Source organism: Vibrio sp. L85 (genome assembly GCF_963871815.1).
Lineage (GTDB): Bacteria > Pseudomonadota > Gammaproteobacteria > Enterobacterales > Vibrionaceae > Vibrio > Vibrio harveyi.
Genome location: NZ_CAWMYL010000168.1, coordinates 173,015 through 230,685, shown reverse-complemented (window position 1 = coordinate 230,685; position 57,671 = coordinate 173,015). Strand labels below are relative to the sequence as shown.

General features: G+C 44.3%; 52 protein-coding genes (2 of these 52 running past the window's edge). 33 read left to right on the top strand and 19 right to left on the bottom strand.

Features of this window, described 5'->3' with window-relative positions:
- A protein-coding gene (yegD, locus tag AACR11_RS17185; protein WP_029790721.1) for a molecular chaperone crosses the window boundary here: on the top strand, positions 1-142 show its final stretch. 1,211 nt of this gene lie to the left of the window's left edge; 142 of the gene's 1,353 nt are visible here — the last part of the coding sequence; its start codon lies off the left edge, out of view; it ends in the stop codon at positions 140-142.
- Between the two features lie 134 nt (positions 143-276).
- Here the strand turns inward: yegD and AACR11_RS17180 are convergent, their stop codons facing one another.
- Positions 277-753, bottom strand: coding sequence for a copper chaperone PCu(A)C (locus AACR11_RS17180; RefSeq protein ID WP_029790722.1), 477 nt, complete (start codon positions 751-753; stop codon positions 277-279).
- A gap of 85 nt (positions 754-838) precedes the next feature.
- A complete protein-coding gene (locus tag AACR11_RS17175) occupies positions 839-1,300 on the bottom strand; it encodes a hypothetical protein (RefSeq protein WP_005450125.1) in 462 nt (153 codons plus the stop codon).
- Between the two features lie 375 nt (positions 1,301-1,675).
- Here AACR11_RS17175 and AACR11_RS17170 point away from each other — a divergent pair, with 375 nt between their 5' ends.
- Complete coding sequence (locus AACR11_RS17170) at positions 1,676-2,716, top strand: hypothetical protein (protein ID WP_029790723.1); 1,041 nt, start codon at positions 1,676-1,678, stop codon at positions 2,714-2,716.
- A gap of 97 nt (positions 2,717-2,813) precedes the next feature.
- On the opposite strand, the gene AACR11_RS17165 is transcribed toward AACR11_RS17170, so the two are convergent.
- From AACR11_RS17165 to AACR11_RS17155, 3 genes are all read right to left on the bottom strand, one after another.
- Entirely contained in the window at positions 2,814-3,110 is a 297-nt protein-coding gene (locus AACR11_RS17165) for a hypothetical protein (RefSeq protein ID WP_029790724.1), read from the bottom strand.
- Between the two features lie 117 nt (positions 3,111-3,227).
- Positions 3,228-3,563, bottom strand: a complete 336-nt coding sequence (locus AACR11_RS17160) for a hypothetical protein (protein WP_029790725.1) — start codon at positions 3,561-3,563, stop codon at positions 3,228-3,230.
- 124 nt (positions 3,564-3,687) lie between these two features.
- On the bottom strand, positions 3,688-4,935 hold the full coding sequence (locus AACR11_RS17155; protein ID WP_029790726.1) for a DUF5666 domain-containing protein: 1,248 nt from the start codon (positions 4,933-4,935) through the stop codon (positions 3,688-3,690).
- Between the two features lie 88 nt (positions 4,936-5,023).
- Between AACR11_RS17155 and AACR11_RS17150 the strand changes: the two genes are divergently transcribed.
- The 4 genes from AACR11_RS17150 to AACR11_RS17135 all read left to right on the top strand — a co-directional run bounded on the left by AACR11_RS17150 (position 5,024) and on the right by AACR11_RS17135 (position 9,446).
- A complete protein-coding gene (locus tag AACR11_RS17150) occupies positions 5,024-5,692 on the top strand; it encodes a response regulator transcription factor (RefSeq protein WP_005450120.1) in 669 nt (222 codons plus the stop codon).
- A complete protein-coding gene (locus AACR11_RS17145; RefSeq protein ID WP_029790727.1) occupies positions 5,664-6,905 on the top strand; it encodes a sensor histidine kinase in 1,242 nt (413 codons plus the stop codon). The genes AACR11_RS17150 and AACR11_RS17145 overlap by 29 nt, the downstream gene beginning before the upstream one ends.
- A 161-nt stretch (positions 6,906-7,066) precedes the next feature.
- Positions 7,067-7,996 carry an SRPBCC family protein gene (locus AACR11_RS17140; RefSeq protein WP_029790728.1) on the top strand — a complete coding sequence of 310 codons (930 nt, stop codon included), beginning with the start codon at positions 7,067-7,069 and terminating at the stop codon, positions 7,994-7,996.
- 160 nt (positions 7,997-8,156) lie between these two features.
- Entirely contained in the window at positions 8,157-9,446 is a 1,290-nt protein-coding gene (locus AACR11_RS17135; protein WP_029790729.1) for an alkaline phosphatase, read from the top strand.
- A gap of 142 nt (positions 9,447-9,588) precedes the next feature.
- Here the strand turns inward: AACR11_RS17135 and AACR11_RS17130 are convergent, their stop codons facing one another.
- The 6 genes from AACR11_RS17130 to AACR11_RS17105 form a co-directional block, all read right to left on the bottom strand.
- Positions 9,589-10,035 (bottom strand): hypothetical protein, encoded by a 447-nt coding sequence (locus tag AACR11_RS17130; protein ID WP_029790730.1) that lies wholly within the window; start codon positions 10,033-10,035, stop codon positions 9,589-9,591.
- Positions 10,036-10,047: 12 nt separating this feature from the next.
- The gene (locus AACR11_RS17125; protein ID WP_029790731.1) at positions 10,048-11,826 is read right to left on the bottom strand and encodes a S8 family peptidase; all 1,779 of its coding nucleotides are present in this window, start codon (positions 11,824-11,826) and stop codon (positions 10,048-10,050) included.
- A gap of 255 nt (positions 11,827-12,081) precedes the next feature.
- Complete coding sequence (locus tag AACR11_RS17120) at positions 12,082-12,417, bottom strand: hypothetical protein (protein ID WP_005450107.1); 336 nt, start codon at positions 12,415-12,417, stop codon at positions 12,082-12,084.
- Between the two features lie 9 nt (positions 12,418-12,426).
- On the bottom strand, positions 12,427-14,340 hold the full coding sequence (locus AACR11_RS17115) for a diguanylate cyclase (RefSeq protein ID WP_029790732.1): 1,914 nt from the start codon (positions 14,338-14,340) through the stop codon (positions 12,427-12,429).
- Between the two features lie 629 nt (positions 14,341-14,969).
- Complete coding sequence (locus AACR11_RS17110; RefSeq protein WP_029790733.1) at positions 14,970-16,226, bottom strand: aromatic amino acid transport family protein; 1,257 nt, start codon at positions 16,224-16,226, stop codon at positions 14,970-14,972.
- A 220-nt stretch (positions 16,227-16,446) separates the two neighbouring features.
- Entirely contained in the window at positions 16,447-18,663 is a 2,217-nt protein-coding gene (locus AACR11_RS17105; protein ID WP_050934905.1) for an EAL domain-containing protein, read from the bottom strand.
- Between the two features lie 454 nt (positions 18,664-19,117).
- Between AACR11_RS17105 and AACR11_RS17100 the strand changes: the two genes are divergently transcribed.
- The 11 genes from AACR11_RS17100 to nirD all read left to right on the top strand — a co-directional run bounded on the left by AACR11_RS17100 (position 19,118) and on the right by nirD (position 32,597).
- Positions 19,118-19,552 carry a GNAT family N-acetyltransferase gene (locus tag AACR11_RS17100; protein ID WP_029790734.1) on the top strand — a complete coding sequence of 145 codons (435 nt, stop codon included), beginning with the start codon at positions 19,118-19,120 and terminating at the stop codon, positions 19,550-19,552.
- Between the two features lie 291 nt (positions 19,553-19,843).
- Positions 19,844-22,507 carry a nitrate reductase gene (locus tag AACR11_RS17095; protein ID WP_029790735.1) on the top strand — a complete coding sequence of 888 codons (2,664 nt, stop codon included), beginning with the start codon at positions 19,844-19,846 and terminating at the stop codon, positions 22,505-22,507.
- A gap of 20 nt (positions 22,508-22,527) precedes the next feature.
- Positions 22,528-23,433, top strand: a complete 906-nt coding sequence (gene cobA, locus AACR11_RS17090) for a uroporphyrinogen-III C-methyltransferase (protein WP_029790736.1) — start codon at positions 22,528-22,530, stop codon at positions 23,431-23,433.
- Complete coding sequence (locus AACR11_RS17085) at positions 23,430-24,383, top strand: glycosyl transferase family protein (RefSeq protein ID WP_029790737.1); 954 nt, start codon at positions 23,430-23,432, stop codon at positions 24,381-24,383. Before cobA ends, AACR11_RS17085 begins: the two co-directional genes overlap by 4 nt.
- A 258-nt stretch (positions 24,384-24,641) precedes the next feature.
- Positions 24,642-25,559: a dienelactone hydrolase family protein gene (locus AACR11_RS17080; protein WP_029790738.1), complete on the top strand. Its 918-nt coding sequence runs from the start codon at positions 24,642-24,644 to the stop codon at positions 25,557-25,559.
- A 74-nt stretch (positions 25,560-25,633) separates the two neighbouring features.
- A complete protein-coding gene (locus AACR11_RS17075; RefSeq protein ID WP_005450084.1) occupies positions 25,634-26,215 on the top strand; it encodes an ANTAR domain-containing response regulator in 582 nt (193 codons plus the stop codon).
- A gap of 265 nt (positions 26,216-26,480) precedes the next feature.
- The gene (locus AACR11_RS17070) at positions 26,481-27,845 is read left to right on the top strand and encodes a CmpA/NrtA family ABC transporter substrate-binding protein (RefSeq protein ID WP_079324934.1); all 1,365 of its coding nucleotides are present in this window, start codon (positions 26,481-26,483) and stop codon (positions 27,843-27,845) included.
- Positions 27,846-27,917: 72 nt separating this feature from the next.
- Entirely contained in the window at positions 27,918-28,883 is a 966-nt protein-coding gene (locus AACR11_RS17065) for an ABC transporter permease (RefSeq protein WP_009696302.1), read from the top strand.
- An 11-nt stretch (positions 28,884-28,894) separates the two neighbouring features.
- Positions 28,895-29,731 (top strand): ABC transporter ATP-binding protein, encoded by an 837-nt coding sequence (locus AACR11_RS17060; protein WP_005450080.1) that lies wholly within the window; start codon positions 28,895-28,897, stop codon positions 29,729-29,731.
- A 10-nt stretch (positions 29,732-29,741) separates the two neighbouring features.
- Positions 29,742-32,261 (top strand): nitrite reductase large subunit NirB, encoded by a 2,520-nt coding sequence (gene nirB, locus AACR11_RS17055; protein WP_079324932.1) that lies wholly within the window; start codon positions 29,742-29,744, stop codon positions 32,259-32,261.
- On the top strand, positions 32,262-32,597 hold the full coding sequence (nirD, locus tag AACR11_RS17050; protein WP_029790742.1) for a nitrite reductase small subunit NirD: 336 nt from the start codon (positions 32,262-32,264) through the stop codon (positions 32,595-32,597).
- A gap of 98 nt (positions 32,598-32,695) precedes the next feature.
- Here the strand turns inward: nirD and AACR11_RS17045 are convergent, their stop codons facing one another.
- A complete protein-coding gene (locus tag AACR11_RS17045) occupies positions 32,696-33,100 on the bottom strand; it encodes a PPC domain-containing DNA-binding protein (protein WP_009704592.1) in 405 nt (134 codons plus the stop codon).
- A 1-nt stretch (position 33,101) separates the two neighbouring features.
- On the bottom strand, positions 33,102-33,677 hold the full coding sequence (locus tag AACR11_RS17040) for a TetR/AcrR family transcriptional regulator (protein WP_005375904.1): 576 nt from the start codon (positions 33,675-33,677) through the stop codon (positions 33,102-33,104).
- Between the two features lie 284 nt (positions 33,678-33,961).
- Here AACR11_RS17040 and AACR11_RS17035 point away from each other — a divergent pair, with 284 nt between their 5' ends.
- The 4 genes from AACR11_RS17035 (at position 33,962) to AACR11_RS17020 (ending at position 37,380) form a co-directional block, all read left to right on the top strand.
- Positions 33,962-34,576 (top strand): glutathione S-transferase, encoded by a 615-nt coding sequence (locus tag AACR11_RS17035; RefSeq protein WP_079324930.1) that lies wholly within the window; start codon positions 33,962-33,964, stop codon positions 34,574-34,576.
- Between the two features lie 254 nt (positions 34,577-34,830).
- Positions 34,831-35,091, top strand: coding sequence for a hypothetical protein (locus AACR11_RS17030; RefSeq protein WP_005443088.1), 261 nt, complete (start codon positions 34,831-34,833; stop codon positions 35,089-35,091).
- Positions 35,092-35,112: 21 nt separating this feature from the next.
- Positions 35,113-36,795, top strand: a complete 1,683-nt coding sequence (locus tag AACR11_RS17025) for a SpoIIE family protein phosphatase (protein WP_079324928.1) — start codon at positions 35,113-35,115, stop codon at positions 36,793-36,795.
- A 24-nt stretch (positions 36,796-36,819) separates the two neighbouring features.
- A complete protein-coding gene (locus AACR11_RS17020) occupies positions 36,820-37,380 on the top strand; it encodes a hypothetical protein (RefSeq protein WP_009696293.1) in 561 nt (186 codons plus the stop codon).
- Positions 37,381-37,455: 75 nt separating this feature from the next.
- On the opposite strand, the gene AACR11_RS17015 is transcribed toward AACR11_RS17020, so the two are convergent.
- Positions 37,456-37,881, bottom strand: a complete 426-nt coding sequence (locus tag AACR11_RS17015) for an ester cyclase (protein ID WP_029790745.1) — start codon at positions 37,879-37,881, stop codon at positions 37,456-37,458.
- A gap of 116 nt (positions 37,882-37,997) precedes the next feature.
- Between AACR11_RS17015 and AACR11_RS17010 the strand changes: the two genes are divergently transcribed.
- From AACR11_RS17010 to AACR11_RS16995, 4 genes are all read left to right on the top strand, one after another.
- Entirely contained in the window at positions 37,998-38,888 is an 891-nt protein-coding gene (locus AACR11_RS17010; protein WP_029790747.1) for a LysR family transcriptional regulator, read from the top strand.
- A gap of 298 nt (positions 38,889-39,186) precedes the next feature.
- On the top strand, positions 39,187-40,506 hold the full coding sequence (locus AACR11_RS17005) for a peptidoglycan DD-metalloendopeptidase family protein (protein ID WP_017190859.1): 1,320 nt from the start codon (positions 39,187-39,189) through the stop codon (positions 40,504-40,506).
- A 766-nt stretch (positions 40,507-41,272) separates the two neighbouring features.
- Entirely contained in the window at positions 41,273-44,161 is a 2,889-nt protein-coding gene (locus AACR11_RS17000; RefSeq protein ID WP_029790748.1) for an Ig-like domain-containing protein, read from the top strand.
- Positions 44,162-44,296: 135 nt separating this feature from the next.
- Positions 44,297-44,896: a cytochrome b gene (locus AACR11_RS16995; protein WP_005447113.1), complete on the top strand. Its 600-nt coding sequence runs from the start codon at positions 44,297-44,299 to the stop codon at positions 44,894-44,896.
- Positions 44,897-44,979: 83 nt separating this feature from the next.
- Here the strand turns inward: AACR11_RS16995 and AACR11_RS16990 are convergent, their stop codons facing one another.
- Entirely contained in the window at positions 44,980-45,552 is a 573-nt protein-coding gene (locus AACR11_RS16990; protein WP_029790750.1) for a YceI family protein, read from the bottom strand.
- Between the two features lie 428 nt (positions 45,553-45,980).
- On the opposite strand from AACR11_RS16990, the gene AACR11_RS16985 reads away from it, so the two are divergent.
- Complete coding sequence (locus tag AACR11_RS16985) at positions 45,981-47,540, top strand: methyl-accepting chemotaxis protein (RefSeq protein WP_050582058.1); 1,560 nt, start codon at positions 45,981-45,983, stop codon at positions 47,538-47,540.
- Positions 47,541-47,610: 70 nt separating this feature from the next.
- Here the strand turns inward: AACR11_RS16985 and AACR11_RS16980 are convergent, their stop codons facing one another.
- Both AACR11_RS16980 and AACR11_RS16975 read right to left on the bottom strand, forming a co-directional pair.
- Positions 47,611-49,134, bottom strand: coding sequence for an AGE family epimerase/isomerase (locus tag AACR11_RS16980; protein ID WP_033001724.1), 1,524 nt, complete (start codon positions 49,132-49,134; stop codon positions 47,611-47,613).
- Positions 49,135-49,233: 99 nt separating this feature from the next.
- A complete protein-coding gene (locus tag AACR11_RS16975) occupies positions 49,234-49,779 on the bottom strand; it encodes a sugar O-acetyltransferase (RefSeq protein WP_005447106.1) in 546 nt (181 codons plus the stop codon).
- A 320-nt stretch (positions 49,780-50,099) separates the two neighbouring features.
- On the opposite strand from AACR11_RS16975, the gene AACR11_RS16970 reads away from it, so the two are divergent.
- From AACR11_RS16970 to AACR11_RS16945, 6 genes are all read left to right on the top strand, one after another.
- Positions 50,100-51,245, top strand: a complete 1,146-nt coding sequence (locus AACR11_RS16970; protein WP_029790753.1) for an AI-2E family transporter — start codon at positions 50,100-50,102, stop codon at positions 51,243-51,245.
- Between the two features lie 290 nt (positions 51,246-51,535).
- Positions 51,536-52,381, top strand: coding sequence for an enoyl-CoA hydratase/isomerase family protein (locus AACR11_RS16965; RefSeq protein WP_029790754.1), 846 nt, complete (start codon positions 51,536-51,538; stop codon positions 52,379-52,381).
- A 443-nt stretch (positions 52,382-52,824) separates the two neighbouring features.
- Entirely contained in the window at positions 52,825-54,150 is a 1,326-nt protein-coding gene (locus AACR11_RS16960) for a sensor domain-containing diguanylate cyclase (protein ID WP_029790755.1), read from the top strand.
- A gap of 141 nt (positions 54,151-54,291) precedes the next feature.
- Entirely contained in the window at positions 54,292-54,642 is a 351-nt protein-coding gene (locus AACR11_RS16955) for a DUF3147 family protein (RefSeq protein ID WP_005447099.1), read from the top strand.
- A 242-nt stretch (positions 54,643-54,884) separates the two neighbouring features.
- Positions 54,885-55,157 carry a DUF3601 domain-containing protein gene (locus tag AACR11_RS16950; RefSeq protein WP_005447097.1) on the top strand — a complete coding sequence of 91 codons (273 nt, stop codon included), beginning with the start codon at positions 54,885-54,887 and terminating at the stop codon, positions 55,155-55,157.
- Positions 55,158-55,187: 30 nt separating this feature from the next.
- Positions 55,188-55,520 carry a hypothetical protein gene (locus AACR11_RS16945; protein WP_029790756.1) on the top strand — a complete coding sequence of 111 codons (333 nt, stop codon included), beginning with the start codon at positions 55,188-55,190 and terminating at the stop codon, positions 55,518-55,520.
- A 311-nt stretch (positions 55,521-55,831) separates the two neighbouring features.
- On the opposite strand, the gene AACR11_RS16940 is transcribed toward AACR11_RS16945, so the two are convergent.
- A complete protein-coding gene (locus tag AACR11_RS16940) occupies positions 55,832-56,662 on the bottom strand; it encodes an AraC family transcriptional regulator (RefSeq protein ID WP_029789696.1) in 831 nt (276 codons plus the stop codon).
- Between the two features lie 108 nt (positions 56,663-56,770).
- On the opposite strand from AACR11_RS16940, the gene AACR11_RS16935 reads away from it, so the two are divergent.
- Complete coding sequence (locus tag AACR11_RS16935) at positions 56,771-57,247, top strand: YHS domain-containing (seleno)protein (protein ID WP_009699010.1); 477 nt, start codon at positions 56,771-56,773, stop codon at positions 57,245-57,247.
- Positions 57,248-57,385: 138 nt separating this feature from the next.
- Here the strand turns inward: AACR11_RS16935 and AACR11_RS16930 are convergent, their stop codons facing one another.
- Positions 57,386-57,671 carry the 3' portion of a PepSY domain-containing protein gene (locus tag AACR11_RS16930; RefSeq protein ID WP_017818757.1) on the bottom strand. Its footprint extends 47 nt past the window's final position, so 286 of the gene's 333 nt are visible here — the last part of the coding sequence; its start codon lies off the right edge, out of view — the gene reads right to left on this strand; the stop codon is at positions 57,386-57,388.

Below are 57,671 nucleotides of genomic sequence, written 5' to 3'. Positions count from 1 at the left end.
TATGACTGGTGGTTCGGCACGTTCACCTATTTTGCGTGATGCAGTGCAGACAGTATTGCCAAACATTCCAGTGGTGAGTGGCAACTACTTTGGTTCGGTCACTGCTGGTCTAGCGCGCTGGGCAGAGGTTTGCTTTCAGTAAGACTGAGCGAGGAACGAACGAGTAGGGAATCTCTAAAGTGCGCATCAGTACAACCAAAGGTGCACACGGCTAGAATCATACTTACCTAAAGAAAAAGAGCCCGCTGATGTAGCGGGCTCTTTTCGTTTAAGCGATTAATGGTGGTGCGTGTGCTTTTCCATGTGGTCTTTCTTCTCAACCGCCATTTCTACTTCCACTTTACCTGCTTTTTTGAACGTCAAAGTCACAGGGAAACGGTCGCCTTCTTTCAGCGTTTGGGTTGGGTTGAAGATCATGAGATGGAAGCTGCCTGGCTTGAATTCCACTTTCTGCTGAGGCTCTACCACGACTTCATCAATCTTAATCATCTTCATCATGCCGTCTTCTTTCGTGTGAGTATGAATTTCCACACGGTCAGCAATCGGTGTCGAAGCCGCAATCAGTGCGTCGTCGACGTCACCTAGGTTACTTAGCTGGAAGAAACCGCCAATTACTGGTGCATTTGGTGGCGCTTCACGGCTCCAAGGATGATCGATGTGAATCTTGCCTGCTTCGTATTCGTGAGCAAGGCTGAGTGGACTTGCCAGTAAAGCGACAAGAGCGATAGCTGTGGTTTTGATTGTTTTAAGCATTAGTGTTTTCCTTATGAAATTTGGCTTCTCCGATTCGAAAGTTCGATCGGCTTAATAGTTGTTTTCGTGTGCCACATGCAGAGCATTAGGCGAGGAAAGCACAAGGCGGTGATTGTTTTGGTGCGACGTGTTTATAGACTTGTTTGCCACAAATCGCGAATTGGTAATGTATGAGCGTGTTCTTAGTGCGCCTTAGCCAAGAAAGCGTAGCAAGGTAAAGTCCTAGCGCGATAGAAATAAAGAATTGCGCTGCTTGCAATAACGGACACTCAAATTGAAATCCATCATGCAGATTAAGGTCTTGAACAAATTCAGAATTGGGCAGTGCGTTGGCTTCAATCAGTTCGTTAATATCCACCCATTTAAAGCCATCAGCGGTACACAGCAACACCTTTTCATCTTGAACTTGGTTTAGCCAATTTTCGCTGTGGATTTGCGTAGGGTTCAGTGCCGCAGTCGACGTTAGGTACAGCTGAAACAGCACAGCGATAATGATCGTGATAGCGCTTAGTGTCTGTTTTCCTTGCTGTATTCTGAGTATATCCATGCGACTCGGTAGTGAGATTTTTAACGCGGCGATACTAACAAACGAATAATAATTTGTAACTATAAGTTTATAAAACGGTGATGTGAGTGTGTTTTATTTGTTTTGTGGTTATTTGTTCTGAGAACCGAAATCGCAAATGTCGTTATCTAGTAACCTTCTAAATCCATTGGCAGGCTGAATTTTAGGAATTTTGTTGGTGATTTTACGTGCTAGAATCTAACTGATTCAATTCAAACTGATTATCTATTCCTCACTTGTTTTCCATTAACGGAATTATGACAGTAATTTAATAAAGGATACGGTATTCTCCGCACCTTTGTAGTTGCTTGAAGCGCCCGTCACATAAGGGCTGCGGAATCTTAAGAAATTTCTCCAATGAAATACGAACAACAGATCGGATATCGATATCCTAAAGGTCGATTTGCTATGGTGAGCGTGTACGCGTTTACTGGCGCTGCGATTTTAGCATCGACTATTTTTTCTCTTTTACTGTTTTTGTCGATTGACGAAAACCCAATGATGCAGGCGCTATTTGGCGGTCTGGCAATCATCTTTGAAGCGGGCAAGTTTTACGCTTGGTATGAATACGGTGAGCGTCGTGCACACAGAAACTACACCGGAGCCCTAACGGCGTTAGTGTTCTATCTGGTGCTTGCCGCTATCTCTATCGGCGGTAGTATCGGTGGCATCAACAGTGCGACCAACAGCGCCCAAAGTCATATCTCGGTAGAACAAGCGAAAGTGGAAGCGTATAACCGTCAGATTGCATCAATCGATAAGCAGATTGAACTGAACAATATGGCGGCGCAAAAATACATCGAGATGGAGCGTATCGCAACTGGCGTAACGCGCATTCAAGAGCAGAACAAGAAGCTACGTGAAGAGCAGCAACGTTTAGCAACAGAGCGTGATAGCTTACCGCCAGTGGCGCAAGGTTCGGTGATTGGTCTTATCGACAGCTTAGCGAAAGCGTTTGGAACGACCTCTTCTCAAGCGCAGCTGGGCTTGGTGGTGTTCTTATCTATCTTGTTGGATTTCTTTGCTGCTTTCTTTGTGGGTTTGATTGGTGAAGAGAATCGCTTCCGCCATTTCTTCCGTCGTAACGACGGGATAACGTTAGCAAACATCCGAGATATTGACCCAGAGCCAGCGGGATACTTGCCTCATATCAAAGAGGAAGCCGAGCCTGAAGCGCAACAAGAGCTTGAACCAGAAGAGTCAAAAACGTTATTAGAGCAGGTGAGTGACGCATTAAAAGGTCACCAAATTACTTGCACCAAAAAAGCGGTGGCGAAGCAGTTTAGGCTCTCGGCAGAAGAAGTCGACAAAGTATTTGAAGAACTAGCTAAACTTGGTTTAGTCGGTAAGAAAGCCAACCACCATTACCACTGGATTGGTCAGACCGAAGTGGCTTAAGCATTGTGAACGAAAAAACAAAGGAGCGTCCAGATGGACGCTCTTTTCATTTACTCTAAACCCATATTTCACCAATCGACTCACTTCAGGCTGACGATTAATCAGTGATGATCTTCTTGGTTGTGTTTTTAATAGGTTTCTTCTCTTTCTCTGGCATTGCAGCGTCGACGGCCTTACCTGCAAGTCCTTCCTCGGGTAGCGCGTCTTTACCGGCTTCTACCGTGCTGTCTTTTAAGGCTTCTTTTGGTGTGCATCGACCACCGACTCCCACTACCGCTTTAGTGGCTGTTGCTTTGGCTGCTTTTTCTGCGTCACAGTCTGGGTCCAATACGCCAGCGTCCGCAGAGGTTGCGCCAAATAGGACGAGAAGTAGGGCAAGGTTACGTTTGCTCATTACAGTTACCGTCTTCATGTCAACATGGATTAAGTGTAACTGAGTGATATGAGTTTGCAGGAAAAGAAAAGTGCCGCAGACGCGACACTTGTGAGTTTCTGTTGTAATTTCGGAGCCTTAGTCGTTCGCGACCTCGATTTCTCTTGCGATATTTTGATCGTTTACAACTACACCATCAACTTCAATAGTCGCACCGTCTAAGTTCGCTTCTTGTACGCCATTAAGCTGAGTATTGGTATCAATCACAACCGTTTTGGTTTGGAATTCTGGTCCATGATCGTTTTGGCAAGCAAGCACGAAAGTTCGGGAGTTTGCGTCGTAACTGTTTACTAAGCCTGTGCACTCAAAAGACTCTAATCGCTCTGGTGTATTATCGTTGTTTGTTGCCGCGAAACTGCTTGCTGAAATACAAGCACCGAAAAGCATAATTAGAGGTAGTGTCATTTTACGCATTATTAATCCCTCATTTGGTCATACGTATCTGTTGTAAAAATTGAAAAGAAAAGACGATACGAGAGAGGGAAGAAGCACCACAAAGGTGGTGCTTCTTAGTTGTGTTTGTTGTACTTATTTCGACTTAGTCGTCAGATTCCCAAGGCTCAATCTCAAGTGCAACATTTGTGTTGTTGATGATAGTACCTTCAACTTCTACATGTTTATTTGCGATGTTTGAAAATGACAGACCATCTTCAAACATTGTTTTGCTATTTACGACCACGCTAGAGTTATCGATAGTTTGGTTTAAATCATTCCAACAATGATCGATGTCGAAAGTTGCGGTGTCCACGCCATTAATTTTGTGGTTTGCTACCCAGCCAGAACATTCGAACTCATTAACGTTCCAATCTTCTTCGTTATCATCTGCCCAGTCTGGCTTTTCAAACTCGACATGAGTTGCAACCGGGGTGTTCAATGTTCCCATGACAGAAGTCACTTCAACTTCAGAGCCGACGGCTAGATTGGCGATCAACGCTGGGTTACAAGGTGCGTCATCATCATTTTGGAAGCAAGTTTTGCCATCAATGATAAATGTTCCGCGGTAGTTAAGCTCGAAGGCGCTCTGGTCTTGGTTTACCCAAGTGACGATGCCTTCAACATCATTTTCTCCTTGTAGTTGGTTGTAGCTTTCAACTTCAACTAACGAGGCATGAAAAACGTTGCCATTGAAAGAGCCTTCTGCTTCCACCCATTGACCCACTTGTAGATCCGCAATGCGGTCATAAGCGACAGTCACATTTGCACCAAGTTTGAATTCTTTCTTATTAAGGTCAATGCTTGAAATTCGACCTTCAATTTCATCTTGATCAGACAAGCTGGTTTCAAATTTTACGACTGAAAGTACTTTGTATTGGTTGTTCGCCGCAGGTAGAGACGACACCATTACCCAGTCACCACTGTCAATATCAGAGTTAATGAGTTCTGGATAGACAAGTTCAAAACCATTGATGGTGAACTTGCCCGCGTTTTTGTCGATGATCTTAATGTGACCAGTCATGGTTGGTTCTAGTGTTACAACAACGGGTGCACTAGACGATTTTTCCTGACCAGAACCAACTTGAACCATCATGTTAGGCTTCACAGAAGCAAGGTTGGTTTGTTTACCACCATACATAACTTCTGATACGCGGTAAGTGTAGCCATTTACTGTGATTGAACTGTTTTCACTACTTACAGACTCTACGGTACCGATAGCTGCACTTGGTTTCGCTACAGGTTGAGTTGACTCTCCTTCCGTAGGATGTGTAGAAGGGTTATCGCTACCTCCAGACCCACCACAACCTGATAATGCCAAACCCACTGCCGCTACAAGCGCTAATTTTTTCATGATATCGACCTATTTTGAAAGCTTATTTATGAATTTGGTTGTATCTTATGGCGCTTATCGTGAAGTGTTCGTGAAGAAACGTGAGCCTATGAAAATATTAATTGTCGATGATAATCACAATGTTTCAGAAACTATTGCGGATTATCTAGAGCTCGAAGGAATGACGATAGATTGCGCTTACCATGGAGAGGCTGCGCTAAATTTAATTCAAGAAAATCATTATGATGTCATCATTATGGACATCATGATGCCAAAACTTGATGGCATCAGTACAGTCGAGAAACTCCGTCGTGAGCAACTTTGTGGTACCCCAATTTTGTTCTTGACTGCCAAAGATACTCTCGATGATAAAGTCGCGGCATTCAATGCTGGTGGTGATGACTATTTGATGAAGCCATTTGCCATGCAAGAACTTAGCTTGAGAGTACATGCATTAGCCAATCGAGGTCCAAGGCAAGATATTGGCACGTTAAAGTTTGCAGACATAAGCTTAGATGTGAGAACCGATGAAGTGACTCGCAATGGTAAACACATCAAACTCAGCCGCATTCAAACTAAAATTCTAAAGCTGCTTTTAAAGCGCGCGCCTGCAGCGGTGTCTCGTACCGAAGTAATTGATAATGTATGGGGTGATGAGCCTCCTGGCAGCGATGCATTGAGAAGCCATATCTATGGTTTAAGAACGGCGCTCGACAAGGGTTTTGATGATTCCAGACTAGAGACGATTCATGGACAAGGTTACCGACTCAAAGCATAAAGAATACCCAAGTATTTATCGCAAGATCCGCTGGGGATTTGGTTTAATGACCTTTGCGATGTTTACCTTATTTTGGTCGTTAATTTATGTAGCGGAGAACAAACTCGAAGTACTGAGCTTACACCACTGGTTGGATACAGAGGTAGAGCTGTACCAAGAGAACTTCCAAAACATGGGGTGGGATGCGCCGCTTCCTAACGTTCTAGAATTTGATTCTTATTGGAGTGAAGCACCAACGCCGGAGTGGCTGTTGTCTTTCAAGTTTCCCGGTTTCTATGAATACCTTTTAGGCGAGGAGGATAAGCATTTTGTCGTGTTTGATCACCCGTCTGGTAAAGGCTTGATGTACATTGTCTTTCAAGATGACTCGGATGACTACTTGGATGAATACGAAAGCTCGCTGCACCAATTCACCTTCTTTTTAGGTGGATTGTTTTCTTTGATCATGGTTGGCTACGGTGTCTATATGGTGCGCATTTTGTCGCGCCCACTTGCCAAGATTGAAGACAAAATAGGGCGAATGCCACCTGACCAACCGGGTTTCGATGTGGATACCAAATTCAGCGAGACTCGTCATATTGAACAGACTCTGTTAGATAGTAAAAATGAAATCGCAGGGTATTTTCGTCGTGAGCAAGAGTTTAGTCGCTTTGCTTCTCACGAACTGCGCACGCCCATTATGGTTATTAAAGGCTCAACAGACATTTTGGCTCGCGTACCGGATCAACCGCCCATTGCTCACAAAGCTATCACACGTATGCAATCGGCTTGTGAGGAAATGAGAGTGTTAACGGAAGCCTTCTTACTATTGGGTAAAGAGAAGGTAGAGCCGCAACACTATGCCGATCATGCGTTAACCACATACTTAAAACAGCAGTTAGCTGAGCTTGCACCTCTATTTGCTAAACAGGGAGCAGAATACAACCTGAGCGAAAATGAGAGTGGGCTCGTTCATGCCCCAGAGAGTTTTGTGACGATTGTAATTAATAACCTGATCAAAAACGCGTTTAGCTACAGTATTGGCGATATTGAAATCGTGTTGATAGGCACGCAACTTACTATTGTTAATCGACACGATGGTAACGAAACCTACAATGCAGGTTATGGTTGTGGCTTAGTTATTGTCGAACGTATTTGTGAGCGCATGAGTTGGCCATTTGAACTGGATGATGATGGCGTAAGGTTTACCGCTACGGTTGATTTTCGATCGTAAAGTCATCAGATCATTAAATTCCGGTAACACACTCATAAACGGTTAGTTGTAAAGCCAGATCCTCGACTCTGGCTTTTTTGTTCCTAACTGCCAGTGAAACAAGAAAAAATCTCGATTTGAATTAGACTCATAAGAGTAAAAATGAAACCCAAGGAATGGTTATGCTCTCTTATCAGGTCAGCCGAAGTATCGAAATCGAAAAGACGCAAAGTGAAATCATCGACTATCTGAAAGATTTTACCCATTGGCCCGAATGGTCACCATGGATAATTTTGGAACCGGATTGCGAACTTACGTACAGCGAAGAACAAGGAAAAGTTGGCTCAGGATATCAATGGAATGGTAAACGCATAGGTACAGGGGCGGTGGTACTGGAAAGTACACAAGAGCATCGCCTTGATATGGAGTTACACTTCTTTCGACCATTTAAAAGTCAGGCGAAAGTGACATTGATTGTGACGCCGTCACAGAAGGGGTGTGCAGTAGAATGGATGATGCAATCCCGTGTACCTTGGTTTTTATTCTTCCTTAAGGGGATGTTTAAATCCATGATTGAAATGGATTATGATCGCGGTTTACGTATGCTAAAAAGCCAGTTGGAAACCGGGCAAGTCTTATCTCAACTCAAAGACCTCGGTTCCCGGAAACAAAACGAAGTCAGCTACATTGGCTTGGCTGGGGCAGGAACTATTTCAGAGATTGGTCCTGTTATGCAGCAGCATGTCGAACGCTTGTTTGAAATGGCAGAAAAAGAAAACCTCCCCGTTACTGGAGAGTTGTTTTGCTACTACCTTTCGATGGACATGAAGCGTGGTTATTTTGAGTTTATCACGTGCTTACCAGTACAAGCAGGAGTCGTGGCGAGTGGCGAGTTTGTTGCTGGAACTATCCCCGCCAGTGATACTTATGTCGTTGAACATAAGGGCGAATACTGGTTCTTAGGTAACGCGTGGTCATTGGTGATGAACCTAACGCGACAAAATGGCATTAAAGTGAAAACCAAGCCGTTAGGGATCGAACGCTATATGAACAACCCCAATGAGACAGAGAAAGCAGATTTGTTGACCGAGGTAATTGTCTTCAAGAAATGATGTGCGTTGTAAAAGTATGAAGAAACACCATGTTTCAATCCAACTGCATGATAATATTGATTAATCAATTAGAACGATAACCAAGTTGATGAGTGCGATGCTCAAGTACCTCTCAGTTACTTGGATAAATAGCACCATCGCATTATGTCATGGATGAGATATGAAACTTAAATATTCCCTAATTACTGCCTGCTTATTCGCGTCTACTTCTTATGCGGATGAAGCCCCTAAAAACATCATCTACATGATTGGTGATGGCATGGGACCTGCTTTTACGACTGCATATCGTTACTACCACGATGATCCAAGTACAGAAGAAATAGAACCAACAGTATTTGACTCAATTTTAGTCGGTATGGCGAAAACCTATCCAGACGATGCTACTTATGTCACTGACAGCGCTGCGAGTGCAACGGCATTGAGCACAGGGGTCAAAAGCTACAATGGTGCGATTGCGGTTGATGCTGAGAAGAAGCCAATTAAGACAATGTTAGAGATGGCAAAAGAGCAGGGTATGACGACGGGGCTTGTCGCAACCTCGCAGATCAATCACGCTACCCCAGCGAGTTTTGCCGCACATAACGAATCACGCCGAAACTATGATGAAATCGCCAATGATTACGTCGACAATAAAGTGGATGATCAATTGCCAGTCGACTTGTTACTCGGAGGTGGTGTCCGTTATTTCGAACGAGATGATCGTAACTTAGTTGAAGAGTTTAAAGAGCAAGGATATCAGTATATTACGGACTTCAAACAACTTCCGGCGTTGCAAACCTTGCCTGCTCTTGGCTTGTTTGCAGATAAAGCATTTCCGTTCGCATTGGATGAAAACCCAACTCGATTGCAAGTGATGACCAACAAGGCGTTGTCCTTACTTCAACGCCAAGATAACGGCTTTTTCGTCATGATTGAAGGCAGTCAAATAGATTGGTGTGCTCATGCGAACGACATTGCATGTGCGATGGCAGAAATGAATGACTTTGCAAAATCAATTGAACTGGCAAAAGCTTATGTTGATGCTCACCCAGATACGCTTTTAGTCGTTACGGCGGACCACTCCACGGGTGGTTTAACCCTCGGCGCTAATGGTCAGTATTTATGGGATACAGAAGCGATTAAGGGCGTTCATACTACAGCGTGGCCGTTGGCGATGTCTTTGGCCAAATCTCACGATATGATCGCGACGTGGAATGAGTCCGTAGATTGGGCATTAACTAAAGATCAAAGCCGACAACTGGCATACGCAAAGTTGAGTGAAGAGCCAGCTAAAGCGCTTTACAAAGAAGTGAAGGATATTATCAATAAGAAGAGTTATACCGGCTGGACGACGAAAGGACATACCGCAGTCGATGTTCAGGTCTTCGCTTATGGTAAAGGCTCTGAGCAGTTTATTGGTTCGCAAAACAATACGGATATCGCTAAGAAACTAATCAACTTTATTCAATAATGGATGGGTGTCGATTGATAGCTTCTCGGGAGCTAACTTGTTGTAAAGTCGTTAGTTTTACGTGTTTCTTCATTTCTTAAAAAAATACCTCAGCGATTGCTGAGGTATTTTTGATTAAAAGCCAACTTCTCTTGCTAGAGAATTATTGTGCACGGTATTTACCGCTGTTTAATTCAATTTTAGACGCTTTTACGCGACTGTCAGCATTCAGATAGTCACTGATGCCCAAAAGGTCTTGTCCTTCAGAGGCTTTGAATACCGCTGATTCGCCCTGAGCGAAAACAACTTCAAGTTTGAGTTCTTTTGCTACTGCTTTAGCGTCTGCTGGATTTTTTACCGTGACAAAGATAAGGCCGGTTGCTTTTGATACATTGCTAAATGCATTCTTAAACACCTCGTCACCTGCATGCAATTCAGCGGCTTCTGAAAGGTTGTCGACAGACAGTTTACGGTAATCTTGACCGTTAATTTCTACTGCATCAGACGCGATGAACAATTCTGGTGTTGGTTGCTCCGCTAATTGTTGCTCTGCTTGTACGGCAGTTGCCAACGTTGATAGAGCCAAAATCGAAAATGTCATAAATTTCATGTGAATGACTCCTTAGTGACCAAAGATACGCATAGACCAGTTCTTGATAACGCCTGGCTTAGCATTGTTCGCCATCGGTACATCATAGATAGCTGAAGAATTGAAATATGCAATGAATGAGAACACTTCATCACCATTAGTATCGATAGCACGTAGCGTCCATTCACCTTTCGCGTTTTCACCATAGAAGTGGTTCGAAAGCATCAATTGGTTCTCGTAACCCGCAATGCTTGGATCCAGTGATTGTCCAACCAGACCGTTGCGAGGCGTTTGTAGAACAGAGCGAGTGCCTGATGGAGAGATCAGCTCGATTGCTAAATCTGGTAGACGTGAATGGTCCAGTGTTAACTTCACTTGAACCGATTCAACCGTAATGTCATCAGTAACAGCGATGGCTGATGAGCCGCCCGCTAGACTTGCGTCTGGAACACTGACTTCTGTCGAGTTGCTTGCCCAAGGCGTAATGATTTGTGCTGGCAGAACATTGTTTGTCATGCGAGCACGTTTCATTGCTTCGTCTAGGTTTACAGCACCAAAACCATAGAACGTATGGAAATTAACGCCAGCTGCGTTCGTCTGCCATGGAGAAATCGCTTCATAGCTAACAACTTCGCCTTGATTATTAACGAACTCAAGTGGCACTCCTGGGTGATCTTCGTCTGTCACACTTGCTGTTTCTGCAAGTAACGCACGAACGTCACGAGCAGTCAGTGCGTGGTTAGTTGACATGATGGCAGCAATGGCACCTGAAGTGTTTGGCGCTGCAGATGAGGTGCCATTCATTGTGCTGGTGTAGTTACAGTTTGGATCTTGCTCTGTACCACCATGGAGACCGTTAATACCAAGATCAGCACTGGTGTTTTGACCTTGTTCACAACCCATCAAGTCGGTGGTGACCATTGCTGGGAAATCTTGACCGTATTCACCAGCTGGCGCTGCAACCCAAACGTTTGAACCCACTGAAGAGTAACTTGCGCGGGTACCATCAGCACGCAAAGCGCTGGTTACTAAGTTGTAGTAATTTGAGTTGTCATAAGACTGCACTGCGTTGTGCATAGGTAGCCCTTTGTTGCCACCGCCAGTAAAGAAGTCACCTGGTAATACAAAGAATCGACCCGTATTGAAGTAACGATAGCCGTTACCTGCTGATTTTACGAACACGGCTCCGCGACCCCAAGCGTTATTCTCGCTGACGTCTTTCATCACATCCACTTCCAATTTGAACTGTGGATCGTTTTCATCGAAAGCAATTGGGGAAAGAGGGCTAAAGCCGTAGCTTTGGTTGAATACACGAACATCGCTTGTTGACGCATCTGCACCGTGAGAAATCAACCAACCTTCAAGAGTTTGGTTTGCGAGCCAGTTAAAGCCCATAAGAGAAGAGCGAGAAGCGACACCGCGAACCCCTTCGCCATTGTTACCAACGGCACTGATCAAACCGGCAACCGCGGTACCGTGACCATTTGCGTCTACCGGATAATCTGATGGGAAAGGAGAGTCTTCGATGAAGTTTCGGCTACCTGTGACTACGTTACCTGCAAGATCTGGGTGATCGATCTGTACGCCTGAATCAATGACCGCAACCTTAACGCCAACACCAGCAATGCCCATTGCTTGAGTGAGTGTTGTGTTTAGGTCGTTACCGGCAACAGCAGGGTTCGCTGCAAACGCAGTTTGTCCGGTGTTGTTTAGGTGCCATTGCTCAGAATAGAGCGGATCGTATGCCGAGACGGCAGGTGAAATGCCTACTGCTAACATCGCAGCGAATAGGCGATTAATGCGTGTTTCCATTTGTGACCTCATGTCTTTGTTTGGAATTTTTCTTCCTGTTCGGTACTCCTTTAAACAGGTCTAAACAAAGCTAGCGGTTAAAAATGGAGACGAAAACTGTTTACATCTTATTTACTTTTGTTTTTCGACGCACGACAGTATCTTAGTGTTAACCACTTGAAGGTACGTAAGATTCTAGATATTTGGTGAAAATATAGCGTGTTTAAAAAGCAGGAATATTAGTGTAATTTCCTGCTTTTTATGGAATGGGGTGATTTATATGGCAGGTTGTATGGTTGCCTCAGGTTCTGTAGGGGCTTTCTCTTTACGAGACAACAGACCGTCGACCACTTTCTCAATGTAGAGTTGCTTATATTGTTGGTCACACCAACGCTTGTTCAAACCTCGACGGTTGAACTCAGCACCAATCGCAACACGAGTTTGGTTTGAAGCGCGATTGTAATACAAGGTCTCACACAACTGCATGTTACTCATCTGTTGAGCGTATACGTTGACGCTGCTGCTTCTCATCCCAAGTTGTGCAGCTTGTTGATTGCTGCATGCTGCTAAAAACAAAGGCGCAATCGCAGCAAAAATCCATGTTTTCTTCATTGTTCTGCTCTATGACGTCGAGTGAATCTTGTACTGGTTACGACCAGCTTGCTTTGCATCATACAGAGCTTGGTCAGCAGCGAAAAACCACTTATCCCACTCTTGTTTGATAGTTTGCGCGCTTAATTCATTAACCGCGCCAAGAGAGATTGTCGCGCCCATGGAGTCAGAGTCAACCTCTAGGTTGTTGTTTTCAACCGCAAGTCTCAAACGGTCCATTGTTTTTGCACAGTCGTCGGCATGGCTAATTTCGAAGAGAAGCACAAACTCTTCACCGCCCCAGCGAACCAGCAAGTCGCCAGAACGTGTGGCTTCATCGAGTATTCGTGCCACATGCATCAACATTTTGTCGCCCAAATCATGACCATATTGGTCGTTGAACACTTTAAAGTAATCAATATCGATGATCGCGAGAGCAAATCGACGACTTGGGCTTCTGCGCGCCATATTATCGAGCCAGTTCGGTAAGAAGCGGCGATTGTGTACCTTAGTTAATGGGTCCGTTGTGTTCTCTTGTGCAAGTACTTCATTGATTCGGTTCATCTGCCTGATATAACGGAACAACCAAAAACCAATGACGGCGACAACAAAGAAGTAGAAGATTTCGCGATAACGCTGCGACTCAAGTTCAGAAGCTTGCAAAGCATTCTTAGCCTCTAAAAGAGTCAGTTCTTTTTGTGCCAGTTTCGCTTCCAAATCGAGTTTGATATTAATCATCTCGTCGCCATGAATATGATTTTCAAAGCTCTTTTCTAGATTGCGGAGAAGCTCTAATGCGTTGAATGCTTCTTCGAAATGCTTAAGCTGTTGGTTTGCTCGGATAAGAACTAAATACAGATCCATTTTTTGTTTGGTCTCTGCACTTGCTGTTTCACTTAACCTTTCTAGGGCGAGATTTGCACTCTTTATCGCTTGCTCGAACTTACCATCTTGAAGATAAGCTTCTGAAAATGCTTCATAGCATGCTGCTTTCATGCCTTTTAGGTTTTGTGGATTGGGTAAATCTAAACAAGCTTGCGCCAACTGATAGGATTCTTCCATTTTCCCAAGCGTGCTGAGTAGCTGGGATAGGTTAGATACCGAGTTATGCTTAATTCTAACTGACCCTGTCGCCATTGATAGTTTGGCTGCTTCTTCGAAGTAACGCTCAGATTCCTCGTACTTTTCCATCCCAAAGTTAATGACACTCAAGTTTGCGTACATAATGGCTAAGAAAAGGCTATTGTCGTACTTCTCTTGGCTGTTTAAATAGCCTTTTAATGCTTGGTCTAGATAAGTCTTTGCACGATCCCAATCTGATAATTCCATATACAGAGAGGCAATGTTGTTGAGCGTCATCGCGATTTGAATTTCGAACTCTGAATTTTCCAACAAGTCATAAGCAGTTAGATAGTGCTTTAGACTTGTTTGGACCTGAGAGCGTTGAACTTCGGCATTTCCCAACCAACGGTAGGCGCGTCCCTGAAGGGAGTTATAGCCAATTTTTCGAGAGATATTAATAACGTCATGAAGAAGAAGTTCACCTTGCCAGACTTCATCGGCCTCCACCAATTCTATTGCTTGATTCAGTTTTGCCTCGGCAATAACCCACTGCAAATTATGAATGGTACCGAATTCGACTAGGTTTGGGATTTTAGGTAGAGGAACACCTTCATAACGCTCAAGATAAATACGAGCAAAATAATACAGAGCTTGGGATTCTGGTGAGGCGTCTTTAGGTAGTGAAAGTTCACTGGATTTAATTGATCGCGGTTTGCCGATGGAGTCAAAGTAGAACTCAAGCATCGGATAATCGTCTTTAGCGATATGGTGCCTTAGGTAACTCTCTTTGTTTGGTTGTTCAGAGGCAAAGCTAGAAGACAGACAAAGTGTACTTAGGACAATCGGAAAAATAGTTCGTAACGTTTTAAGCGGGAAAAGCATTAGTTTGGTGATAAGAGCTGACTCTTATAATTGAAACACATGTGAAGTCTATCACTTATTCTGAGTGATTACCCATAGATTTAGGCAGTCTATCTATGCTTGTAAAACCTTTATCAGATCAATGTTTGTAGAGGGTTGACATTACGGGAATTTAAAAAACGAAGGACTTTGGAGAAAGGAGAGAGTCGGCTGATGAACCCTAACCAGATACAAACGAACTGAAGTTGTTAGAAGCTTAAAAGAGGAGAGTGAGTTAGCAAACAAAGAGAGGGATCTGCCTTAAAAAAACGGTTGATCTCTAAAATTTCATCTCGTTGTCATAAATATTTAATATTGCTATGTCTTGTGGAAAAAGGCGTTTTTAGACATAGTGTTATTAAGCCATGAAAAACTGGCTGTTCCCATCAAAAAGGAGATTGCCTATGCACAACGAAATGATTCAACCTTCTCGCTTCGGTATTATCGGTCGTACTTGTATTGCTTCAGTACTGATGATCGCAGGTGTTTTCACTCTCATTCAATGAGACAGTAACGAATCATCACTGATAAGAAAACCATAGCAAAATTCAGGGAATTACCTTAATAAAAAATAAGGTATTCCCCTGAAAACCTCACCTAAATCTCTTTTCTTAACTCAACAAGCTAAAAACCAACGCACTTACTGCAACAATACCAGTCATTAGTACAAAGTATGTAGATGCTTTCCCACGATACTTCTGCAGCCCTTTCACTTTATATACCGCTAACATCGGCATAATAAATAAGATCATGGCAATGACTGGACCTGATAGAGCTTCCATCATGCCTAGTATGCTTGGGTTCATGATTGCTGCAATCCAAATAGACACAAACAGTACGACTACACTGATGTGTTCAACACGTCGTTTTGGCATATCAGAATGCTTAGTGATCAAACCATTCAGGCTTTCGCGCGCGCCAAGGAAGTGACCAAGGAATGAAGAAGTAATGGCAACGAAGGCGACAAGTGGCCCCAAAGTTGCAATGAATGGGTTTTCTGTTGCGTTAGCTAAGTAAGACAATACCGATACGTTTTGTGCTTTTGCTTCTGCCAATTGCTCCGGGGAAAGAGCAAGCACGCATGAGAAGACAAAAAGCAGCACAAATGCGATCAGCATAATGCTTGTGCGGCGCAAGATCAGCTCTGATTTTACATCGGCACCTTCTTCATAGTGTCGGCGTTGTACATTCGCAAAACTTGAGATCGCCGCAGCGTGGCTAAATGAGAAGATGACGACTGGAATCGCCAGCCACATTGTGCTTGCGAAAGATGACATTTCTGGTGCATCCATCACTGGCATGCTCCAGTTTGGCATTAGATAAAATGAAAGAAACGCCAGAATCGCAACCAACGGGTAAACCATGATAGCGAACGCACGTAGCATCACTTTTTCACCCGCCATCATGATAGCAATCAAACTGAATACTAATACGCCAGATAGTAGGGCACGTGGCAGTGGCTCCATACCCGCTTGGTTGACCATAAAGCTGTCAACGGTGTTGGTAATACCTACGCCATAGATAAGTAGAATCGGGAAGATAGAAAGAAAATACAGCAGCGAAATCGAACGACCAGCTTTCGCTCCGAAGTGCTCTTCTACAACATCTGTAAAGTCTGCATTTTTGATTTTGGATGACAGCACAAAGCGAGCAAGACCTCGGTGCGCTAAGTAAGTCATTGGATAAGCGAGGATCGCCATAACAACTAAGGGCCAGAAACCACCGATGCCTAGGTTAATAGGAAGAAATAGAATGCCTGCACCCACGGCAGTACCAAACAAGCTTAATACCCAGTGAGTATCATGTTTTGTCCAATTATTTGTTGTGTTTAATTCACTAAAATTTAACGTTTCTCGAGATTCTTTCACTTAAAACTCGCCTTTATAAAAATAATAATCGTGCGGATGTTATATGTTTTAGTGATTGTTATCACATTGGTGGAGTGGTGAATCATGCTGGTGAAAAGGCAGTGGTGTAAATTATCGAACCATGAAAATTTGCAAAAAGCGATATATAGTTTCAGTTTTACATATTACAACTGAAACTATATCGTGAAATTTAACGATTTTTTGGTTTTAGATGTTGTGGTTAAGCTTTGTTCGATAACTTTGTAAGGTAGTCATGTAAGGGAAGTGGCTTAGCAACACCAAACCCTTGAGCAAACTGAATATTTAGCGACTCTAGGGTGTCAATATGTGCTTGTGACTCCACAAATTCGGCAACGGTTACTAATTTCATGCTGGTGGCAACTTGGCTGATGGCTTGAACGATAATTCGGTCGTTTTCACTATCAACGATATTTTTTACAAAAGAGCCATCAACTTTGAGCACATCCAGTGGGAGGCGACGTAAATAGTCAAAACTGGCGTATCCGGTACCAAAGTCGTCCAATGCGATGGTCGACCCCGATGCGCGAAGAAGGTCGAGATTGTGAATAGCGATGGGTTCATTGCGCAGCGCATCCGACTCGGTTATCTCAAAGCACAGTTTATCCATTGGTATATGATGCAACCTAGCTTCTGCCTGTATGTCTTCCGCCATCCCTTCATAATTGAGTGCCTTAGCGGTCAAGTTGATGGCACAGCGTCCAACAAGATTCCAATCTTCCACTTGCGCCTTTAGTGCGCTGAACGTGTGTTCAATAACCCACTGATCTAATTCTAATTCGAGTCCAAACTCATTGATCAACGGGAAGAACTCAGCAGGTGACATGAGCTCACCTTGGCTTGGCTTTAACCTCAGAAGGATTTCGAAATGCGCGGCTTGAGGTGTTAGCGTCAGGGCGCGATACGGCTGACAATAGAGCTCAAACTGATTCTCACGAAAGCACTGTTGGATAAAGCTGAGTTGATTGAGTGTGTTAGATTGCTGGTGGTTGTGGGTTACCCAACTCACACAGCTTTGCTGATGAGCTTGTTGCTCACACAGTTTAGAGATAAGTGGATCAAGGTTACTATTGCCAAAGATTGAAGCGCACTGAATCGTTCGTTTTACGAGACTAATAGCTTTGTCGTCGAAGTAAAAATAGAAGCTATCTAGTAGGCTAATCAGAGTATCGAGCTCTTTTTCCATGTTTGGTAAGCGGGGCGCGATGCAGAGTAAACCACTCGCAAAAGGAGGCAGGTAGGCGCGCTGTAAGTGCTCAGTATTTGATGCGAGATATTGACTGAGCTGTTTCATTAATTGCGCTCTACCATGATGCCCTAGACCACTTAGCTTCGACAACGTAGGCTCAAGGTCTATGTAAATCAAAGTAGCATTCGTGTGCTTTGCGACATCGTCTTTAAGTTGCGCGAGATTGTACAACCCCGTGAAGCTGTCGATACGCTCTTTACGAATGGCATTGCGTGTGGTGACGTAGTTTTTAATCGTGTGAGCGCCAAGCATAAACGTAAGCATGGTGAGAACAAACAACACCAAAAGCATGGCGTAAACTTGCTCTCTAGAGAGAATATCCGCGTTGAAGCGTTTTATGATGCTTTCGATACAAATCAATAAAGTGGCGGCGCCTACCAACATTGGTCGTACCAAGCCAAACTTGCCTAACGCCATGCCTACCAGACAAAGCAAAATTAAACTCAAGGTGTTGAGTGTTAGTGGGTTAGTCGTTGATATAGCCGCCACAAGGAAAAGCGCACAAATCATCAGCCATAGTCTGAAATGCAAAGGACTGGAATGGGCGTCCATCATGGCGCGGTCGAGCTTTAAATAGGGCGCATTATCACCATCTAACACGTAGCTCAGTCCTAGGCTTAATAAAGGGGTTAGTACCATTTGCGTTAAAATCGCGCTCAAAACTGAATAGGCGATAAACTCAAAAGAAAAATCTGGCGCTCCTCCAAGCAGTGTACTGATCAGAAGCAAAAGTACGGTGTTCGCTATTGGGTAAAGAATGCCGATTAAAATGGCGAAGTAACCTAACTTTAGTGTGAAGTTGTAAGCCAGTACACGCTTCAATGCAGCGCGATAAAGTTGGCAAAATAGTAATGGCAGGGTGGGCAAAAAGAAGGCAAATAATAGCGCCATCTCCCAAGGACGCTGGGAGAAAACGGTATAGTAAAATAGCAGGCTCGCGACAATGGTCGGCAATACTCGCCAACTGTATCTTAAGGTCACAGCAACGACAAAAGCGGCTGTGAAAGAGAGTACATGGACACGATCTTGCGAGATAACATAGAAATTAGACAGGCTATAACTGACTTGTATCGCGCAAAAAATTAGGGTTTGAATGCCTAAAAACTGCCACCACTTTTTATTTTTATAATCGAGCAAAGGGTTGATTTGCTCGAATCCAGACATCGACATTATTCAACTCTAATTATGACAACTTAATTGAAGCGCTGACGTAAACGCTAGCGGTACATTTTCGTAATGACTCGCTTGCTAATGAGCCTGATTGCTCAATAAGGACGACTGCTTTCGTCTCGTTATTATTATTTTTGTATATAAGAGCGGCGATTATTCAACAAAAAACGACCAACAATCAAATAAAAACTGGTATGACGTTCCATTAGTTAAAACTGGCTCTCATCATCAAGAATTGGTCTGACCAAAGCAAAAGGAAGTATACCCAAGGAGACTCGCCCTTCGGGAGCATGTCATTGAGTTGATTTCTGCGTCACCCAACTTGATGATAACGCTCTGAACCCTGCATCTTGAAGTCACTTGGGTATATCAATGTGAACTGCATGAAATCGTTAGGTTTTATCGCGCTTTGCAACTATATTCACTCGGAGAGTTTTATAAGGAAACATTGCCAATGCAGATCACCTCAGCAGATAAAAATGATTTAGCAGCTCTATATACACTGGAGCACAAGTTATTTGGTCATCACGCTTACCCTCAATTTTTCTTTCGACAAGCATTTGATTGTTGGTCTCAAGGTTTGTTGGTGGCCAAAGAAAAAGGGCAAATAGCTGGTTATGTGCTGATGGCGACAAGTGATGAACAAAACACGCAATGGATTCTGTCATTAGCGGTAGATGCAACACACAGAGGCAAGGGGGTTGCGCGTTTGCTAGTGGATAAGGTGCTAAGTAAAGTTGAAACAGGCTCAGTAGTGAAGCTAACCGTTGATCCTGACAATATACCTGCCTTCAGACTGTACTCATCGCTTGGCTTTGTTGTGGTCGCGGAAGAGGATAACTATTTTGGCGATCAAGAACCGCGCTTGGTGATGCAACTCGCTCGCTAGTGCTGCACTTCTGTGAAACAAATCCGCACCTAATCAGTGCACAACCAAATATAAAGAGAAAACGGATCATTATAAGTTATTGAAAATGAATGGTATTCATAGTTGGCATTGGGATTGCAGATTAGATTGTGTTCATCGTTAACTCGATGCGCCGCTTTCCCTTAGCAGGCGGTTAAGCGGATAGGGTATTACTTTTTTGAGCTTTTATAGGCAATGCAGCCTCTCTCGTTTCGGGAGAGGTTTTTTTTTCGCTTGTAGCTCGTCATTCTAAGGAAAGAATCAGGGGGCGGAATGTCGCAAGGATACAAGAAAACCACTTGTCCCTATTGTGGTGTTGGATGTGGTGTTGAGGTTAATGCTAAAGGAATTGTTGGGGATGCGTGTCATCCGGCGAATGCGGGTTCATTGTGCGTAAAGGGTGTGGCATTGGCAGAAAGTTTAAATATGCCGTCACGGTTGTTGTATCCGAAATTTGTAAGTCAGGAGCGACCTCAGGGTAAGGAAGTGCAATGGCAACAGGCGACAGATCTGATTGCAGAAAAGATCCACCAAGCAAAGGCGGAGTTTGGACCTGATTCGGTCGCGATGTACGTTTCTGGTCAGTTGCTGACAGAGGACTACTATATCGCCAACAAATTGATGAAAGGTTACGTCGGCAGCGCGAATATTGATACTAACTCGCGTTTGTGTATGTCTTCGGCGGTTGCGGCTCATGTACGAGCATTTGGTGAAGATGTCGTTCCCGTCAATTACGATGACATTAATAATACCGAACTATTGATCATATGCGGTGCCAATACCGCATGGACACATCCTGTGTTGTTCCGCCGAATCCAACAAGCGAGAGAGAAGAATCAAAATTTAAAATTGGTGGTGATTGACCCTCGTGAAACGGTCACCGCGCAGCAAGCGGATTTGCATCTACCGATTAAAAACGATGGTGATGTGTCACTCTTCAATGGGCTGCTTAAGTTTCTTATTGAGCAGCAATACATTGATTCTCAATACATAAACTCCTATACCGACGGGTTTGAGGCGCTTGCAGAAGAAGTTTCTGATTTGCGTTACGATGTCACTAATCTCTCGTCTTCCATTGGTATATCAGAAGAAAAACTCACGACATTCTTCCAATGGTTCGCACAAAGCCCAACCGCAATCACGCTGTTTTGCCAAGGGGTTAACCAAGCTGAAAATGGTGTCGATAAAGGCAATGCCATTATTAATGCACACTTGGCGACAGGTAAGATTGGGAAAGCTGGTTGCGGACCGTTTTCTATTACAGGTCAGCCGAATGCGATGGGCGGACGAGAAGTCGGTGGATTGGCAAATCAATTAGCGGTTCATCGCGCTTTTGACGCAGACTCTATCAAGCAAGTGCAGGCGTTTTGGGATTCACCAGAGATTGCCACTCAGCCTGGATTAAAAGCCGTCGAGCTGTTTGAGGCGGTAGAACGTGGTGAGATTAAAGTTCTTTGGATCATGGCAACCAATCCCGTTGTCTCTTTACCAGATAACCAATTGGTAAAACGTGCGCTAGAGATTTGTCCATTTGTGATTGTTTCAGATATCACAGCGGATTCGGATGTAGCGCATTACGCGAACCTGTTGTTGCCCGCCGCTGGGTGGGGGGAAAAGCAAGGCATGGTGACCAACTCTGAGCGTCGACTTTCAAGGCAGCGTCAGTTTCAAACACCTCCCGGTGAAGCAAAATCGGATTGGTGGGCGATAAACCAAGTTGGGCAAGCTTTGTGTGAACTAAAGAAGACCAAGAATGGTTTTGCATTTACCTCAGAACATGCGGTATTCAGGGAGTATGCGGCGATGACAGGCATGAATGCAGATTCGCCATTGAAGCTAGATCTTTCTCAACACGCGAACTTAACCGAGCAAGAATACGAAGCTTGGAAGCCTACTCAATGGGGAGGAGTACGCCCTTTTTCTGATGGCGTCTATTCACACCCAGATGGAAAAGCGCGTTTTGTCGTGACCAGCGAATTGCCTCAACGTTTAGAGAGAACAAAAGACTGGTGGCTAAATACGGGCAGACAACGCGATCAATGGCATACCATGACGCGCACAGGGCATATCGCACACCTTGCCGCCTCTGAATTAGAACCAACCGTGTACATGAACACACTCTCTGCTACTCAAAGTCGCTTAAAAGCAGGACAACTCACCAAGCTGTTCCAGCCCACTTCAAACACCAGTATTTATGCCAAAGTTGCCATTGATGAAGGTTTAGGTTTTCAAGAGCTGTTTATGTCAATGCACTGGGCGGGACGATATGGCGGTGAAAGCGGTGTTAACGCAATAGTAAACAGCGCAAAAGACCCTATTTCTGGGCAACCTGCGTTTAAGTCATCTTATGTTGAAGTGCAAGATACGGCGGTAAAAACCTACGGTATGTTCATCGGTACACAGTTTGATTCCGGTAAATTTCTCTACAGCGCGTTTCAAGCAGAAAGCAATTTGGGCATTTGGCGCTTTGCACACGATAAGCGACCAAAGAAGCAGAGTTTTTGTCGAACGGAAAAGAGCCGCAGGATTACGATAGATATTGCCCAGGGTTGGCTAGCGGTGGATTACGACCTTGTTGGAGACGTTCGTATCATTCGCTCTGTTTTGGTGGTGTCTAGTGAACCAATTCAAACCGACTACACCAACTTTACCGGCTTGATTGGCAAACCTATGGAGCTATCGCAACTGCTTACCATCGCTCAATCGCAGAGCAGTGCCAAACTGGTCTGTAGTTGTTTCCGCGTCACCGATAAACAAATACATGACGCGATGGAGAAACAAGACTGCACGTCAGTGACCCAACTTCAAAACAAACTCAAATGCGGTACTAACTGTGGCTCGTGCGTCTCTCAAATCAAACAAATGGTCGACAGCCATCAGCATCAAAAGGGCAAGCAGCAAGCGAACCAGCAAAGTCTGGCTATTCAAATAAAGTAAGTCACAAAGAGGATAAGCACATGGAAGCGCCTTATCAAAAGTCTTGGTTTAAGAAAGGACAAGCGAGTCAGAAACAAGAACGTTCGTCTCGCTTTTCTAAGCATGACCAAGCAAGCAAACTGAACCAACTTTTAGAAGACCATTCAGTAGATCTAGATGCGAACCACAAAGGTTTTGTCTCGATTGTTGGAGCAGGGCCGCACGATCCTGACTTATTAACGGTGAAGGCAGTGAAAGCGATTATGTCGGCAGAGGTGCTGCTGTACGACCGTTTGGTTAACAAAGATATTTTGGAGTTGGCTTCGCCACAAGCCGATTGGATTTACGTGGGCAAACGATGCGGACAACCAAGTATTGGTCAGGAAGAAATCTGTGATTTGATGGTATCGCTCGCTCAACAAGGAAAGCGAGTTGTACGCTTAAAAGGGGGAGATCCTTTTGTATTTGGTCGTGGAGGCGAAGAGGCGTTAGCGCTCGTCAAACACTCAATCGCGTACGAAGTCATCCCCGGTATTACTGCTGCGATTGGATGTTCAGCAAACAGCTTGATTCCGCTGACTCATCGTGGCGTTGCTCGCAGCGTTACCTTTGTTACAGGGCAAGTGTTAACAGGCGCATTTGAAGCGTGGAGCCAACTGATGCAAAGCGGACAAACGTTAGTTTTCTATATGGGGTTAGAAAAAGCAACGCAAATACAAACGGGTTTAATAGGCTCTGGTTTGAGAGAAGATTTCCCAGTCGCGATAATCACTCATGGTTGCAGCCCTCAACAACAAGTGCACGCTACACAACTCAATCAGCTCAATGATTTATCGATTACACTTAAAGGCGTGAGCCCAGCATTGATTGTGATGGGAGAAGTTGTCAAACTGCGCGAACAACTAATAGAAACCGTACAGTCAGTGACGGAATACGAGGGAATATGAGCAGCATTTTGGAATGTATCAGAACAGTCGGTCGTGGCGAGCGTGGCAGAAAACCACTGAGCTTTGACCAAGCGTTTCGAGTTATGGATGAATACCTAAACGGTGAGTGCGACGACGATCAGATGGCGATGTTATTGATGCTGATCCGTGTACAGAACGAGACTCAACAAGAAATCGCTGGCTTTGTGAAAGCATTCCAATCCCGCATGCCTGCTATTGGTGCAGACATCGACTGGCCATGTTATGCAGGTAAACGTGAAGCGGCAGGTCAACCTTGGCACCTGTTGGCAGCGAAGATCCTTGCCGATAATGGTCATAAAGTGCTGATGCACGGCTATCACGATCGTCAATCTGGACGTTTACACTCAGAAGATTACCTCGACAAATTTGCTATTACGAAAGCGGAATCAGCAGAAGACGCAAAGCGTGTGTTAGAAACACAAAACATTGTGTATCTGCCGCTGAGTGCGTTTGCGGCTCAAGCAGAAACCATGATCGGTTGGAAGAATCGCTATGGGCTTAGAACGCCGATTAATACCGTGGTTCGAGCACTGAATCCGGGGCAGGCGACGGTTGGTATTCGTGGTAGCTTCCATCCGGGATTCCAACAACTTCATGCTGAAGTCGAATACGAGATTGGTCAAACCGCTCATGCCGTTGTGTCATTCAAAGGACAATCGGGTGAGTCAGAATACAACCCGAAAGTAAGCCAAACAGTGTGGTTAAGCCAAACAAGCGGTGTGACATCGCATTACTGGACGGAGCAAATGCTATCTGAGGTGCCAATGCCTGTGAACTGCCCATTTGGGACGTCAGAAGATGACATGAACCAAATGGCAAATACGGTTCTCGCTACGATGACAGTGGTCTTGTTTGCACAAATGCATGATCGAGAAAAAGCCTTTGAACGTGCCTTTAGTTATTGGCAGACGTACTGTCATTACGAGTAATTTTGAGTTGATTGGCTAAACCAAAGTATTGGTTTTAGACAAATCCACTCAAAACAAACAACGCAAAGTTGTTGAATCTGAATCCATTATCTATTGTTTGAAGAAGGTTAAAGATCCTAGCTCACCAGTGATGTGTTTCACCACCTTGTTCCGTATCAGAGAGGTGAAACTGCAGTTTTGACCTCAATTGCGCTCATTCTTTGCTTCGCTTTTGAGAATTAGAAATTCCCATATGGTAAGACACAGAGGACATGGATAATGGTTCTAAAGCATACCACTCCCACTAAAAAGGCTTCTCATCCTATCCCGCAAGAAGCCTTCGATTGGTACGATGAATACGCACACGGAAAGATCTCACGCCGCGAGTTCCTCAATCGACTCGGTGGGCTCGCAGTGCTGGGTTTTAGCATGACGGCACTGGTCGATGCGCTAACCCCGAATTACGCACTCGCAGAACAAGTTTCGTTTAACGATCCTGACATCAAAGCAACTTACGAAACCTTTCCATCTCCAAATGGGCATGGAGAAGGGCGTGGTTATTTGGTGATGCCACAGAAGAAGACCTTAAAATCTCCGACCGTGTTGGTGATTCATGAAAATCGCGGATTGAACCCTTATATCAAAGATGTCGCAAGACGACTCGCCAAAGACGGTTTTATTGCTTTTGCTCCAGATGCGCTATACCCACTTGGTGGCTACCCGGGGAATGATGATGAGGGTCGCGCCATGCAGAAAGAGATGGACAGAGCCAAGATCGAACAAGACTTTATTGCAGCCGCTAACTTCCTCAAACAATACGAGGGTGGCAACGGTAGGTTGGGGGCGGTCGGGTTTTGCTTCGGTGGATACATCGTCAATATGCTTGCAGCGGTAATGCCAGAAGAGCTTGATGCAGGTGTGCCTTTCTATGGAACACCTGCGGCGCAAGAGATCCAAAAGCAAGTCAAAGGGCCGTTGATGATTCACTTTGCAGGGCTCGATAAGCGTGTTAACGACACATGGCCTGCTTATGAACAGCAATTGATCGCAACCGACGCACAGTATCAAGCGCTAATGTATGAGAACGTCAATCACGGTTTCCATAACGACTCAACAGCCCGCTATGCGCCAGAAGAAGCGGCGCTCGCTTGGGAACGCACACTAGGATTCTTCCAACAACATCTCGCTTCCAGTTAATAACGCTTCAAGTTTAGTTGGCACATTCCTTGTTATGTCTCTCTTAGTGAGTGAGATATAAACAAGGAATGTGCATGACTCAATCAACGTCAAAAACACCCATCATAGTATGCTGTGATAGCCTCCAAGAGCAGGCTCGATTATCGAGCTTATTGAGCAAAGATTACGACGACATCATCGGTTGCCAATTGGCACAGCTAGAAACGCTTATGCAGCGAGAGCCGTCAGCAAGCGTTGTGGTTGGATGGCAGCAACCAACCGCAGAACTGCGTTTAATTGTCGATTTCTGCCGCAGAAAATCGGCACCACTTCTTATTGTCTTAAAGCAATTATCATCCAATGATATCAATCGTTTATCAGAAAAAATGGACTATGTGCTCATGCCGCACGATAGTGAGTTTGCGCTTCAGCCTTGGATTGAACATGCGACATTAGTGAGAGCGAAATTCGAAAGTATGCAATCGGAAATTGCATCGCTGACCCACAAGATTGAAGAGCGCAAGCTGGTGGAAAAAGCCAAAGGTCTGCTGATGAAGATGCACAGTGTTGATGAAGAACAGGCTTATAAAGCGCTAAGAAATTCAGCTATGCAATCCAGCCAAACGCTCGCACAAGTTGCCAAGAATTTGATAACTACTTTGGAAGTGTTGGATTAGTTGTCCTACCACTTTGGGGTTAGGGTGCGTTTTCTAACGTGGTGCGTGTTGCACTATCAGCAAGCAATAACAGGGAATAAGAAACGGTAGAATAAACTAATTCATTGTATTTACTGTGAAAAATAAGTTGGCACAGTAATTGGATTAGTAGAATTGGGTTTATTGTTGAATCGCTTATCTCAATTATCAACGGCGGTAATTGTAGACTTAGCAACGGCGCTACTGCTCTTCGGAGTAGTGGCGCTTTTTTTATGGGAGCAAACCAATGAAATGGAGTTCGATGCTGAAAGTGTCAGCAATTTCGTTATCGGTATTCACCACGGTCAGCGTAAAGGCAGAGTTGGGTGAGCCAGAAATTGAAGACCTGAAGTTTGGTTTTATTAAGTTAACCGATATGGCACCGCTGGCGGTTGCTTATGAGAAAGGCTTTTTTGAAGACGAAGGCTTGTACGTCACTTTAGAAGCGCAAGCAAACTGGAAGGTGCTATTAGACCGAGTCATCGATGGTGAGCTTGCTGGCGCGCACATGCTTGCTGGTCAGCCATTGGGCGCGACGATTGGTGTCGGTACAAAAGCAGAAGTGATTACCGCGTTCAGTATGGATTTGAACGGCAACGCAATCACGGTTTCCAATGATACTTGGGAGCAGATGAAGCAATACATTCCAAAACAACCAGATGGCAAACCTGTTCACCCAATCAAAGCAGATGCACTGAAGCCTGTGGTCGACAGCTATCTGGATAAAGGCAAACCGTTCAACATGGGCATGGTGTTCCCTGTATCGACGCACAACTATGAGTTGCGATACTGGCTAGCGGCAGGTGGGGTTCACCCAGGTTTTTATGCACCAGACTCAGGCGATAACAGTGGTCAGTTGGATGCTGACGTTCTTTTGAGTGTTACACCGCCACCACAAATGCCAGCAACAATGGAAGCGGGCACGATCAAAGGGTACTGCGTAGGCGAACCATGGAACCAGCAAGCCGTATTTAAAGGTATTGGTACGCCAGTCGTGACCGATTACGAGATCTGGAAGAACAACCCAGAGAAAGTGTTTGGTGTTTCTAAAGCTTGGGCTGAGAAGTATCCAAACACGCACATTCGCGTAGTGAAAGCCTTGATTCGAGCTGCACATTGGTTGGATGAAAACGACAATGCCAACCGCCAAGAAGCAGTGAAGATGCTATCAAAAAGCGAATACGTTGGAGCGGATGCCGAAGTTATCGCCAACTCAATGACGGGCACATTTGAATACGAGAAAGGCGACAAACGAGACGTGCCAGACTTCAACGTGTTCTTCCGTCATAACGCCACGTATCCGTATTACAGTGATGCGATTTGGTATCTGACCCAAATGCGTCGCTGGGGGCAAATCTCAAGCGAGAAATCCGATGATTGGTACATGGATGTCGCAAAAGAGGTTTACCGTCCGGACATTTACCAACAAGCGGCTCAAGCACTGATTGAAGATGGTGTGTTGAGCAAAAAAGACTTCCCAGATTTTAGTGCTGAAGATGGTTTCCGTGCGCCACAAACACACTTTATCGACAACATCGTTTATGACGGTCGCGAGCCAAATAAATATCTAGAGAAGTTTTCTATCGGGCTTAAAGGAAAAGACAAGGTTTAACCATAACGATAAACGCCACAGGCGAGGGAATTCGCTTGTGGCAACAAGGATGTAAATTTCTTAGGAGTGAGTATGTCTAGTAATGTCATTTCCCTTTTTCCTGCTAAGCAGGTAGTGAACCGAAGTCGGCTGGTGCTTTTGCCCGTCATTGGCTTGCTGATCTTTTTGGCAATGTGGCACTTAGCGGCGAGAGAAGTGCAAACCTCATTAGGTACGCTACCGGGACCAGTGCAAACTTTTCAGCAGTTCAGCAACCTTATCGATGACCATTGGCAAGAACGAGAAAAGGAACAAGCTTTTATCGAGCGTCAGGAAAAACGCAATGCTGCGAAGTTAGCCAAGAATCCGGACGCGGAAGTGAAGATTCGTCCCTACACAGGTAAACCGACGTTTTTCGACCAAATCATAACAAGCTTAGTGACCGTAACTGCGGGCTTTTTGCTGGCGACGGTTGTCGCGATTCCGCTTGGCATCGTGCTTGGTCTTAATCAAGGGCTGTATCAAGCGTTCAACCCAATCATTCAATTGCTTAAGCCTGTTTCACCTTTAGCTTGGCTACCCATCGTTACCATGGTTGTAAGTGCCACTTATGTGAGTGATGACCCGATGTTTGCTAAGTCGTTCATTAACTCTCTGATCACAGTAGCGCTATGTAGCTTATGGCCGACGTTGATTAATACCGCTGTGGGTGTAACGAGCGTTGATAAAGACTTAATCAACGTGAGCAAAGTGCTTCAACTTTCGTGGTGGCAGCACATTCGTACCATCGTTTTACCTTCTGCCATTCCAATGATCTTCACCGGTTTACGTCTCTCTTTAGGTATCGCTTGGATGGTGTTGATTGCGGCAGAAATGCTCGCTCAGAACCCAGGGTTAGGCAAGTTCGTTTGGGATGAGTTCCAGAACGGCAGTTCAGCATCATTGGGGCGCATCATGGTGGCAGTCATCACTATTGGTTTTATCGGTTTGATGCTCGATAGAGGCATGCTGCAACTTCAAAAATGGCTGTCTTGGAATAAACAACAAGCGTTGAGATAAGGGAAACGATCATGGAAAAAGCATTATTAGATCTAACGCGTTTAGGGATGCGATTCCCAACGCCAGATGGCGAGTTTATCGCGCTTAAGAACGTAGATTTACAAATCAATAAAGGCGAGTTTGTATCGCTGATTGGTCACTCTGGCTGTGGCAAATCAACGGTATTGAACTTAGTCGCGGGTCTGCACATGCCAACAGACGGCGGCGTGATCGTCGATGGACGAGAAGTAGCTGGACCGGGACCTGACCGCGCAGTGGTGTTCCAAAACCATTCATTATTGCCTTGGTTAACCGTGTATCAAAACGTTGAGCTTGCAGTAAAACAAATTGCCGGCAAAAAGGGCAAAGCGTGGATTCAGGAACAAGTGAACCACTATTTGGAGTTGATTCAAATGCAGCATGCTGCGCACAAAAAGCCGGATGAAATCTCGGGCGGTATGAAGCAGCGAGTCGGCATCGCGAGAGCATTGGCACTTCAACCAAAGGTTTTATTGATGGATGAGCCATTTGGTGCGTTGGATGCGTTAACACGTGCGCATTTGCAGGATGCACTGATGAAGATCCAAGCCGAGCTAAACAACACCGTGATCATGATTACTCACGATGTGGATGAAGCGGTGCTGCTATCCGACAAAATCGTGATGATGACCAACGGACCGGCAGCAACCATTGGTGAAGTGTTAGAAGTGAACCTACCTCGCCCTCGTGAGCGTGTCGCACTGGCGGATGATGCGCAGTATCAGAAGTGTCGGCAAGCAGTGCTGAAGTTCCTTTACGAGAAGCAATCCAAAGTCGAGATTCCTGCTTCGAAAGAAGACAAACCCAAAACCGCAGCGCAAACGGCATAAGGAGGCAGCAATGAACAGTCCTTTAACGATCCCAGTAAAGAACGCATTGAGCCACATCGTTGTGGTAGGCAACGGTATGGTCGGGCAACACCTTGTCGAGCAATTAGTGCAGAAAAACGCGCATTTGGAGCACCGAATTACCGTGATTGGTGCAGAGCGTTTTATCGCATATGACCGTGTACAGTTGTCCTCTTTGTTTGCGGGTAACTCTCATGATGATTTGATGCTGAGTACCCAAGAATGGTACGACATGCATGGCATCCAACTCGTACTTGGCAGTCAAGTAACAGGCATCGACAGAGAGCAAAAGCGCATTCTGCTTGATGGTGAAGATGTGCTGGGTTACGACCAACTCGTGCTCGCGACCGGCTCGTACCCATTTGTGCCGCCAATTGAAGGTAAAGACCGCGACAGCGTGTTTGTCTACCGTACGCTTGATGACCTTTCACAAATCAAGAAGGCATGTGAAGGTGCAAGAACAGGTGCAGTGATTGGCGGTGGCTTATTGGGTTTAGAAGCGGCAAACGCACTCAAACTATTGGGGTTAGAAACTCACGTCATTGAATTTGCGCCTCGCCTGATGCCTGTACAGTTAGATGATGGTGCTGGCTTAGTGCTAAAAGAGAAGATTGAAGCGCTAGGGCTAACCGTTCACACCACGACGGGGACGGAACGAATCTGCGATGGTGAAACGGCTAAGCATCGTATGGTGTTTAAAGACAAAGATCCTCTCGAAGTGGATGTGATTGTCTTCTCCGCAGGTATTCGCCCTCAAGATGAGTTGGCAAGGCTGGCTGAGCTAGAAGTAGGCGAGCGAGGCGGCATTGTGATTAATAACCAATGCCAAACCAGCGATGAGAACATATACGCGATTGGCGAATGTGCGCTGTGGGAACAGAAGATCTTTGGTTTGGTCGCTCCCGGTTACACCATGGCGAGAACCACTGCCGATGTTTTGACTGGTATGCCGAGCGAAGGTTTTAAAGGTGCTGACATGAGCACCAAACTCAAACTACTTGGGGTAGATGTGGCGTCTATCGGCGATGCACAAATGCAAACCGAAGGCGCTCAAGAAATGGTCTTGCAAGATGCGGTCGCAGGCATCTACAAAAAGCTGGTGGTTGATGCGAGCGGCACCCAATTACTTGGTGCGATTCTCGTCGGTGACAACAGTGACTACGATGCGCTCTTACAGTGTTATTTGAACAAAACTGTCTTGCCAGACCACGCGGCGAATCTGCTGTTTGATACCGGAATGCTGGATGGAGAGATGCCAGACAGCGCCATCATCTGCTCTTGTCACAACGTCACAAAAGGCGACTTAGTTGCCGAGATTCAAGCTGGCACTACTAACCTGACAGATCTTAAAGCCAACACCAAAGCCGGTACTGGCTGTGGTGGCTGTAGCAATATGGTCAAGTCGGTATTGGATACTCAACTGGCAGCCATGGGGGTAGAGGTTAACAACCACCTTTGTGAGCACTTTGAGCTCAGTCGCCAAGAGATGTTCCATATTTGCCAAGTGGAACAAATCAAAGACTTCGACACCTTAATTGCACTGCATGGCAAAGGGCATGGGTGTGATATCTGTAAGCCGACAGCGGCATCTGTGTTCGCTTCTTTGTGGAATGAACACATCATGGAGCCTCAACATCAATCTCTGCAAGATTCTAATGATGCCTTTATGGCAAACCTGCAAAAAGACGGCTCTTACTCAATTGTACCTCGTGTTCCGGGCGGCGAAATTACACCAGATAAACTTATCGTGCTAGGCGAAGTTGCGCAGCAATATGATTTGTACACCAAGATCACCGGCGGTCAGCGCGTGGATTTATTTGGCGCGCAGTTAGAACAGCTTCCTGAAATCTGGCAAACCTTAATTGATGCTGGTTTTGAAACAGGGCACGCCTACGGCAAGTCGGTCCGCACCGTGAAATCTTGTGTGGGTTCTACTTGGTGTCGTTATGGTGTTGATGATTCAGTTGGATTAGCCATTGAGCTAGAGAACCGCTACAAAGGATTGCGAGCGCCCCATAAGCTTAAGTTTGCCGTATCGGGCTGTACTCGCGAGTGTGCAGAAGCGCAAAGTAAAGACATTGGGGTGATCGCCACCGAAAACGGCTGGAATCTATACGTTTGTGGTAATGGTGGCATGAGACCACGACACGCTGATTTGTTTGCATCCGACCTATCCAAATCAGAATTGATCACCATGATCGACCGAGTATTGATGTTCTACGTCAGCACCGCAGATCGTTTGCAGCGTACGTCGGTGTGGATGGAGAATATGGAAGGGGGCTTAGATTACCTTAAACAAGTGATTTTGGATGACTCTCTCAACCTATGTGATTCATTGGATGAGCAAATGGCGCGCGTCGTAGATACCTATCAATGTGAGTGGAAGAGTACGCTGGATAATCCTCAAAAACTGCAACGCTTCCGTCCTTTCTTGAACAGCACGTCAGGCAGCAAAGTCTTGCCGTACCAACGTGTGCGCGGTCAGCGTATTCCCGTGAAACAGGAGGTGTAAATGGCAGCTTCAACCAAAGTGAAATTGTGTCAGCTTGATGACTTAATGCCGTTTATCGGTGCCACTGTATTGATTGAAGGCGAGCATGTGGCGTTATTCTACATTCCTGATAACGGTGTTTACGCCGTTCAAGATTGGGACCCAATTGGTAAGGCTTATGTGATGAGTCGAGGGATTGTCGGTGATATCGATGGTGAGATGTGTGTTGCATCACCACTGTACAAACAGCATTTCAGTTTAAAGAGTGGGCAGTGTTTGGAAGATGAAGCGTACTGTCTAAAAACTTGGCAAGTAACGGTCGACGATAATCAGGTTTGTTATTTAGTCGAAGAATGATCTCCGAAGTTAGCTTGCTCGATATGAGTGAATTCTTCGCGTGAGAGACATGCGAATAAAGCTCCAGAGACACCACAGTATGGTTCTGGAGCTTTTTACTATTTGGAAGGATTCACTTGTAGTTCGGTATAGCCAGTCGAGTCGTCCATCGCTCTAGTGAACTCAAGTTCTGAGTAAGAATGGATGATCAATTCTGCGGTAGTATCAATCACTGTGCCTTCCAGCAAATGCCCACCCCAAACTCGTCCTTCACGATCAGACACCGAGATATGAACGTGTTGATGTTCAGGCGTTAGGGTTCCCATCACAGAGACGATTTCAAATGGCTCTTGTTTGGTTAACGTACTCTCTGCACCTGCCAAACGAAGGTTGAGGTCAGAGATACAGCCAACGCATGAGGCAATCGAGCCTGCTTTGATACCATGCTGCTCGACCAATTTCGCTAGGCTCAGCTTTAAGTCCATGCCTTTGGTAAGACGTACTGCTATCACTTCAATCGACATGTTATTTCCTAATCAAAACCAGTAAGCAGGAAAGCGCCGTATCCAAGTCGGCATAACGTTTAGCTTTGCCAAGTACACGCATACCTTGCATGTTGTTGAGAACAAAACGAGCAAGCTCTTCTGGTTTAAGCGTTTTTGGCACTAAGGTTTCCTTTTGCGCATTGGTCAGCGCATCCGCAATGATGTCGATAAGATGGTCAAATAAGAAATGCCCTTTACGCAGTACATCATCGTCTTCACCTGCGTGCTCAATCAACGCATTTTGGATAAAACACCCACAGTTGCGTTTGCGTTGCAGTTCAGCAAAAGATTTAAGGAACGATTCCAACTCAGGTAAAGACGCGTCGTCTTTTTCCAAATCATTGAGTGACGGTAGCGAGACCTTTTTTAAGTAAGTATCGAGCGCTTCGTAGTAGAGCTGTTGCTTGTCACCATAGGTGTTATAAAGACTGAAGCGGTTGATGTTCAACTCGTCGGTGAGATCCGAGATGGACGTGTTCGCAAAGCCCTTGCGCCAAAACACATCCATAGCCACGAGAAGCTTTTCATCACGGTCGAAGTTGGCTTTTCTTGCCATAAATTACCTGCCTGGGTCTGCTTATCGGGTAATTAAATTGCTTTGGAGGGATGGTACAGAGAACCTCTAGCGTTCGAACTGAACCAATATGATGAATACCCATCTATTCTTGGGTATCAGCCTCCAAATTCATGTGAACTCACAAACGGCATCAAAAATCTCGCTCAGCAAACAGACCCACAACTGTTTGAAAATTTTTGATAGTGAAGTTCTTGACTGATCGTTTATAAACTGGCTACAGTATATCCTAACCAATCGGTTAGAAAAAGATAAAAGGATGTGAAATGAAGCTCTATGAAACCGCAATGACTCCAAGTTGTAAGCGAGTTAGCATTTTTCTAAAGGAAATCGGTGGCGAGGTTGAGCGAATTGCGCTGAACGTTCGTGAGGGCGATAACCTATCTGAACCGTTTAAATCGAAAAGCGTGAACGGCAAAGTGCCTCTACTGGAACTGGATGATGGTACGACGATCTGTGAAAGCGTGGCGATTTGTCGTTACCTAGATGAAGAGTTTGAAAATGATCTGGCGCTTTTTGGTGCTAACCAACTCGAACGTGCTCAGGTGGAAATGTGGCATCGCGTTGTCGAATTCCAAGGCTTGTACACGGCTTTTCAGGCGTTTCGCAATATCACAGCAATTTACCAAGACCGTGAAAACTGTGTGGCTGCGTGGGGTGACGAGTCGAAATCTCGCGTATTAGAATTCTTACCAATTCTCGACAAACGCTTGTCAGAAAGTGAGCACATCGCTACGGACAACTTCACCATCGTAGACATTACCGGCTACATTTTTGTTGGTTTTGCCGTAAATGGTTTGAGTATTGAAGTGTTCGAAACTTATCCAAATATTGCTCGTTGGTTTGAACAAGTATCGGTGCGTGAAGCGTTTCAAGGCTAACTTCTAGCGTGAATTTTCTAAGCAGCAAGTCTTTTGTAGACTTGCTGCTTTTTGTCGTTTTAAGCGCAAAGATCTTCAATTTCTTCAGGTTTTCTCTTCTTTTTCTACCTTTCTCCTATAATTAACTCTGTTAATGAAACAACATCAATTGGCTCTCACGGCGTTTTGGAACCTTGAGTTCTTAGTTTGTAGACGTCCCAATCATTATTGGACTTCACCAAGTAATGAAGGACACCAAGCGACAAGGAGAGGTTATGCGTGTTCGAAGTAAAACCATCAATGGCGTGTTGTGTACGTTGCTCGTAGCGTCTGTGTGCGGACTCGTTGCCATGTATCAAAACCACAGTCAGCAGCATCAACAAATCGAGTTGCTGCGTGGGCAATTGATGGAAAAAGAAAACCAAATCGTCATCTCGAATGAAGCGTTGTCTTACACTCGTTATCAACATCAACTTTTAGCGGAAGATTACAGCCGTTTCAGAGATGCGCAATCCATGAGTAGCGTGCTGCAATAAAGCAAACAGGCAAGGAGAGGTATGAAGTCCATATTGTTGGTTGACGACAGCAAAACGGTCCTGCTCTACATGACCAGTGCATTGCAAAAGCAAGGGTACGAGGTCATTGCCGTTGAAGATGGTGAGTCTGCGTTAGAAGTGCTGACTCACCGAATTGACATTCAGTTTGTCCTCAGTGATTTGATGATGCCGGGCATCAGTGGTATTGAGCTTTGCCGTGAGCTTAAATCGTCGGCGTTTTCCCGTTATATCTTCTTTGTGCTTCTCTCTTCCCGTAACGATCAAGAATCCATCATCAAAGGCATGGATGCAGGCGCCGATGACTTTGTCGACAAGAAGACGTCTGTAGAGGAACTACAAGCGCGTATCCGTGCGGGCTTTCGTACCTTAGAACTGCACAACACGCTCACGACAAAAAACCAAGAGCTCGATTTAGCGTATCAGACCATTCAGCAGGATTTGGATTCTGCCGGAGAGTTAATGGAACAACTGTTGCCAGTGGAAGAACAGATTCACACGGCACAATTTAGCTTCACTTATGTCCCTTGTACCAAGATTGGTGGGGACATGTTGGGCTATGTCGAGCTTGATGAGTCACACGTTGCGTTTTATGTCTTCGATGTTTCCGGGCACGGTATTTCTTCGGCGTTAATGGCGTTCTCGATTCAACAAACTTTGTCACAACGTAACAAATCGGAGTCGATAACGTTAGACTGGAGCTACAACGAATACCGCATCAGTGAGCCTGCTGCTGTGATTGAAAGGCTTAATCGACGCTACCAGCAAACGCAAAACAGCAAACTCTATTTCACTATCGAATATGCCGTGTTGAACACCGAAACCGGTGAACTGAATTATTGCACAGCAGGGCACCCTAAATTCGTTTGGCAACAGACGGAACACAACTGCTTGGAACTTGTTGGCGACAACAACTTCATCGTCGGGGCATTGGAGCCGATGATGTACCAAGGTGGAAGTATCCAACTCAAGCCTAATGACGCGCTTTGGTTCTTCTCCGATGGCTTATTGGAAGCCAAGCAAGGCGAGGAGCTTTACGGTATTGACCGACTGCTAGCCAACATCGAAGGGAGTAAAGCGATGCCAGAAAAGGCACAAACCAATGCCGTTTTGGAGCAAGTGCAAAACTGGCAAGGAAAACCAGAAATCGACGATGATGTGAGCTTGTTGAAAGTGCAATGGTTGGGCTGTGCACAATCGCAAGCTGTTAAGTCGACAAGTTCGGTATTCCAGAAATCCTATCAAGCGTCTTTAGAAGTTTCACGCCAAGCGAGTCTCGAATTGGTTGAATTCCTTCAACAACACTTGGTTTCTTCTCATGTCGCACAAACACTTGAGCTGTGTGTGGTTGAGTTGATGAACAATGCTTTCATCCATGCCTATCAAGAACAAACCGGAAAAACGGTTGAGTTAGAATGCGAACTAACACAAGGTGAGCAGCACAACATAGAAGTGCGTGTATTTGATTATGGCAATCGCATTTCTGATGAAACCTTCCAAAGTTACATCTCAAAGCAAATTGAGACGCCAAATCTATTCGATGAAGAGAGTTGGATGCCTTCAGGACGAGGTTTGATGCTCATAGCCCAAATGACAAACGCGTTTTCTGTATCACATCAAGGGGAGCGCAATTGCTTTACGGTGGTGATAACTCCCGAAGAAAAGACAAAGTCTATAATCCTTTAAAGACTTTATCCGTGGAAACCAAACATGTCGCAAATAGAAATCAAACGAGATCGACCACGCGTCGAATTGTTGTTTGCTAAATACAAAGAGCAGATCGGTGACGATTTTCCCGGTTATCGAAATCATGTATATCGGACAATCACCTATGCGATGCATTTTCTAGGTAACGATGAACGGTATGAACCGCTCGTTGAAACGGCTTTTGTGTACCACGATATCGGACTGTGGACCGATCATGAGTTGGCTTATTTGGAGCCATCAGAGGCTGCAGCGTTAGCTGACAATGAACACTTTGAATGGGGTTTAGATCCTGATGCTTTGCGTGGAGCGATTCATTGGCACCATAAGATTTCTCCATACAAAGGTCCGCACCAAAAAGTCATTGAAGCATGCCGCAAAGCTGACTGGATTGATGCGACCAAAGGCAGTGTTCGTAAAGGGTTGAGTAAAGAAACCATCGCAGAAGTTGAGGCGGCCTTTCCAAACTTAGGTTTTCATGACACTTTGCTGCGTCTAGCAAAAGACTATGGTGGTTCGACGTTAGTCGGCGGTGTTAAAGTCACGCTGGGTATCGTGAAGTGGTAGCCTGAATAATCTTATAGATCGAATGTAAAAAGAGGACTCCATTTGTGAGCCCTCACATTTACGTAACAGCATTGGTTATTGTGTGATCGTTAACCCAAGTTGAGTTGCCATGCTTAACTCGTTGCGCTCTACGATTTCTTCAATCACTTTACCTTCTTGGTCAAAGCGAAAGTAGGTGAGGCTTGTCCATGTAACGTCTTTACCTGATACATCGAACTCCATCCACGTATTTGCATTTTTGGCTTTGTGAGTCAGGGCGACAACCACTTGATCTTCTGCTTCTACAATGCGTTGAAAGCTTGTCTCAAGGCTCTCATAACGTTCAGTTACGCAAGATTTCAACTTGGCTTCAAATTCGACTAATCCTTTTAAGGTTTTTCCACAATCAGGGCGGTGAATAAGAGCATCTTCAGCGAAAAATTCTCCCACACGTTCTGTTGCCTTACCGTCAACACAAATCTTAAAGTAATTTCTTATGGTTTGGACTTGTTTACTTTCCATTTATTTATCTTCTCTTTGTTTGTTGAATTGCTGGGATTTTTAATCAAAAAATGAAGCTTGAATAGATCAGATAAGGTCGATAGTCTGTCAACAAATAGTAAACAATGAATGTTTTGATGAACTTAATCACGCTAATTAAATCATTTATTTGCACCGTAGAGGAAGGCAGTTTTACGGGCGCATCTAAGAAACTAGAAGTGTCTAAATCTCTCGTGAGTCGCAATGTTAGAGATCTAGAAACGTATCTTGGAACGCGATTAATGAATCGCTCAACCAAGGCGCTGTCTCTTACGGACGCTGGTCATCAGTATTATCAAGAAGCACATGTTCTGATTTTGCAACTTGAAGCGCTGAATGACACGATGAGGTTTGATAGTAATGAAATCTCTGGCTCCTTGAATGTTCTCGCGCCAAATGGTTTGACAGAAATCTTGCTCATGCCGTTTATTTGCGGTTTCAGTGATAAATATCCGGAGCTAAGAGTGAATTTGCTGCTTGATGATGGTTTAGATGATATCTCCTCACAAGGGTATGACGTAGCAATTCGATCTGGTCGTTTGGTTAGGCAAGATTCAGATTTGATCGCAACAAAGATCACTGAAAACAGGAATATCATATGTGCCTCGCCGCAATACTTAGAAGCCTCTTCTTCACTTTTGCAACCGAGAGATCTGCATTCTCATCGAATTATCGAAGACCCAAATTTAAAGAATTATAAGGTGTGGCGATTTAACAAAGCGGGAAAAGAGCTGGATGTGCAGGTGTCACCATCTCTTTCCGTTAACAGTGTACAGGCAGTGAAAACGGCGCTAAAACAAAACTATGGAGTTGCGATGCTTCCAAGAGCATTGGCGGAAGATGAGTTGTGTAAGGGCGAATTGATAGAAGTACTGAAAGACTACCAATTACCAACAAGAACGGTCTACGCGCTTTATCGAGCACGCTCTAACACACCGAGAAAGGTCAAAGTCTTTATCGAAGAGCTAAAAGCGTACTTTGTACCTTAACGTCAGCTCATTTCTGAGTATCCGTTGCTCTATGTTTATCGGTGCTGAAATCAGGTATGTGCGTTTAGTTTGTTTACTTTTCAATTCATCAAAGAGGATGGAACTTCAAAACGATTTGGTAATCATAGGGAAGGGTAAGATAATTTTCCCTTTTTTGTTGTAAGGTTTATCTAAGCAAAATAGACGTTTAGTGAGAATAGCAAAGCTTAGAAACAAAGTTCTCAAATACGTAACGTTTAAATTGTGCTTGTATGATGTTATAACATAACAATTACTATTCTCAGTTAACCCTAGTACTATGAAGTTTGTTCGTTATTCCTTAATTGCTGTCGCTGCTACCGCATTCTCTCTTGCAGCTTATCTCACCTATCAAGCAGAAACGAAACCAGAAGAAATCACTATTAAGGTCACGCCTTATTCAGAACTAAAGAGCGCTCAAAAAAACGAGACTCAAACAAATGAAACACCTCAAAATCCCGAACGTGAAGTCAAAAAGCATGACAACATCGCGCGTATTCACTACTTCGTTAAAGTTGGTGACACGCTCAGCACGATCTTTTCCTCATGGGGGGTATCATACGACACCACTCAAAAGCTTCTTGAAGCTGACTTAACGTCACTGAAGCTCGATACCATCAAACCAGGCGACCACCTTGAGCTCGTGGTAGATAGAGATACTAAGACCCTAAAACAAGTGATTTTCCATGAAAGCCTTGTCGAACGCGCGGTCTATACGCAAAACGACGATGGCACGTTTGCTTATGACTTTATTGAGGAGCCGGGAGAGTGGCGTGAAGAAATGTACTCAGGCACGATCAATGGCAGTTTTTCTTCTTCTGCGCATAAGCAAGGATTGACCACAACGCAGATTGCTAACATCACTCGCGTATTACGTGACAAAGTAAATTTTGCTCGTGAGCTTCGTGCTGGTGATAGCTTTCATGTATTGGTGAATCGACAATATCTTGATGATCACTTTACTGGTAATGCAGAAGTGCAGGGCATCGCGATCAAAATGCGAGCTAAAGACGTTGAAGCATTCTTAGCGGAGGACGGTCGTTTTTATGACAGAGCAGGTAACAGCCTTGAACAAGCATTTAACCGTTATCCGATCGACAAACAGTTCCGTCGTATTACCTCTCCATTCAACCCTTACCGAAAACACCCTGTTACGGGACGAATCTCTCCGCATAACGGTACGGACTTCGCAACACCAGTTGGTTCCCCGGTTTACTCAACTGGCGATGGCAAGGTGATAGCGGTTCGTAACCATCCTTATGCGGGTAAATACTTAGTGATAGAGCACAATAGTGTCTATAAAACGCGTTATTTGCATCTAAGCCGTTTTCTCGTCAAAAAGGGCGACCATGTTAAGCGTGGGCAGAAGATTGCATTGTCGGGAGCGACAGGACGATTAACTGGACCACACCTTCATTTCGAAGTGTTGGTACGTAATCGTGCAGTGGATGCTATGAAAGCGGATTTACCATTAGCGAGTTCCATTTCTACTAAAGACAAGCCAGCTTTTTTAGCAAGAGTCTCTGAATTTGATGATTTGGTTGCTCGTGAGCAAAGTGCCAGTAGTGCGCAAACAATGCAGAACAAACAACCCTCTTAGTGGGTATAGCAGCATCAAAGGCAAGCATTTTCGCTTGCCTTTTTTGTTTTTAGCGAACTAGGAATTAGGTTCTTAAAATAGATGAAAAATAAAGCATATCAGAAGAATAAGCCTATGGGATGAGTCGGTTAATTATTGCATTTAAATGACAGTAAAAATAGAATTTATACTCTATTTTTATAGGAGCATAACTCATTTTACGCGATATAAATATGTGATATTTATTCCATAAAGTTCCATTGTCTTTGCTTACTATTATTTCCTATTTTACCAAGTGTATTTATTTTAAATCATTATTATTTGGTTTAATTTATAATTCCAATCAATGGGTGGATAATATATCTTCATTGTTGATTTTAAATCGCTGACTTTTAGTTCATTGTTTTTTGGTGCGAGCAAAGTGCTTTAAGAAAGGGTGGTGATTCTATCTTTTTGTTATTAAAGGTTTTTATTCTCTTTTTGGTTGCTTTTCTAGTGTGTGGTGACCGGTGATTAGTGCTAGCTTTTGATTAAATTAATATAATCTAATTAAGTTTATTCTTTTTCTTTTATTTTGATGTTTCATTTATAACTTATTGGTTTATAAATTGAACGATAAATAGTTGTAGAGAAATAAGTTTTGATATTTATCCCAGAAACAATAATGAATTTTTGCCTTGGTTATTTTTGTTTATAAATTAAGTGTGCTTGCAAAACACAAATGAAACATTAATTGCAGGTCTTTGTGCAGTACCTAAATAATTAATATAAGACTAAGGACTTTATTATGTATCTAAGAAAGAGCAGTGCTACGCAGACAAACTCCATTGGTTATCGCACGCTAGGGCTTACAATGCTTTGCTCCGGTTTATTACTGAATCCTATTTCACAAGCCATGGCTGCGGAGTTTAGTACTGATGCGGTTGCTCAATCAGAAAGTGAATACTGGAGCACTTATAAGCTGGATATCAAGAACACCGGTTCTGAAACGGCAGACATGCGTGAAGCTGTCATTGAGTTCGTATTGCCTGTTGCAATCAATGACGTCGGTTGGGCGTCAAATCACCTTTCGTATCCGTCATGGGAAATCTCTCATACGACACAATCTAACGGTGTACTGAACTCTGTCTCGCTGAAGTTTCCGCAAGGATCTTGGGTAGATAGCGAGCTTGCTTCTGGAGAATCTGCGGCACTGACGATTTCTTTCGGTGGAGAGTTGACGGATCTGAATGCGTTTGAAAATTCAGTGGTAGTGAAAGTGGATGGTGAAGTCGTTCCTCCACCTGAGTTCTCGCTCGATATTTTGGCTCCTGCACAAAACTCAGTGGTTTATACTGGCACAAATGTAGACATCATCACGGATATTGCGGGTGAAGGTGCAACCAAACTAGAGTTCTGGGTAAACAACATCAAGTTGGGAGAGCAACCTGTTGTAGAAGGCACGACAGAGTATCAACAGGCTTGGCTCCCTGACACTATTGGCGCAGCATCTATTGCGGTCATGGCATTCGATGAGAGTGGAAAGAAACTGACAGAACAAACGGTTCAAGTAACGGTTGAATCGGAATCTACTGCACCAAATCCACCTGTGATTGAGTTTATCTCACCAGACGCTGGCTCTTCTCACCAAAAAGGTGACACCATTACAATCTCGGCCAATGTCTCTGATGCAGATGATGATTTAACAACCGTCAAATTCTTCGCCAACGATGCTGAAGTATGTCAGTTAGACGCGAAAGCGACTCAAGATTTCTCATGTGATTGGACGGCACACACTGCGGGGTCAACAACGCTTCGCGCTGAAGCTCAGGATGACGAGCAGCATACTTCACGCAAGAGCCTAACCATTACGGTCACAGACACGGGCACAAGTTGTGGCGATATTCCTCAGTACGAAGATAGTGTGCCATACAAAGTAGGCGATGAAGTCACGAATATTGGCAATATTTACTCATGTACCGTCGCGGGTTGGTGTGGTAATCCGGTTTGGACACCGGGCACCGGCCACCCTGATTATCCTGATGCGTGGAAAGACGCATGGAATGAAGTAGGGCAATGTGATCCGAACCCTGTGCCAGTTGTTAAGGTTCAGTCCCCTCAAGATGGACAAAAAATCGCACCAAACCAAGCATTCGATGTGGTAGTTGATGCAACGGATGATACCGAAGTTGCTCGCGTTGACGTTCAGTTGAATGGACAAGTGGTAGCAACCTCAGGCACACCTTCACAGGGCGATACTTATACCATCACGGTTCCTGCTCAAGTTGAAGGTCAATACACATTGACGGTTATTGCATTCGATGATCAAGGTGCGAGTGCAGAAGCTGCGCCAATTTCTTTGGCTATCACTGACAAGGACTTGGTGGTTTCGCTTTCATCTCCTGTCGATGGTTCTAGCTACTTCGAAGGTCGTGCAATTTCTATCAAAGCGGATGCAAAGAGCTACGAAGGCGATATTACTTCTGTAAGCTTTATCGCCAATGGTAATGAACTGTTCAAAGACACCGAAGCGCCATACGAATATGAATGGCTAGGTGCGCAGAAGGGGGCTTATGCGATCACGGCAAAAGCGGTAAACACTGCAAGCCAAGAGCAAACCTCAGCGACATCTAACATTACAGTTAAAGAAAGCACGGGCGGTGGCGGTTTAGTTGATAACCCAGATCGTTCTATCAGTTACCTAACATCTTGGGGTCTAAATGACTACGAGCAGTTGTTCAACTCAGAAGGAGACGGTTACCTATTGTCATTTGGTAAGTGGGATTCAAGCGGTAATATCACGATCTCTGACGGCATGCTCACACCGCCGGATTACAACCCAGATTGGATGCCAACGCAGTACCTCGCTTGGTCAACTCTTAAGCATGACAATGAAAACGTCACGATGATGGTAGCGTTCGGGGGGCAAACTTACGAAAGTATTTGGTCGGCGATCAGCACCCCACAAAGCCGTGAAGCGGTCGCGACTGGATTGGTTGAATTGGTCCACACGCCATTCCCTGTGTACAAGAAGAACCTGAAACCTGAAGAGATGGAAGGTGAGTGTCTTGCATCAAAACCAGATGGCAGCTGTGATTACAGCAAGTATCAGTTAGCTGGTTATGTGCATATTGATGGGTTGGATTTCGACTTCGAAAAAGCAGCTCGAATCACAGACAAAGAGAACCAAGACTTAACGGCATTGATCAAACTGATCCGTGAGAAAGTCGGCAACACCAAAGTGCTGTCCCTGACCACTTATCACGTAGGTGCCGACCCTGTCGAGTGTATGAATGCAAACGTATTCGAAAACTGTTCTTATGTTGAGCCATCTGGTCGCTCATCGCATCATGGTGAAGTCATTGATCTACTCAAAGCGACTAAAAATGACTTTGATTTCTTCAACGTCATGACATACGACGCTGGTCGAAACTTCCTATACGATGTCGCGATGGCGAACTATGCTGAATATATTGGAGACAAGTCGAAGATTGTTTTAGGTAACACGATCAACAGTCAGTGGGCACCAGGTGGTAACTTTGTTGAAACGCGTCAGAACAACCTAGACCGTGCTAAATGGCAGAAAGATAACGGTTATGGTGGTTTCTTCATGTGGACGTTGGGTTCAAACAACCAAGGTTTGAGTATGGCAGAACAAGTTGACTACTTTAACGACATGATCAATGTAAGTAAGTAGTACCTACCTCATCTTGTAATCTACTTGAACGACGGAAGGCTCAATGCCTTCCGTTATTTCTTCAATCTTCATCATGGGAAAGCCTTCTCTCGTCGTATTCCCATGCAAATCTCAAACTAATTCAGTGGTGACAATATGTCGAGATTAGATTCTGGTCAGCACCAGAAAGCGATTCCGTGCGTCCAAAATACCTCCACTCAGCACTACGATGCGTTCAGTAAATGGCTACATTGGGCTATGGCGGTGATTATCATTTATGCAACGCTTGCAGGCTACGGCATGTTATTCGTTATGGATATGCCGCAGGTGTTCCATGTTCTATCTACGCTCAATATGTCGTTTGCAACCATCGCCTCCGTGTTATTGATTGTACGTTGGGGGTGGTCATTCTTTCGTAAAGCCCCAGAGTTACCAAAATCGGTTTCTCATACCCAGAAAAGCATCGCTAAACTCACGCATGGCGCTATCTATTTGGTGATGTTTGTAGTGTTTGTTAGTGGCTTTCTAATGCTTAAACATGAGTATCCATTCTTTTGGCTGTTTACCATTCCAAACCCAATTTCTAATGCCGAAGTGAATGCGTTCTTTTTTATGGTTCACCGTTTTGGCTGTGCCACACTCGCGAGCTTGGTGTTGCTACATGCGTTAGCAGCGTTGAAACATCACTTTGTGAATAAGAACGACGTATTGCGGAGTATGGCATTTAATGTGACTAAGCAAAGTCAGTCGTCGTAAGCCGCACAGTACGGTTGGTTGAAGGCGTGTAGAAAGAAAAAAGGCTTGGTGAGCCTCCAAGCCTTTGTGTCCACTTAATCTAACTATTTTTTAAAGGTTAGATTCAAAGTGAGTGGAACTCGATCAGAAATCTTAATCCCGCCAACTGTTGCCGCGAGGTCAGTTAAGTTCTTACTAGGAATACCAAAGTCAGCAGCACCAATAATCACAGGCGCACTTGAGCTCACCATTACCGTATCGCCAGCGTTTAGGATAACAACCGGAAACTCAACGGATTTTGTCTTACCAAACAGCGTTACTTCAGCAGGTACTTTTACCTTGTGTGAGCCTTCACCCAGAGAAGCCCAATTAACTTTTCCCATAACTTTTACTGGTGCGTGTTTTGCAGATTCAAAGAAGATTTCATTAAGACGGGTGTTACGAATAGGGATACCTGTCTCAATGCTATTTAGATCGATAGCAACATCAAATTTGCCATTGCTGTCTAACGTGCCGGAAAGATCATTGATGGTCGCAGGCTCGACAACAAACTGGTTCTTGATGGTAGCAAAGCTTACTGAAGAAAAGTTTGAATCTAATGTGTAGTTGTCAGCAGCAAATGAAGCACTTGAAAACAGCGCCAGCGCAATGCTTAGGGTGGATAAAGTCTTTTTCATTATTATTAGCCTTATATACGTTGAACGGTTGTTCCCCTTGATACTAGCCCGGATTTATAAAAGTTAATAAGGAATTAAATCGATTAATTTTGGTGATTTTTTCGATGTGATTAACTGTGCATTAATGATGTTCGAATATCAATTTGAATGATTATGAGAGCGTATTGTTTGTCAGAAACTTGCTAATTAGCAATGACTTATTTAGGTGTTGATAAATCTACACGGCTTACATGGTTATTCTATAAAAGTGTGATACTGATATAAAAATGGTTCATTTTATTAAAGTTGTTGCATTTGATGCGGATAACGTAACTGAATAGTTAAAACCAGTGTCGCGGGAGAATGGGTTGGCAAAGAGAGTAATGCCAAGTCACTGGCTTAATTAACCCCGTTGATAGAAATTAATCGCTTGCGTTGAGACAACCATAATGAAAAGAATCATCCTATTAGCCGTTTGTGCCATGTTTGGCATTGCTGTCATGGCGAGTATGGCGTCTACCTACTTTATCTCCAGTCAGAAAATCGATGACATCATCTTGCACAAATCTCAGGTTCAGGCTGAGTTCTTAGCTGAGAATGCAAGTTACATTTTAGAGAACTCAAACCATCCGGTCCAAGATCTCCAAGCGTTAGTTGACCAGTTAAAGCAACGCTCAGATGTAAGTTATGCCATTGTAATTGATAGCAATGTTTCGGCGGTTGCACACAGTGATAAACAAAAACTAAACAAGAAGTACGAAGATGACTATACAGTGGCGGGTGCAACCAAAGGTGTGCAGCAATACTCGAAGTGGTACGCGGATGTGCAGCAAGTGTGGGTGTTCGATATCATGGCTCCAATCTACGTGAATGGTCAACTCTACGGCACGTTCGATATCGGTATTCCAATTACGGAAGTGAGCCAAGCAACGAACGGTATTATTAGCTACCAACTTGGTTCAATGACCGTGATATTTGTACTCTGCGTGCTACTACTTTCACTTCTGCTAAGCCACTTAATGCAGCCGTTATCTGTATTGAAAAATGCACTGCATGACATTTCCCAAGGGGAAGGCGATCTGACTGTTCGTTTGCCAACAAAAGGTAATGATGAAGTGGCTCAGATTTCATCAGCATTTAATGTCTTTGTCGAAAAGGTTCATGGCATTATTTCGCAAGTGGTGAGCACTGGTGTTGCATTGAATGGCTCTGCAATTGCCTTACGTGAGCAATCTCAACAGGCGTTGACTCGTGGGCAGGAGCAAAACGAGCAAACCATGCTGGTGGTGACGTCAATGAATGAAATGATTGCGACGGTTAACGAAATTGCATCGAACGCAGCAGGTGCAGCGAGTGCGGCAAGTACTGCAACGGATGAAACGCAAGAAGGCTACAAGACGCTGCAAAAGACCACTACGGCAATCACAAACCTTGAAACCGAGATGAACAGCACGTCCAGCATCATCGTAAGTTTGGCAGATAATACTCAATCGATCGGTTCAATCCTTGAGGTGATTCGAGGTATATCAGAACAGACGAACTTATTGGCACTTAATGCTGCAATTGAGGCCGCTCGTGCTGGTGATGCAGGTCGTGGTTTTGCTGTGGTAGCTGACGAAGTGCGTAACCTTGCGACGAAAACCGCGCAGTCAACCGATGAGATTGACCTGATGATCAAACGCTTGCAAGACGAAGCGCAAAATGCCGTGAATTCGATGGGGAACAGTAAAGCTCTGATCGAAGAAGGAACTACGGAGACGGAGCTAGCTCGACAAGCACTAGAAGCGATTTCTAAACAGGTAATGACCATTCTGGATATTAATACTCAGGTTGCAACGGCAACAGAACAGCAATCGACGGTAGCTAACGAGATCAACATGAACATGGATACGGTGAGCAATTCAGTGAAGCTCGGTCTAAATGCAAGTGAGCAATTAGAGCAATCGAGTCAACAACTGGCTGAGCTCTCGCAAACGCTTGATCATTACGTCGGCTCGTTCAGAATCTAACCCACAACAAGCATGCAAAAGGCGACCATCGAGTCGCCTTTTTGTTTGCCGATATGCATCCAAAGTGTGGTTATGGGGTGATGTTACTATAGGTCACTGCTTGAATTTCGCCTTGCGCCGTTCGTTCGACGTTATCCACTTTGCCTTGGAAATAATAAGGCGTGAAATCGGATTGCACTTTGCTCGCATTTGCATAATACAAAGTTACTGGCTGATGGTTTAGTGCGCCAGACGTTAAGGTGCCAATCAATGCATGCTCGAATTGATGATAACCATTGCCCCAATGAAACGTTTTGGTTGACTTTGGATCGAGACCGACGCCCCCATATTGATGATCAACCCATGCATCCATAAAAGTACGTGTGGTGTATGGCAGTACATTTCCCACCTTGTTATCTAAAATGGCAAGTGTCATTGCTGATTGGTCAAGCTCTGCCCATTCCCAAGAAGAGCTGCCGTTAGAATAAGGGCGGCTTTGCCAAGCAGGGATGGATTGATTCGCCCAGTCGCTCTGCAGTTCGGGAGAAAAAAAAGCGCTAACTGGTTCAAACTGTTGTTGATATTGCGCTCGCTCTAATGTCGTTCGCATGCCTTGTTTCGCAAATTGTTTCCAATCGGCATTGTTTATTTGTTCTGCGACAAGGTAAGTCATCCAATACGCTTTAATGGTGTGACCGAAATCGTTATGTTTGGCGTTTGGCTGCATGACGGCTTTATGATGAATGGCACCGTAGAAGCGTTGCTCTTTATCTGAGTGATAATGTTGAACTAATGTATTTGTTAACCAGGTCAGGTCACTGAGCCACTTCGTTCGATGTGGCTCAGGCAATAGGGGAGCGACCAAAAGCATATAGCCGTTAATTTGGTCTAATTGTGCAACCAACTCATGCTGTTTTGCACTTTGCTCATCTCCATCTTGTAAAACCCAAGCAAGTCCTACTTCATCGTTTAGTCTGTAGTTATCAAAGATAAATTTTTGCTGATCAATAAGCACTTTTTCTACCAGAGGATCGCCCGTTAGGTAGTAATACATTGCAAGCCCAACGAGTGCATAAGCTTGGTCTTGCGAAGTTCTCTGTGTCCACTTTAAACCAGCTTGTTTGTTTTGCGTGAACGAAATAAAGCCGCCATGCGCTTTGTCTTGCAGTTCATTGATTAGGTAATAAGCCCCTTGCTTCGCTAGTTCAAGCGCTTGAGTGTCTCCAGTTAGGTGGAAAAGCACCCCATAGGCGTAGGTTTGGCGCGACTTCATCCGCGTATATTCACGACCAAAATAAGGAGTAATCCAACCTCGATCTAACTCAGGACAAACATTGGCTGTATTCAGTTTGCGACCATCGTTGCAGCGGAAAGTGGGGAAGTTTCCAACAGGTTCTCCGTAAGCTTTCTCATCCATCCAGTAAGGGGCTAAGCCTGTTGTGATGTGGTTTAGCCATGTCTGTGTAGATGGAAAGGTCGTTGATGCCGCATTATTTGCAATCGCGTCTTGGGAAACAGTTTCGTTTGAAGCTGAGTTTTCAATTGTCGCCGCCAGTGACACCGAACTGGTGGCGAGAGAGAACGCTATTATTAACGACTTTGTCGAAAAAGACATAAAGCAAGTCCTTGAAAGAAAAGAAAGAGTATATCGGTTGGTGACCTCTACAAACCGTTGAATCTCTCCGGTTTTCCATTCCCTCTGCTGACAAGCTTGTCAGTCTTTTTTGATGGAGCGAGCGGGGTTACCAGCAACGCGGTCTCTCGGAGCCACATCTTTCGTTACGACAGATCCAGCACCAATGACAGCTTCTTCTCCAATCGTCACGCCCGGCATAATGATCGCACCACCACCAATCCATACTTTATCTTTTATGGTTACAGGTTTTGCAGTTTCATCACCAGCAAGGCGTTGCTCTGTCTCTAAAGCATGCGCAGCGGTGTAGATTTGAACTCGCGGACCAATCATCACGTTCGCGCCAATGGTTACCTGTCCGTTGTCTATGATGATGGCATCCCAATTAATGTAAGTATGCGAGCCCACTGAAAGGTTGCATCCATACGTCAATTGCAACGGGGCTTGGATACAAGCACCATCACCAAGATTGACGCCTATTTCAACGAGAAGTGCATGACGCTTTGCTGCGTTGGGTTCATGGTTGAAGTTGAAAATGAGCTCACATGTGCGCTCCCGCATGAGCTGAAGTTCTTCGTCCAGACAGTTATAAACCTTTCCTGAACGCATAAGTTCGAGTGCTGACATCTTTTTGCCCTTACTGCTTAAATAGTGCAACAAAGTGAGCAATATAAAGTGCGCGTTATACAAGTGGAAATAGAGAACCGCAAAATCAGAATATGGTCACTTAATAACGCTTCTTAACATCGACTTCATAAACAACTCAACATTAAACCGTTGAATGTACGGGAGGTTGTACTAGGTTTTATAAGTGAGCTTTGCGTTACAGAGTAGGGCTCTAAAACATCCACTTGTGTAACGCGTGGACAATGACTGTGCTTGGACAAATTGACACGTTATCCATCATCAGATGATGGGGATATGACGTGAAACCAAAGGGATAAACAGTGAATAATTCAAATGAAAATCTTGAGAAAATACTGGCGAAAGCGTTCACCACATCTTTGATACGATTCTCAATCACGACGCTTATCGTTATTGTGTGCTGGTGGGCATTCTTACCTTTTTTACCTATTTTGCTCTGGGCGTTAGTCCTTGCTATTGCGCTTTATCCAGTCAAACTTGTTATTGAAAGAAAACTCGGATTAAGCTCCGCGCGCTCGGCAACATTGATCGCGATTATTGGTGTGCTGATTCTCGGCACGCCAACAGCAATGGTGGGCAACTCTTTTGCTTCTAAAACCTTAGGTGCGTTTGAGTCTTACCGAGATGGCACTTTGGTAATCACCAAGCCAGCAGACAGTGTGAAAACCTGGCCGTTGGTCGGTGAAAAAGTTCATGCGGTTTGGTATGAAGCGGCGGACGATCTACCAACTTTTATTGAAAAGCGTCAGCCACAAATTAAAGGGTTCTTTAGTTGGTTTGTTGACAGTGCGACAGGTGCGGCGAAAAGTGTGTTTATGCTGATTGGTGCGATTATTATTGCGGGGATCATGCTTGCTTGGGCACAACCTGCGGCTAGGTCGATACGTAAGATCTTCATTAGTTTTACCGATGAAGTAAGAGGTCCGGATTTGCACCAACTTACCACTGCAACTATCAGGCAAGTCGCCGTGGGCATCATTGGTATTGCTTTCTTAACAGCAATGGCATTTGGCGGTGTCGTTGCATTATCCGGCGTACCGGCCGCAGCCTTGTTTACACTTATCGCACTAGTCTTCGCTATCGTTCAACTTCCGGTCACTATTATTGCTTTAGTCGCCGTTGGTTTGTTGTGGGCGGGGGACAGCGGAACGATTCATAACGTGATCTTTACCATCTTACTGATCGCCGCTAGCTTGATTGATAACTTCTTAAAACCATTGATTCTCGGGCGAGGGTTAGAAGTCCCGATGCCTATTGTCCTTATTGGTGCCGTTGGCGGCATGATGTCCGGCGGTATACTGGGTATGTTTATTGGCGCTGCATTCTTAGCTGCTGGTTATCAGGTGTTTATGAAGTGGGTCGATACGGAAACTCAGGACGTTGTTGATGTCGTAGAGAGTGAAGAGTTTCAGGAAGAGAAAACAGAAGCTAAAGAGTCCAAGGATTAAGTTAGTTATGAATAGGCAGTTAGACCGTGGGATCGCACAAGCCCATGTGAAGTGCGCTTGTTGATAGTCATTCGAGCAACTAGAAGGCCGCTGTTCTAGTTGCTTGTGAATGCAAATAATCAGTGCTGGAAACTTAACGATTAGTCGTAAACGGACAAACAACCTTTTAGTTTTCGTAAATACTGTTTCAATTTATAAATCATTGCTTGATGTTTTTCAGAGGCGTAACGTTAATTGCGTTGCTTAAGTAAATCGCAACGTTATGTTTTTATTGGAAAAAGGAAATGGATATGGCTTACGAAGGCTACAAAACATTTACTGCAAAACAAGAAGAAGCCGTTCTTTATGTTACGTTTGATTTTGGAACGGTAAACGTGCAAGGGCAGGAAATGTTGACGGATTTGAACGGTTTAGCGCTACGTCTGGAACGTGACCGTAACGTGAAAGTGGTTGTATTCCAATCTGCTAATCCAGAAATTTGGGTTTGTCATTACGACACCGAATTGCTGAAAGAAATGTCGACAGAAGCGGTTTCTCGTGAAGAAGCGAAATTGCTTGACCTTCAATCAGTGTTAGAAAGGATCAGCAAGCTACCACAAGCAACGATAGCTAAGTTGGAGGGATTTGCCCGTGGTTGTGGTCATGAATTTGCATTGGCATGTGATATGCGCTTTGCCGCACGCGGTAAATACAAATTTATGCAGATGGAAGTTGGCATGGGCATCTTACCGTGCGGTGGTGGCGCATCTCGGATGGCACGCCAGGTTGGTTTAGGACGTGCTCTAGAAATCATCTTGAGTGCTCGCGACTTCGATGCGGACGAAGCAGAAGCGTACGGCACCATAAACAAAGCGTTGGAGCCTGATGAGATTGGTCCTTATGTTGATGAGTTAGCGCAGCGAATTTCTAAGTTCCCAGCTGAATCTATTAATGCATGTAAGCAAATGGTGTACGAGTCAATCGATAAGCCAATCGATGAAGCGTTGAAAGCCGAAGCTTACTGGCTTTACCAAGCAACCAGTAAAACGCCAGCGGTTAAGCGCTTCCAAATTGCCGATGACCAAGGTTTAGAGCACGATATCGAAAACCAAAGAAACTGGGAAGAACTGGTTATGAAGGTGCAAGACATTAACTGATCATTCATAGCTTGATTGTCGATATAAGATTAAAGGCGAGTTTTTTGGCTCGCCTTCAATTGACGAGTAAATTTGGCTCTGCTTGCTGTCGCTCATGTAAACCAGACGATTATCAGTGACAATTCTAGAAAATGGCTAGATTTGTTTGAAAATTCATCAGTTTAGGCATTAAGTTTTTGCCGTGTCGGTCAATATTTTTAATTAATAGAATCGATTGTGTCGATCAATCAAATCGATCGATAGAAATTTACTGTTGATTGATAAAAATATTTATCCGTAACGACACCTTTTGATCATCGAACAGTATACAATTATGCGTATAATCGCCGCTTCTTAAATGCATCAAGTTCAAATCTTGATCAGAATTGCAGTGAATGAAAGCTAAACGGATTTTAGTTGTTGAATTAGGGATAGGGAGAGTGGGTTAATCTAGGACAGTTGTAATGAGTTGGGGCATCAAAGTAGTATTTTTAATTTCGGTATTATTGCTAACGGAATTACTCGCCACAAAACTAACCGCCATCAATAACGAAAAAGAATCTGAACAAGTTATCAGTGCTATCAATAAAGAGATGAAAGTCATCTTTAATGACGCATTGATTACGGCTGAAGTATTGAAAGAAGTTGTGGTGCTTTCTAAGAACCATGACATGTCATCAGCAGAGTTTAATAAACTTAGTCGTAAGCTTTTATCCACTTATACCAATGTGGATGCCTTGTTATACCTTCCAAAAGGGGTCGTGCAATATGCTTATCCCTACGACGAGCATAAAGCGGCAATTGGTCACAACGTTCTTGAAGACCAAACACGAAAACTTGGGGCAAACCAGTCTGTAAACTGCAAGAAAAACACGATTATAGGTCCCGTCACCTTAGTTCAAAATGGTAAGCAAGCATTCATCCTCAGAAAAGGTATCTCAGACGATGCGAATTTCATCGGTTTTTCTTCTTCCGTTATCTATTTAGAATCAATCGTTAGCAAACTAGAGCAAGTATTAAACCAAAACCACGTGAATCATTACTCTGTTGTTGGCTATGATCCTGATAACAGCAACTATTATGACAAAGTGATCAGCTCTAAAGGTGAGATTGATTGTGACATTCATACTGGCGTCGTGACGATTTTTAACACCAATTGGCAAATCTCAATATCGCCAGAGGACAGTGGCTTGATCCCACGAGTGGTTATTTTTGCCACTTTGTTGACGCTACTAATATTGGTGACAACACCGGTGAGGTACTTCAACAAGTTTCGTCATTCAGAAATGCAGCGAGATAGCCTGCAAAATGAAGCGCATACCGATTACTTAACTGGACTCCTAAACCGTCGTGGTCTTGAGACCAAGTTTGAGGTGTTAAGAAAAGAGAATACGGCAGGCTCAATTGCTGTGTTTGATATCGATTTTTTTAAGAGCATTAATGATACTTATGGTCATGAGGTGGGGGACATCGTATTAGCTCAGTTCTCTAAGCTATGCGAAGCAAACACGAGCCATGATTTCACTCTTTCTCGCACTGGTGGTGAGGAATTTATGTTGTTGATGCCAAACACTAACGCTCGACAAGCATACCTATACTGCGAGCGAGTAAGAAAAACAGTGGCGAATACGCCCGTGTTTATCAATGATATGTACATTGATATCACGGTAAGTATTGGGGTCGCCTATTTTGACGGCACAGACTCTCTAAAAGACGCATTAAGAGAAGTGGACCGAGCGTTATACAAAGCGAAAAACTCAGGGCGAAATCAAGTGTGTTGGACTCGTTAAGAATGAAGTCTCAAATAGTATGCCTATAGCTTTACTTGATGTCTGAGAAGACTCACAGATATTAGGTTATCAGCTTGTAAACAAAGCCTTGTTTTTGTTTAACTTTAAGAGCGGATCGAAGTGAATTGAAGGTGCAATACAATGCTATGGATAGTGACCAAGTACTTAACCACGGCGGCAATCGTCGTATTAATTTCTGAAGTGGCGAAAAGAAGTGACAAACTTGGTGCCTTGGTAGCAGCCTTACCAACGGTGACTATTTTGGCGCTGGTATGGATGTATATTGAAGGTCAAGGCACAGAAAAACTGTCCAACCACGCTTTCTACACGTTTTGGTTTGTCGTGCCGACGTTGCCAATGTTTTTACTCTTCCCGTATTTGCTAACCAAATACTCCTTTTGGCTGACGCTATTAATCAGCTGCGTAGTATCGGTAGCTTGTTTTGCTTTGACAAACTTAGTAGCAAAGCAATTCGGAATCAATTTGCTGTGACAAGGTTTTTCTGGCTCCCAACCTGACATACCAGCGTTTACCTTAATAGATTCGCTATCTGCTGTGGTAAAGCGTGAAACAAATGCAACGCTTACTGATAACAACACAAGCGCATCGCACTTCAATCATCGACTTCAACAATGACCCGAAACATACGGTATTTATTGGCTTCGTTGTTAGCGGTTAGGTCGCCGGATTACTTATATTAGGTTGAACGCCACAGAATAGGGTCGTTGAGAAAAATGAACAACACTTGTCAAAATAAGAGTTTTAGTGTTTTACATCCTGGTGTTCGCTACCGAGTCAAAAAAGAATTTTATGATTATAACGGTGAGCGGTATCAAGTTGATGAGGAAATGGTGTTTATTGACCATAACTTCGTTCCTTATGAAAGTGGTTTATCACTCTTTTTCCGAACACATAACCGAGACCTTCAGATCATGCTTTGCAATCGGGAGGGCTTACAACAACACATCGTTCATGAGCTAGGTACTTATTTTGAACGACAGCAATAAATTTAGTTAAAGGTGAACTGGAAAACCAAAATGAGTTGTGAAGATTGTTCAGATGCCGCGAGAAAAATAAACAACCCTAAAGATTTGGCGAATGCAATGTGCTTTCTCAATGAAAGAACGGAGGCTAAAACGCTTAAATACTTGGGTTACGGCAGTTGGGGTGAGCCTTTTTCTCAGATGATAAATCGGAAAGGGTGGAGTGATTTAATCTGTAACTACTTTGCCTGTCGAACCTGTGGTCAAGTATTCAATCTATATGCTGAAACCTACCACGGTTCGGGAGGAGCCATCGCCGCGATCGATTCGATTGCAGGAAAGTTGTTTATCGATGAATTTGTCACTTCTCAGATTGACGAGGATTGAAAGCATAAGATGCTGTTGTTTGTCCTTATCTTGCTCTTTACGGCTTTATCAGTGCATGGCTCGGTGGTAGGGACTTGTACGCAGGGAGACGATAGCCGTTTTTTCAGCTCTGGTAGTTATACCCAAGTAACCTCGAGATGCTAGGTTCAGCGAGACTGACTTGGTTTGTAGACGCGGCGGCGATTTAAAGGTTTAGTGGGTCTAAATCAAGAATCGGCAACAAAGTATACAAGCCAAGGTCCTTATATTTGCAAAGAGTGCCCTTTGGGAGCATGTCTTTGACTCGCTTTTTAGTCAAACAAATGGCTGCGTCAAACAACTTCATCCTTTTGCTCTTGTAACCAGCGACGTGGTGACATTCCAGAGACATTTTGAAAAGCGCGGGAGAAGCCAGAATAGCTACTGTAGCCGACTTCATCAGAGACCCAATTCAACGGCTTATTTTGCAATAACATCGATTGCGCGACTGATACTCGCCACTTTTGTACATAATCCCCCGGAGTTTCACCAACCACTTGTTTAAAGGTCTCGATAAATTGAGTCCGAGACATCGCAGCGATGGACGCCATTTCATTGATATGAAAGTGACGAGGTGGTAATTGATGCACTTCAGTAATGACATTGGCAAGGCGAGGGTGGGAAAGGGCGGCAAATAGACCGTGCTCGATTTTCTGCTCTTGAATTAAGTGACGGAAGATCAAAGCCATCAGAGTGTCGCTTAGCTTGTCCATCAAAAACTCCTGTCCTACTGAGTTCTTGCTGGCTTCTTGAGACAACATATCTAATACCGGTGTTAAGTTTGGCGCAGCTTCAAAGGGGATGACTATCACGTCTGGTAATACGGACAACAAAGGATTTATCTGACCACCTCTATAATCCACGTTTGCACACACCAATTCACTGTCTTCACCTCCTTCCAATCGATGAGGGGTATTATTCGGCAAATAAATAACGCAAGGTTGTGTGAGCCGTTTTGGATTTTCTCCTGCAGGCGTCAAGATTAAATCACCCGCATTGAGTACATGAAGGTGACCTCTGTTGTGGTGGTCTGATTGAAATGAAGAAATGCCACACAAATGCCCGGAATAGAAAACACCAGTCCGTATTGAGAAGTGTTCCATCAGCTGTGATAACAAGTCCATTTTACCTCCGAACGATTTGCGTATTTTTTTGGTCATTAGTCCCTCTTTAGACCGGAAGAGTCCGCTAATTTATTCACACAAGGTAAACAAACAGACAAGGAGCTTACTATGTCACGCATTAAATCAACTGGTCGAAAACTCACTTTAATGACCGCTTTACTCGGAACCAGTTTTTCATTAATGGCTGCGGATGTAGGCATGAGCGTTGATGCTAATGATCTTGCGATCAAGGGATATGACCCAGTTGCGTACTTTACAGATAATGGCGCAGTGCAAGGCAAGCCTGAATATTCAGCCACTTACAACAATGCTATCTACCACTTTGCTAATGCGGCAAACCGTGATCAATTCAAAACGGATCCACAAGCTTACGCACCACAATACGGTGGTTACTGTGCATTTGGTGTAGCGATGGGTAAAAAGTTCGAAACTGACCCTCAAGCGTGGAAAATTGAAGACGGCAAACTATATCTGAATCTTGATAAATCAGTGCAAAAGCGCTGGTTGGAAGATACACAAGGCTTTATTCAAGATGCCAACTCTAATTGGACAACCATAAAAGTCGTTGACGCTGATAAGCTGTAACTGTCTTCGATAAATTCCTTTCCTACTGTCCGCCCAAGGCGAATCATTTGGTTCGCCTTTTTTCGATGGGCTATTAGAAGGGCGGAATACACAAAGTGAGATTAATAGGAGCGGTTTATGTTGCCCTTAACTCACTGGTTATTTATCAACATCACCAATCACGCCTTCATGTGAAAGATCGCCAGAAAGTTCTGCTTGAACTTCGGCTAGACTTTCCTCTTCCGCCGCAACAATCTTACCTGTGAGAGCATCAACCTCGACTTCGTACGCTTTATCTCCACGTTTAATAAACACATCCCACTGGGTATCAGGTTCATCGTGACGAATGCCTAGCACCTCAACATCTAACGCCCCTAGCGCTGCTTTAATGGCATCTTCTTGACTGATGATTTCTGCATCGGCGGCAGCATAACTTGGCAGGCTT

Coding starts and splice junctions, on each gene's coding strand:
- AACR11_RS17160 (WP_029790725.1), bottom strand. CDS start 3,563: ATGCGTAAAATGACACTACCTCTAATTATGCTTTTCGGTGCTTGTATT.
- AACR11_RS17080 (WP_029790738.1), top strand. CDS start 24,642: ATGGTTCTAAAGCATACCACTCCCACTAAAAAGGCTTCTCATCCTATC.
- AACR11_RS17145 (WP_029790727.1), top strand. CDS start 5,664: ATGGACAAGGTTACCGACTCAAAGCATAAAGAATACCCAAGTATTTAT.
- nirD (WP_029790742.1), top strand. CDS start 32,262: ATGGCAGCTTCAACCAAAGTGAAATTGTGTCAGCTTGATGACTTAATG.
- AACR11_RS17150 (WP_005450120.1), top strand. CDS start 5,024: ATGAAAATATTAATTGTCGATGATAATCACAATGTTTCAGAAACTATT.
- AACR11_RS17065 (WP_009696302.1), top strand. CDS start 27,918: ATGTCTAGTAATGTCATTTCCCTTTTTCCTGCTAAGCAGGTAGTGAAC.
- AACR11_RS17025 (WP_079324928.1), top strand. CDS start 35,113: ATGAAGTCCATATTGTTGGTTGACGACAGCAAAACGGTCCTGCTCTAC.
- AACR11_RS16950 (WP_005447097.1), top strand. CDS start 54,885: ATGAACAACACTTGTCAAAATAAGAGTTTTAGTGTTTTACATCCTGGT.
- AACR11_RS17085 (WP_029790737.1), top strand. CDS start 23,430: ATGAGCAGCATTTTGGAATGTATCAGAACAGTCGGTCGTGGCGAGCGT.
- AACR11_RS17100 (WP_029790734.1), top strand. CDS start 19,118: ATGCAGATCACCTCAGCAGATAAAAATGATTTAGCAGCTCTATATACA.
- AACR11_RS17135 (WP_029790729.1), top strand. CDS start 8,157: ATGAAACTTAAATATTCCCTAATTACTGCCTGCTTATTCGCGTCTACT.
- AACR11_RS16975 (WP_005447106.1), bottom strand. CDS start 49,779: ATGTCAGCACTCGAACTTATGCGTTCAGGAAAGGTTTATAACTGTCTG.
- AACR11_RS16955 (WP_005447099.1), top strand. CDS start 54,292: ATGCTATGGATAGTGACCAAGTACTTAACCACGGCGGCAATCGTCGTA.
- AACR11_RS17115 (WP_029790732.1), bottom strand. CDS start 14,340: ATGCTTTTCCCGCTTAAAACGTTACGAACTATTTTTCCGATTGTCCTA.
- AACR11_RS16980 (WP_033001724.1), bottom strand. CDS start 49,134: ATGTCTTTTTCGACAAAGTCGTTAATAATAGCGTTCTCTCTCGCCACC.
- AACR11_RS17095 (WP_029790735.1), top strand. CDS start 19,844: ATGTCGCAAGGATACAAGAAAACCACTTGTCCCTATTGTGGTGTTGGA.
- AACR11_RS17020 (WP_009696293.1), top strand. CDS start 36,820: ATGTCGCAAATAGAAATCAAACGAGATCGACCACGCGTCGAATTGTTG.
- AACR11_RS17175 (WP_005450125.1), bottom strand. CDS start 1,300: ATGGATATACTCAGAATACAGCAAGGAAAACAGACACTAAGCGCTATC.
- AACR11_RS17015 (WP_029790745.1), bottom strand. CDS start 37,881: ATGGAAAGTAAACAAGTCCAAACCATAAGAAATTACTTTAAGATTTGT.
- AACR11_RS17155 (WP_029790726.1), bottom strand. CDS start 4,935: ATGAAAAAATTAGCGCTTGTAGCGGCAGTGGGTTTGGCATTATCAGGT.
- AACR11_RS17045 (WP_009704592.1), bottom strand. CDS start 33,100: ATGTCGATTGAAGTGATAGCAGTACGTCTTACCAAAGGCATGGACTTA.
- AACR11_RS16965 (WP_029790754.1), top strand. CDS start 51,536: ATGGCTTACGAAGGCTACAAAACATTTACTGCAAAACAAGAAGAAGCC.
- AACR11_RS17120 (WP_005450107.1), bottom strand. CDS start 12,417: ATGAAGAAAACATGGATTTTTGCTGCGATTGCGCCTTTGTTTTTAGCA.
- AACR11_RS17105 (WP_050934905.1), bottom strand. CDS start 18,663: ATGTCGATGTCTGGATTCGAGCAAATCAACCCTTTGCTCGATTATAAA.
- AACR11_RS17130 (WP_029790730.1), bottom strand. CDS start 10,035: ATGAAATTTATGACATTTTCGATTTTGGCTCTATCAACGTTGGCAACT.
- AACR11_RS16985 (WP_050582058.1), top strand. CDS start 45,981: ATGAAAAGAATCATCCTATTAGCCGTTTGTGCCATGTTTGGCATTGCT.
- AACR11_RS17165 (WP_029790724.1), bottom strand. CDS start 3,110: ATGAGCAAACGTAACCTTGCCCTACTTCTCGTCCTATTTGGCGCAACC.
- AACR11_RS16990 (WP_029790750.1), bottom strand. CDS start 45,552: ATGAAAAAGACTTTATCCACCCTAAGCATTGCGCTGGCGCTGTTTTCA.
- AACR11_RS17010 (WP_029790747.1), top strand. CDS start 37,998: ATGAACTTAATCACGCTAATTAAATCATTTATTTGCACCGTAGAGGAA.
- AACR11_RS17170 (WP_029790723.1), top strand. CDS start 1,676: ATGAAATACGAACAACAGATCGGATATCGATATCCTAAAGGTCGATTT.
- AACR11_RS16960 (WP_029790755.1), top strand. CDS start 52,825: ATGAGTTGGGGCATCAAAGTAGTATTTTTAATTTCGGTATTATTGCTA.
- nirB (WP_079324932.1), top strand. CDS start 29,742: ATGAACAGTCCTTTAACGATCCCAGTAAAGAACGCATTGAGCCACATC.
- AACR11_RS17030 (WP_005443088.1), top strand. CDS start 34,831: ATGCGTGTTCGAAGTAAAACCATCAATGGCGTGTTGTGTACGTTGCTC.
- AACR11_RS17140 (WP_029790728.1), top strand. CDS start 7,067: ATGCTCTCTTATCAGGTCAGCCGAAGTATCGAAATCGAAAAGACGCAA.
- cobA (WP_029790736.1), top strand. CDS start 22,528: ATGGAAGCGCCTTATCAAAAGTCTTGGTTTAAGAAAGGACAAGCGAGT.
- AACR11_RS17125 (WP_029790731.1), bottom strand. CDS start 11,826: ATGGAAACACGCATTAATCGCCTATTCGCTGCGATGTTAGCAGTAGGC.
- AACR11_RS17060 (WP_005450080.1), top strand. CDS start 28,895: ATGGAAAAAGCATTATTAGATCTAACGCGTTTAGGGATGCGATTCCCA.
- AACR11_RS16945 (WP_029790756.1), top strand. CDS start 55,188: ATGAGTTGTGAAGATTGTTCAGATGCCGCGAGAAAAATAAACAACCCT.
- AACR11_RS17040 (WP_005375904.1), bottom strand. CDS start 33,677: ATGGCAAGAAAAGCCAACTTCGACCGTGATGAAAAGCTTCTCGTGGCT.
- AACR11_RS17035 (WP_079324930.1), top strand. CDS start 33,962: ATGAAGCTCTATGAAACCGCAATGACTCCAAGTTGTAAGCGAGTTAGC.
- AACR11_RS17075 (WP_005450084.1), top strand. CDS start 25,634: ATGACTCAATCAACGTCAAAAACACCCATCATAGTATGCTGTGATAGC.
- AACR11_RS16940 (WP_029789696.1), bottom strand. CDS start 56,662: ATGGACTTGTTATCACAGCTGATGGAACACTTCTCAATACGGACTGGT.
- AACR11_RS17000 (WP_029790748.1), top strand. CDS start 41,273: ATGTATCTAAGAAAGAGCAGTGCTACGCAGACAAACTCCATTGGTTAT.
- AACR11_RS17180 (WP_029790722.1), bottom strand. CDS start 753: ATGCTTAAAACAATCAAAACCACAGCTATCGCTCTTGTCGCTTTACTG.
- AACR11_RS17005 (WP_017190859.1), top strand. CDS start 39,187: ATGAAGTTTGTTCGTTATTCCTTAATTGCTGTCGCTGCTACCGCATTC.
- AACR11_RS16935 (WP_009699010.1), top strand. CDS start 56,771: ATGTCACGCATTAAATCAACTGGTCGAAAACTCACTTTAATGACCGCT.
- AACR11_RS17070 (WP_079324934.1), top strand. CDS start 26,481: ATGAAATGGAGTTCGATGCTGAAAGTGTCAGCAATTTCGTTATCGGTA.
- AACR11_RS16995 (WP_005447113.1), top strand. CDS start 44,297: ATGTCGAGATTAGATTCTGGTCAGCACCAGAAAGCGATTCCGTGCGTC.